This window comes from Streptomyces sp. NPDC018031 (assembly GCF_044327625.1).
Taxonomy (GTDB): Bacteria; Actinomycetota; Actinomycetes; order Streptomycetales; family Streptomycetaceae; genus Streptomyces.
The window spans coordinates 114,905-171,574 of the sequence record NZ_JBIRFT010000010.1 but is presented as its reverse complement, the minus strand read 5'-3'; the positions used below and the strand labels follow the sequence as shown (position 1 = coordinate 171,574).

Sequence of the window (56,670 nt, the reverse complement as noted above, 5' to 3'; positions counted from 1 at the left end):
CCGCAAGGGGTCCTTCATCTCCGCGGTGTCGAAGCGGAACTCCTCCGTCATCCGCAGGCGGCCACCGGCCCCCCGCTCGATCCTCCAGTCCCGGGAGACCGTGGTCACCTGCCCCCGGGAGTACTCGCGCGCCGGCACCGGCGTGCCCCCGACCCAGGTGATCTCCCGCTGCTCGTCGAGGGCCCGGACCTCGTGGGCCGCCGGGATCAGGCGCATCCGGACCGTGACACTCCGGCGCAGCTGGATCCGGAAGAAGTAGGCGTGCCAGGCGGGCTCCCGGATACGCAGTTCCGCCACCAGATCGGCGCCCTCGGCAGGGCCGGCGTCGCGCACGACGTACGGCACCTCCGGCCCGTTGAGCGCGAGCAGCGCCGCCCGCACGTCCGCGGCCGGACGCGGTACGACGCCGGTGCCGGGATGCCGGGTACCGGTCAGCCTGTCGAAGAGACCCATCGGGCCAATCTAGGGACAGGCCCCCGAACTGCCAAGTCCCGCCTTCGTCAGCCGGGCGACGACGCCGTTGACCCGACGGGTCGGCCCTGCCGTGGGTGCACCCGGCAGTTGGTGTGGAGATATCGGGCCCTGCCGTCGGTGAACTCGTAGATCGCGACCGTCTGGGTGTCCTCCGACGGATCCGCGGGCGGCATCAGGAAATGCGTCTCGCTCACCGGAAGCAGCTCGTATCCGATGCGGTCCGGCTTCCGGAGGAACGCCGCCTGCACCGGATCGAGAACCAGGGTCAGGTACAGTCTGCCGCTCTCGGCTGTCACCTCGTACCGGGCGCCGGGGCGGCCGTAGACGCCTTCGTACCGGGACAGGTCGAGGCGCAGGGCCGGGTCCGGCGCGGGCGGGCCGGGGATGGTGGCCGTGCCGAGATCGGTCAGGATCTCGTTGAACACCCTGCGGTAGAAGCTCTCCCGCGGTCCGCCGTTGGTCAGCATCACCACGGCGGTTCCCGAATCCGGCAGCAGCCGCAGCCGGGCGCTCTGGCCGATGGTGCTGCCGTCGGTCGCGTAGACGGTTTCGCCGTGCCAGTCGCACACGATGAGACCGAGCGCCCAGGCCGGTCCGAACATATGGGGGTCCGGGACGGGGACCCGCGAACGCAGCATCTCCCGGACCGCCTTCGCCGAGACGATGCGCCTACCGGTGCACGTCATCCCGTCGTTGAGGAGGACGTGCGCCATGGCGAGCACCTCCCGGGAGGTCGAGGTGATGTTTCCGCCGGGGCCGAACGCGCGTGGCAGGTACGGCACCGGGGTGACGATGGGGCCCTCGTCCGGCGAACGGATCAGGTGTCCGGTCGCGGCCCGGGCCTCGTCCACCTGCTCGTGCCGGCTGGTGGTGCGGGTCAGGCCCATGGGTTCGAAGAGGCGCCGTCGCATGATGTCGTCCCAGCGTGCGCCGTCGTGCACCTCCAGGATCCGCGCGAGGATCGCGTAACCCAGCGCCGCGCTGTAACCATGGGTGTGCCCCGGTGGAAAGACCTGGGGCGCGTCGGCGATGTTCCGCACCATGCGCGCGTAGACGTCGTCGCCTTCGCCGGGATCGCCATAGGCTTCCTCGATACCGCTGGTGTGCTGCAGCAGTTGGCGAGGGGTGACTTCCGCGCCGGCCCGGGGATCGGCCACCGCGAATCCGGGCAGATGGGTCCGCACCGGTTCGTCGAGGTCGACCTTCCCCTCGTCGACGAGTTGCATGAAGGCCAGCGCGGTCCACGTCTTGGTCATGGAGCCGCATTGGTAGACGGTGTCCGTGGTCGCGGGCTCCCTGGTCTCCACGTTCCTGACGCCGACCGCGAGTTCGGTGACTTCCCCGTCGTGGAGCACGCCGATCGCGGCGCTCGGGATCGCGTACTCCGCCAGGAGTCCGGCGACCCGGGCCTGCATTCGCGGTACGTCGAGTGTCATCGGGGGAGACCGACCGCGTTCGCGGCGTCCGCTTCGCAGTACTCCGTCGTGGCGTAGGGGCCGGTGTACGCCTCGAAGAAGTCCCGGACCCCATCGACGGAGTCGTGGGTGATGACGTTCACCGCCTTGGTCCCGTCCTCGCTCGCCACCGCCAGCTTCCATGCGGCGCCGGCGGGGAGTTCGGCATGCGCCCTCTTCAGTCCGCTCCAGAACCTGCCGTCATCCGAGACCGTCGACACGGCCATCACGTACACCATGGGGTCCTCCCTTTCCAGGTGAGGAAAAGCTACGTTGCGTTTCAGCGAGCGTCAATTGAATTCGCTCCCAAATAGCCTGGAAATACGGCATCGTTGCAATGTGGATGTGAATAAATGCAACGTCGTCTCTTCAGTCGTTGCAATGTAATGTTGCTGAACGCGCAAGGAGAGGAGCCGCATCGGTGCCAGGGGGCAGGCTGACCCACGGGGACCGCCGGCGGATCGCGGCGTGGCTGGCCGAAGGGCTCGGGTACGCGGAGATCGGCCGGCGGCTCGGCCGGCCGACGTCCACGATCAGTCGCGAGGTCGCACGCAACGGCACCACCGGTGACTACGCCGCCGACCACGCGCAGCGGGTCTCCGGCGACCGCGCGCGCAGACGCAGGCCGGCCCGGCCCGCCGAGCCGCCGACCGCCGAGCAGCCCACCGAGGTGGTGCGCGGCTTCGTGGACCGGTTCGCGACGCTGCTGGCCGCGACGGGCCTGCCCAGGATGACCTCCCGGGTGTTCGTCTGCCTGCTCACCGCGGACGCCGGCGGCCTGACCGCGGCCGACCTGGTGCGTCGGCTGCGGGTCAGTCCGGCGTCGGTGTCCAAGTCCATCGGCTACCTCGAAGCGATGGAAGTGGTGGTGCGCCGACCGGATCCCGGCGGGCGCCGGGAGCGGTACGTCGTCGACGACGCCGCCTGGCTCCGGGCGTGGCAGGCCGACACCGGCGCACACGCCAGGATCGCAGCCGCCGCACGGCGGGGCGTCGAGATCTTCGGTGCCGGCACGACCGCCGGCACCCGGCTGGGCGCGATGGGGGAGTTCTTCACCTGGCTCAGCGAGCAGATGAGCGGCAGCAGCCTCACCGCGTCCGCCGTGTACGACGCGCTGACCGTGCTCGCCGCCCTCGTGCACGCCGGCCGGCCGCTCACCCTGGGGGCGCTGGCCGGCGCGCTCGACTGGCCCGAAGACCGTGTCACCGCCGCCCTGGACGCGATCCGACGGCAACCCGCCATCGCCGATCCCCTCGCCCTGAGGACCGTCGGACCCCGGACGTACACCCTCACCACGAGGTCGGACCGCCTCAGTCAGGCGCAGCGCGAAGCGCTCCACCGGTGACGTCGCGCCAGGCCCGTGACAACCCTGCGAACCAGGCCCGTGGCAACCCCGCGAACCGGGTGAAGAGGGAACCCGGCCCGTGCGGGGGCGGGGGCCGCGTGGGATCTCCCGGCGATCGCGGGCCGCGTCGAGAACTGCGCGCGGATCCGGCCGACCGCCGGGCGGCTCGCTTCACGACGGGTGCGGCTGGTCCGCCGGGGGGCCGGAGGCCGTGTCGGGTGCCCGCCCGGCTTCCCGCTCGGCCAGTTCCGCCCGGCGGATGCGTACGTGGTCGCGCACGGTGGAGTAGGAGGCCAGGGTGAAGCCGTGTTCCGTCGCGAGACGTTCGAGAATCCTGCGGACGGTGTGACGTTGCGCGGCCGGTCCGCGCAGGTCCTCCAGCAGCATCCGGTCGATCGCCGCCCGGACCGGTGTGAGCACGCTCTGCCTCCGCCTCGGTTCCGGGGCGGGCAGCGTGAGGGACAGTGCCTCGGCGACCGTGGACCGGGAGACCCGGTGACGGCTGGCGAGCACCTGGACCGCCAGGTGCGGATTGCTGCGGTGGTCCTGCCGTATCCGGTCGAGGACCCACTCCCGTGATCGGTACACGCGAGACTCCAGTGAACGGCTCGGTGCGGACGAGGGTGCCGTGCTGCCGGTCGGTCAGCACCGTGTCCCGGGGCGCCGGGTCGCGCCCTCGTCCCTGGGCCCCGCGCCGTGCGGTACTTCCTCCGGGACACCCCGGGTGAGCGGGGTGTGGGTGGGGATGGTGAGGAGTCGGCCGCCGGAGCGTAAGGCGTCGAGGAGGGTTCTGGCAGCGGCGGTGGATTCGTCGAACGCGGTACGGTGCACCGCGCTCTGATGGACCGTCGACACGGGTTGCTCCTGAATTCGGTCTGCGGGTGGTACGGGGGTGCGGGGTGAGGGCGGGCGGCGGCCGGGTGGGACTCCGTCAGCGCGGGGTCGCGGCCGCGTCGACGTGGACGCCCCGCCTGGTAGGGGGTGGGCTCGCGGAGGAGGAGGCACGGTCTCCGCGCCGTCCTTCGGCCGGGTGTTGCGGCGCGGCGCTATGCCGACGCACTGCGTGGCCCCGGGCACCGGCGCGACACGGCTGTCGAACGCACCGCGCGGCGTGTTGCTCTCGGACACAACCCCTCCCGTGATTTAGGCAAGGCTAACCTAATGAGGCCCTTGTTGCCCAGGGTGACCTCTCGTCACCTGATGCCAAGTCGCACACCGCATGCCTCCCGCGGGCCCGCTCGTGGTGGACGCCTTGCTTCAGTTAGGTAAGCCTTGCCTAATTAACTATGGTGAGTCGGAGTCAGGCCGGCTCCCGCCTCCGGCGTACGGGGCCGGCGACTTCCCGCCGCACGAGAGTGAGCAGCCGATGACCACGGCGATATCCCGCACCGGACCGCGCCCCGCGCACGCCACCGGACCGCGCCCCGTGCATGCCACCGGCGTGCGAACCGCCACGGCAGGGGACGCGGTGGCGCTGCACCGGCTGTCCGGCGCCTTCGTCCGGACGGGTGCGCTCCGCGAGCGGCCGCTGGAGCAGTACGCCCGCGACGCGGGCGACTTCCTGGTCGCCGAGTCCGCGGCGGGCGGCATCGTGGGCTGTGTGGCGCTGGAGTGCCACCTCGGTCCGGAGGAGCCGGGCGCCGGCCGTCCCGCGGTCGTCTACAACTTCTGTGTGGCACCGGCCAGTCAGGGGCTGGGCGTCGGCTCGGCCCTGCTCACCGCGGCACTCGCCACGGCGGTGGCGTACTCGGTCACGACGGTCTTCACCGCCACCGCCGGCGGCGGCGCGCTGTTCCTGCGGCACGGATTCACTCCGGGCGACGGCAGGGGCGCGCCCGCCGCCTGGCTCGCCGCGCTCGACCCGCGCCGCGGCTCACGGGTGCTGAGCCGGTCGCCGGCCCGGCGGGAATGAGGGGGACGCCGGACTCGGCGGCGGCGTGCGGGGCGGGCGCGCGAACGGTCCGTCCGTCCCGGTCTCCGGGGCGCCGCCGTGCCGGGTCGCCGCGGCGCCGCAGCGACCCGGCACGGGCGCGCCGCGGTCGAGGAGGCCGGCCGGCGGGTGCCGGGGTGTACGGGGTGTGACGGGGCCGCCCGGGGCGGCCCGGAGTGGAGGTGTCAGGACCGCGCCACCAGACTTGCCGGGCGCATGTCGGTCCAGTGCTCCTCGACGTAGGCCAGGCAGCCCTCCCGGGAGTCCTCGCCGTGCACCGCCGTCCAGCCCGCCGGCACCTCGGCGAAGGCCGGCCAGAGCGAGTGCTGGTTCTCGTGGTTGACCAGAACGAGGTACCGGGCGTCGTCGTCTTCGAACGGATTGGTGCGGTTCACGGTGCTGCTCCTCGGGTGAAGTGGGTGCGGGTGGTCGGGTGTTCCGGTGGGGGCCGGGGCGCGCCGGGGTCGGCCGGGCCCTCGCGCGCGGGAGTGCGGCCGGTGGGGCCGTCCGCCGCGCGGCCGGCCGCGGCTTCGGTGGCGCCACCCCGGCCGCCGGGCCCGGGTGCCGGCGCGGCACGCGGGTTCCCCCGGCGCCGCGGCCCGGCCGGCCGGGGACGCTCATGATCAGGTAAGGCGTGCCTCATATGTTGTGGGCGGGTCCGTGGTGTCAAGCGCGCCGGACCTCCGGGCGTCCTCGACCGGGCTGCTCGCTGACGCGTCATCAGGCGTGTCGTGTCGGTCGAGGATCGACGGTAGGGCGGCCAGCAGCGCCGCCACCTCCTCCTCCCCGATGTTCAGCGCGGGTGCCAGTCTGATCGTGGTCGGACTCACCGCGTTCACCAGGAAGCCGGCCCGCTGCGCCGAGGCGTGCACCCGGGCCGCCACCGGCTCGGTCAGCACCACGCCGACCAGCAGCCCCGCGCCGCGCACCCGGTCCACCAGCGGGTGTCTCAGACCCTCGATCCCGTCACGCAGAGCCGTGCCGACCCGCCGGACCCGGGCGAGCAGGCCCTCCGCCTCGATCGTGGACAGCACCGCGAGCCCCGCGGCGCAGGCGACCGGATTCCCTCCGAACGTCGAGCCGTGCAGGCCGGGTGTCATCAGCTCCGCCGCCGGTCCGAAAGCCAGCGCCGCGCCGATCGGCAGACCGCCGCCCAGGCCCTTCGCCAGCGTCACCACGTCCGGTTCCACCCCCGGCGCCGCCTGGTGGGCGAACCAGTGCCCGGTGCGGCCGACCCCGGTCTGCACCTCGTCGAGCACCAGCAGGGCCCCGGCTTCGCGGGTCACCGTACGCGCCGCGCGGAGGTACCCGTCGGGGGCGGGGACCACCCCGCCCTCACCCAGGACCGGTTCGAGGAACACGGCGGCCGTCCGGTCGTCGACCGCCGCGCGCAGCGCCGCGGTGTCACCGAAGGGCACATGGACGACCTCGGACGGCAGCGGCAGGAACGGGTCGCGCTTCGCGGCCTGCCCGGTGAGTGCCAACGCCCCCATGGTCCGTCCGTGGAACGCACCTTCGGCGGCCACCATCCTGGTCCGCCCGGTGAGCCGGGCGATCTTGAAGGCCGCCTCCACCGCCTCCGTCCCGGAGTTGGCGAAGAACACCCGCCCCGGACGGCCCGCGAGGCGCAGCAGGCGCTCCGCCAGGGCGACCGGCGGCCCGGTCAGGTACAGGTTGGAGGCGTGGGCGAGCCGGCCCGTCTGCCGGGTGACCGCCTTGACCACCGCCGGATGGGCGTGGCCCAGCACGTTCACCGCGATACCGCCGGTGAAGTCCAGGTAGGCCCGGCCCGCCGTGTCCCACACGGTGCTGCCCGCTCCCCGGTCCAGGGCGAGCACGGGGGTGCCGTAGGTGTCCATGAGCGCGCCCCGCCAGCGCTCGGCCAGGCCGGTGTCCGCGGCCCCGGCCGGTGCCGGGCCGGCTCCGCCCCCGGCGGGGCCGGAGCCGGCCGGGCGGGCGGCGGCGGTCCGGCCGGGCGGCGGCTGGGTGCGGGGTGTGTCGGTCGTCATCGGCCGGCCTCGTTCCTTGGGGTCCGGGTGGGTGGAAGCGCGGAGGATACGGACCCGGACGACGGCGCCGGCCCGGGGCCGGGCACCACGGTGGTCCCGGCGGCCTCGTCGGTGAACACGTCAAGCAGCAGCGCGTGCGGGACCCGGCCGTCGATGACGTGCGCCATGCCCACGCCGTCCCGGACGGCCCGCAGGCAGCCCTCCATCTTGGGGATCATCCCGCCGGCCAGTCCGGGCAGCAGTGCCTCCAGCTCCCCGGCGGTCAGCCGCGCCACGACCTCGGTGCTCGCCGGCCAGTCGGCGTACAACCCGGCGACGTCGGTGAGCATCACCAGCTTCTCGGCGCCGAGCGCGCCCGCCAGGGCGGCGGCCGCGAGATCGGCGTTGACGTTGTAGATCTCGCCGTCGGCACCCCGGGCGATCGGCGACACGACCGGGATGCGGCCCGCGTCCAGCAGCGCGCACACGGCCTCCGGCGCCACCCGGACCACATCCCCGACCAGGCCGATGTCCACCGGCTCGCCGTCGACCCGGGCAGCACGGCGCACGGCGGTGAGCGTGTGGGCGTCCTCGCCGGTCAGTCCGACGGCGAACGGGCCGTGGGCGTTGAGGAGGCCGACGATGTCCCGCTGCACCTGCCCGGCCAGCACCATCCGCACCACCTCCATCACCTCGGGGGTGGTGACCCGGAGCCCGGCGGCGAACCGGACCTCCAGGCCCAGCCGTGCCAGCAGCGCGTTGATCTGCGGCCCGCCGCCGTGCACCACCACCGGCCGGAGGCCGGCCCGGTGCAGCGAGACGACGTCCCGGGCGAAGGCGCGCCGCAGTTCCGCGTCGGCCATCGCGTGCCCGCCGTACTTCACCACGACGGTCCGGCCGCGGTACCGCTCCGGCAGCGTCCCGGCGGCCGGGCGGTCCCGCGCCGACCGCTGTGCGGTCCCGCCGGGCGGCGCGGCGGCGAACGGCCCGGCGGAGTCCCGGACCGCGGTCGGCCCCGCCGGCGGGCCGCCGCCCGCCCCGGGCAGGTGTTCCCCGGCGCTCATGAGCTGTACGCGCTGTTCTCGTGGACGTACCCGGCGGTGAGGTCGTTCGTCCAGATCACCGCCGACTCCGCGCCGGCCCGCAGGTCCACGGTGACCGTGATCCGGCGGCCCGTCAGGTCGGCCGACTCGCGCGGCTCGCCGGGCCCGCCGTCCCGGCAGACCCACACCCCGCCCACGGCCACGTCGATCCGGTCCGGGTCGAAGCGCGCGTCGGTGGTCCCCACGGCCGCCAGCACCCGGCCCCAGTTGGGGTCCTCGCCGTGCAGGGCGCACTTGAGCAGGTTGCTGCGGGCCACCGCCCGCCCCACGGTGACCGCGTCGCGCTCGGAGGCCGCCCCGACCACCTCGACCGCGATCTCCTTCGACGCGCCCTCCGCGTCCGCCACCAACTGCCGTGCCAGGTCCCGGCACACCTCCCGCACGGCCTGGGCGAACCGCTCCGGGTCCGGCGCCGCACCGGACGCCCCGGAGGCCAGCAACAGGACCGTGTCGTTGGTCGACATGCAGCCGTCGGAGTCGACCCGGTCGAAGGTGGTGCGCACCGCGGCGCGCAGCGCCCGGTCGAGCCGGTCGGGTGGCACATCGGCGTCCGTCGTCAGCACCGCGAGCATGGTGGCCAGCCCCGGGGCGAGCATGCCCGCCCCCTTGGCCATGCCGCCCACGCACCAGCCGGGCCCCTCGGCCAGGGCCGTCTTGTGCACGCTGTCGGTCGTCAGCACCGCGACGGCCGCCCGCTCGCCACCGTCCGGCGACAACTCCGCGACGGCCTGGTCGACGCCGCCGAGCACCGCGCCCATCGGCAGCCGGACCCCGATGAGACCGGTGGAGCAGACCGCCACCTCCGACGGCTCGGTGCCCAGCGCGGCGGCTGCCCGCCCGGCGGTGCGCCGGGTGTCCTCCAGACCCGCCGGCCCGGTACAGGCGTTCGCGCCCCCGGAGTTGAGGACCACGGCGGCCACCGTGCCGTTCCGCAGCACCTCCCGGGACCAGCGCACCGGCGCGGCCTGGACGCGGTTGGTGGTGAACACCCCCGCGGCCGCGTGGGACGGGCCCTCGTTGACGACCAGGGCCAGGTCGAGCGCGTCCGGGCCCTTGATCCCCGCGGCGACGCCGCTCGCGGTGAACCCCCGGGGGGCGGTGACGGTCACGGGGCCACTCCGTTCACCGGCAGGCCGGTGTCCTCCGGCAGGCCGAGGGCGAGGTTCAGGCACTGCACGGCGCCGCCCGCGGTGCCCTTGGTGAGGTTGTCCAGCGCGCAGACGGCGACCAGCCGCCCGGCGGCCGGGTCGTGGGCGACCTGCACCAGAGCGGTGTTGGAGCCGAGCGTGGCCGCGGTGGACGGCTGGCTCCCCTCCGGGAGCAGGCGTGCGAACGGCTCGCCGGCCAGGGCCTTCTCGTACGCCGCGCGCAGTTCCTCGCCGGTCACCCCGGCGCGGAGCCGGGCCGAGCAGGTGGCCAGGATGCCGCGCGCCATCGGGGCGAGCGTCGGGGTGAAGGACACCCGCACCGGCTCACCGGCCGCCGTGGAGAGGTTCTGCACCAGCTCCGGGGTGTGCCGGTGGCCGCCGCCGACCCCGTAGGGGGTCATCGACCCCATCACCTCGGAGCCGAGCAGGTGCGGCCGTACGACCCGGCCTCCGCCGGAAGTGCCGCTGGCCGCGACGACGACCACGTCCGGGTCGGCCAGCCGCGCGGTGAAGGCGGGGAAGAGCGCGAGGGTGGCGGCGGTGGGGTAGCAGCCGGGTACCGCGATCCGCCGGGCGCCCCGCAAAGCCTCCCGGGCGCCGGGCAGTTCGGGCAGCCCGTACGGCCAGGTGCCGGCGTGCGGGGTGCCGTAGAAGCGCTGCCAGGCGTCCGCGTCGCGCAGCCGGAAGTCGGCGCCGCAGTCCACCACGAGGGTGTCCGGCCCCAGCCGTTCGGCGAGCGCGGCGGAGCGCCCGTGGGGGAGGGCCAGGACGACGGCGTCGTGGCCGGCCAGCGCCTCGGGCGTGGTGGGCACCGGCACCCGGTCGGCGAGCGCGGCCAGGTGCGGTTGCGTCTCGGCCAGGGGACGCCCGGCACTGCGGCCGGCGGTGAGCGTACCGACGGCGACCCGGGGGTGCGCGGTGAGCAGTCTCAGCACCTCGCCTCCCGCGTATCCGGTGGCGCCTGCCACGGCTACGGTGAACGTCATGGGCGTCTTCGTCCCTTCATTCGGTGGGGTCCTGCCGCCGGGGTCGCCGCCCGGTCGCGCGGCGCGGCCACGCCGGCCGGTAACCCGCCGACGAGGGGCCCGTCGTGCGGGACGGGACCGGCGACGTACCGCCGCACGTCCGGCACGACCCGAGCGGCGCCTGCCGCGTCGAACTCCCCAGGTGCCCCCGGCGGCGGGGTGTCGTCCTCGGTGGGCAGGGTGCGGGGCCCGACGGCGCGCGGATCCACGGCAGATCACTCCTCGCTGACGCCGGCGCCGGAGCAAGGGCGCCGAACAGCACACGGACGCACGCGACGGGCCGGGCGGGAAGCCGACGATGATCGCGTTCGTTTAGCTTAGGCTAACCTAACATCCCGTGAAGCGGGTCTCCCTCCCGCATGTTCCGCCCCGCCGGCCGGCCGAACTCCCCTGACCGGCCGCCCCGTTCGCGAGCCGCCGGCCGCCGCTCGGCTCCGTGGCCGAGGAGCCGTATCGGACCGGCGCGGGGTCCCCGGCCAGGCGCGGGTGCGGCGCGACCCGTCCGGTGCGCATGCGGCGCGAGGAGGCGGTGCGGACCGTGGTGCGTGGAGGGTGAGGACGGGGCGCCGGGCGGGGGCCCGGGTGCCCACCCGGCGCGGGCACGGCCGGTGCCCTCGGGGGGCAAGACCGTGTTCCGCGGCGCCGCGGGAGCGCCGTTCCCGGAGCCGGCGCCGCTGCCCGGCGGCACGTCGCGTCACCGGGATCCGGCGTACGGACCGGTATCTGACCGGGGCGTACGCCCTACTACGGCCCGGGTCGCCGCGCACGCAGCGCGGGGAGCTGACCGCTCGGCCGCCTGAGGTGCGACCCGGCGCCGGAACCGGGCGCCGCTACCGCCCGCCGCGCGCGGGAGCCGGGCGGTCCTCGGGGGCGGGCCGGGCCGCCCGCACTCTCGAAGCCCGCGCCGGCCCGGACGTGCCCGGCGCCGGCCCGGACGTGCCCCGCGCCGGCCCGGACGTGCGCGTCCCGCTTACTCGGGCTTACTCGGACTTACTCGGAGGATCCGAGGATCTCCCGGATGACATGCCGGGCGTTGGCCGAGATGACCGGATTGGTGGTCCGGTAGTACGGCAGCTGGATGACCGCCATGGACAACGCCCAGCCCCGGCTGCGGGCCCAGGTCGCGTCGTCCACGTCCACCGCCTCGCGGTACACCCGCCGCGCCGACGCGGGCAGCAGGTTCCAGGCCGGGATGAGGTCGGTGGCCGGTTCCCCCATGCCCACGGTGCCGAAGTCGATGACCGCCGAGACACGGCCGCCGGTGAGCAGCACATTGCCGGGCATCAGGTCGGAGTGCGTCCAGCAGGGCGGCCCCGCCCACCGGGGTGCCGCCAGCGCCTCCTCCCAGGCCGCGGTGATCGCGTCGGCGTCGAAGGGCTCGTCGGTGCGGCGCAGTGCCTCGATCGCCGCCCGCATCTCCCGGTCCTCGGTGATCAGCGGCCTGCCGCGGTGCGCGGGCGGGCCGCCGGGGAGATCGATCCCGCGGATCGCGACCGCGAACCCCGCGAGGTCACGGGCCACCGCCTCCGGTTCGGCCAGGTCACCCTCGACGGGGTTGCGGCCTTCGAGCCACCGGTGCACCGCCCAGTCCAGCGGGTAGCCCTCACCCGGGACGCCGGTCGCCACCACCTCCGGGACCGGCAGCGGCAGCAGCGGCGCCAGCCGGGGGAGCAGCCGTGCCTCCAGCGCGATCCCCTCGGCGCCGCCGGGGCGCAGGGGCAGCCGGACGGTCAGGTCCTCGCCGAGCCGGTAGATCGCGTTGACCGTGCCGCCGGAGGCGAGCCGGGTGATCGGCAGGTCCGCCCACTGCGGGAACTGGGTGCGCAGCAGCCGCCGGACCAGGTCCGCGTCGGTCCGCGTCTCGTCCGCGTGCATCGTGCCCATACGAAGCCACCCCTCTGATCGCGGCCATGATCATCACACAGGGGGCCGGGCCGGCGGAGTCCTTTTTCCATCGACACCGGCCGGCGGTCACACGGCCGGGTAGCGGCGGCTTCCCGGACCACCCCGCCGATCACCCGTCAGGCGCCGACGAGCTGTACGGACGCCCACAGGGCGGCGACGGCCGCGGTCAGTGCGGCGGGGGTGGTCAGCAGCCCCAGGCGGGTGAACTCGCCGAGCGCCACCCGGTCGTCGTGCTGGTGCACGATGCGGCGCCACAGCAGGGTGGCCAGTGAGCCGGCATAGGTGAGATTGGGGCCGATGTTCACCCCGATCAGCACCGCGAGCACGGGGCCGGGGCCCGCCGGGGCGACCGGCGGCAGCAGCGCGAGGACCGCGGGCAGGTTGTTGATCACGTTGGCCAGCAGCGCGGCGACCGCGGCGATCGCCAGCAGGGCCGGGAGCGAGTCACCGTCCGGCAGCACCGAGGCGAGCGCGTCGCCGAGCCCGTGGTCGACCACGGCCCGTACCACGACTCCCAGGGCCAGGACGAACAGGCAGAACCCCGGAGCGGCCGCTCCGGCCAGGCTCCGCAGCGTGGTGCGGCGCAGGCGCACCACGCGCGCCGCCAGGACCGCGGTCCCGGCGAGCGCGGCCCAGGCGGGACTCGCCCCCGCCAGGGAGGCCAGCGCGAACCCGGCCAGCGTCAGCACCAGCACGACCAGCGCGAAGCGGGAGACCGGGACGGGGGGCCCGGTCTCCGCCGGCCGGGCCGAGGGACCGGCGAGGTCCGTCCGGAAGAAGCGGCGGAACAGCGCGTACTCGACGGCGATCGCGACCAGCCACGGCAGCAGCATCAGGGCGGCGAAACGCGCGAAGGACAGCCCGCTCGCGGTGAACGCCAGCAGGTTGGTCAGGTTGGAGACCGGCAGCAGCAGCGAGGCGGAGTTCGCGAGGTGCGCGGTGGCGTACACATGCGGGCGCGGCACGGCGCCGACGCGGGCGGCGGCCGCGAACACCACCGGGGTCAGCAGCACCACCGTCGCGTCCAGGCTCAGCGCCGCCGTGGTGACCGCGGCCACCGCGAACACCCCGCCCAGCAGCGTTCCCGGAGTCCGGCCGCAGCGACGGGCCACCGCGTCGCCGGCGGCCCGGAACAGGCCCTCGTCCGCGCACAGCCGCGCGAAGACCAGGATCAGGGCGAGGAAACCGGTCACCGGCAGCAGCTCCCGGACCTGGTCCCACGCGTCGCCGGGGGCGATCACCCCGAGGCCGGTCAGCAGCGCGGCAGCGGGCAGCGCCGCGGCCGCCTCCGGCAGACCGCGCGGCCTGCGCACGGCGAACGCCAGCACGGCCAGCAGCAGGGCGAGGGACGATGACTCGGCTATGACGGTACTCAGCGCGCACTCCCGGCGACAGACGAACGACCCCACCGGACGCGGCCACGCGACACCGGACAGACTCCGTACAGGATGACATTCGCGCGGGCGCCGGCGCCGGGGCGGCCCGGCCGGCGCCCGTGACGCGACCACCACCGCGGTCGGCACACCGGAGCGGATCCGGCCCGGCGGCCCCGGAGGACATGGCACGTCGCACGGTGGGCAGGCGAGATGTCATGGGAGCACTGAGCCGATGGGAACGAGCGCTGGAACGCTGGGAGCACGCGCTGCTGGGCAGGGCGGGCCGCGGTGAGACCGTCGAGCTGCTGGAGGAGCTGCGGCGGGAATGCGACGACCACGCCGTGGTGTGCAGCGAGACCAGGGTCGTGGTGCCCAATGCCTATGACATCGAACTGGCGCGGGCGGTGCACGACGGTCTGGGCCGGAAGCGCGGGCGGGTGGGGCAGGAGCTGACGGACGCGCTGGCCCGCCATGCGCAGCGGAAGGGCTACGAGTTCGCCGGGCCGCTCACCGTCCGGGTGAGCGCCTCGGAACACGTGCCCAACGGCCGCTACCACATCGCGAGCGATGCCACGCCCCACGTCCGCGCCGACGCGTTTGCCTCCCTCACCGGCTGAACGTCCACCGGCTGAACGTCGCGGCCCGCACCCCGGCCCGGGGGCGGGCCGCCGGACGGATCCGCGGGCTTTGTCATCCTTGGCCCATGCTCCTGACCGACCGCGCACACCGTTTCGGCCTGCGGCCCCTCCGTTACCAGTTCCCGGTGCCCGGCGGTGACAGCTGGGACGACAACTGGCTCGTCGTCGCGGCGGACCTCGCCACGCCGAGCGGCCGCTGGTCCTTCACCGACGCGTGCCTGCTGGTCGACGAGGCCCGGACGATGTCCGGATGGCTGCGTGCCATGGCCGACGGACGAGTGCCGGACGCGTTGCCGGGCCCCGAGGGGCGTCGCACCCCGGACCTGGGCTTCATCGAGCCGGTCCTCGCCTTCAGCCAGGTCCGGTGGCGCGACGGCGCGGGCGTGCTGCGGGTCCACCTCTCCCCGGAAGGCGCGCCGCCGTGGCAGCGGCACGAGGAGGAGGCGGACCCGGGCCCGTACCTGGTGGAGATCGAGACGAACCGGACCGAGCTGGTCCGGGCCGCGGAGGAGTGGGACCGCGAACTGGCCCCGTTCCCCCTCCGCTGAGCCGGACCGGTCGGCGGACTGCCGGGACTCAGGCGCGGCGCCGGGCCCACAACGGGCTGACGAAGGCGATGAGCACCGCCGCGATGCCGACCTGGAACACATGGCGGATCCAGTCGACGCCGCCGGTGTCGCGCACCCCGGCGGCGGAGGCGAGCGCGTTGCCCGCGACGGCGCCGCCGATACCCAGCAGGACGGTCAGCCACAGCGGGATGGGCTGCCGTCCGGGCAGGACCAGCCTGGCCAGCAGGCCGATGACGAGCCCCGCGATGATGGCCCACAGGAACGACACGATGACTCCTTCCGTTCGTGACCCCCGTCCGTGCCACTCCGCGTGCCCGCCAGGGCACGCGGTATGCGCGGTCCGGCCGGGGCTTCCCCGCGCCGCCGGTGCGGGAGCACGGCGGCCGTCGCCGCGCCGTGCTCCCGTGCAGGAGGCGGCGCCGGCCGCCCGGGGCGGCGGCCGCGGGGGCCGGGGCCTGCGGGCGGAGCACGGTCCCGTCCGCTGCGGCCGCCCCGCGGCTCCCGGTGCTCCGGGCGCGGTGAATCAGGAGAGGACCACGCAGGCGGCGGCCGGTACCGGCACCGCGCCGGCGCGGCGCAGCCGCCCGCTCTCCGGGTCCACGTCGAACCAGGTGACGTCCCCCGACCACTCGTTGGCGACGTACAGTCGGCGCCCCGCGGCGTCGGTCACCAGATCGCGCGGCCAGCTGCCACCGCAGTCCACGGCGTCCGTGACCTGCGGCTTGTCGGCTCCGTCGGCGAAGGAGAGGGTGAGGATGGTGTTGCTGCCCCGCACCGCCGCCCAGCCGAAGCGCCCGTCGGGCGCCACCCGGACGACCGACGGACAGGGCCGTGCGCCGTCCGTACCGCCGTCCATGGCGAGCGGAACCGCCAGCAGCGGTTCGAGACGACCAGGGCCCGGCTCCCAGCGGCAGACGGTCAGCCGCGGCTCCAGCTCGTGCACGACGTAGACCGTCGCGCCATCCGGGTGGAAGGCCAGGTGCCGGGGCCCGGACCCGGCGCCGAGCGCGGTCTCGGCGTGACCGCGCAGCGCCCCGGTGACCTGGTCCAGCGCGCAGACGCGCAGCGAATCGGTGCCCAGGTCCACACTCAGCACCCAGCGGCCGCCGGGGTCCGGCAGCACCTGATGGGCGTGCGGGCCCTGCTGCCGGTCCGGGTCGGGACCGGAGCCGTGGTGCGGGAAGACGGCGGCGGGCCCGGAGAGACGGCCGTCGGCCGCCACCGCCAGACTGCTCACACTGCCCGAGGTGTAGTTGGCGGTCAGCAGCCGGCCCCCGGCGACACTGAGATGGGTCGGCCCGGAAGCGTCCACCGGGACCACCGGGCCGAGCGGGTCCAGCACCCCGGAACCGGGCCGGAAGGCGCCGACCGCACCCTGGTCCGTCTCGCTCACCGCGTAGAGCACCCCGGTGCCCGGATCGAGCGTGAGGCACGAGGGGTTGGCGAAGGGGCCGGTGGCGGCGACCGGCTCCAGCGCCCCGGTCGCCGGATCCACAGCCGCGATGGTGATGCCGTGCCCGCCGCCGGTGGTGAACGAACCGATGTACGCCTGCCTCCCGCCGCTCCGGTCCGTCCGGTCGCCGTCTCGTGTGCCACTCACAGGTTCTCCTCCGCGCCGTTGCCGATCCGGTCGGGTGCCCAACGACCCACCGGGCGCGGCGGTCACCGCGTCCTCCCGCCCGCGCCGCTGCGGCACCCGCCGGAAACCGGTCCTGCCGGCCTGGTGCGGCGGAGCGGCAGCGCGGGGCGTCGCGCGCACCCGGTCATGCCGCTTTCCGGGTGGCCGGGTGACCGGATCGGCCTGGTCGGCCGCCTTCCCGGAGCGGGGCGGTTCGTGCGCGTACCTGCCGGTTCGTCGGGCAGTCGTGGGGTGAAGACACGGTGGGGCGGTGCCGCACGGCCCCGCACACCGCGTCCGGCGGCAGGGTGAACCGTGCCGCCAGGCCACGAACAGAACGCTCCGCAGGTCGTCTCCGAACCCCGGCCGCCGCTCGATTCGGACAAGCAGCCGCGCCCGGGCAAGCGCAGCCCGAGGAGATCGCGCCCACCTACGTGTCTCTCGCCTCCGACGCCGATTCGAGCCACACCACCGGGGAAGTCATCGCCGTCACCGGCGGCATCGTCGACACCCGCTGACCCGCGGGACGGCGCAGGCCGGCGGTGTGCCGCGCCGCGAGGTCCACCGGACGCCTCACCGCGGCCGGCCCGCCGGCACCGCGCGGAGCGCCGTGTCGATCGCGTGTTCCAGCGCGTCCCCCCGGCCGTCGGTGAGGTTGCCCAGAATCCGCACCAGGACCCGCATGGTGGCCGGGGAGCGCACCGCGTACCGGGTGAGCAGGGTGAGGAACGCCGGGCGGGCCACCAGCGAGGAGAAGGTGTTGCCGAGCCGGTAGTAGCGTCCGTACCGGAGGTGCAGTTCGGTGCGGTAGCTGTGCAGCACCCGCTCGCGCCGGGGGCCCTCGGGACGGCTCAGCGCCTGGGTGATGACCTCGGCCGCCAGCTCGCCCGCCTCCAGCGCGTAGGTGATGCCCTCACCGTTGCACGGGTTGATCATCCCCCCGGCGTCCCCGACGAGCAGCACCCCGTCCCGGTAGTGCGGTGACCTGCTGAACCCCATGGGCAGGGCAGCGCTGCGCACCCGGCCGTCGGCGTTGCCCTCGTCCCGCAGCCCCCAGGCCGCGGGGGTGCGGGCCAGCCAGTGGGTGAACGTCTGCCGCAGGTCGAAGGACGGGTGGTGGTCCCGGTTCAGGATGCCCAGGCCGGCGTTGACGCGGCCGTCTCCCAGCCCGAAGATCCACCCGTAGCCGGGGAGCTGCGCTCCGCCGCCCGGCTCGCGCAGATCCATCCACATCTCCAGATAGGGGTCGTCGTGCCGCTCCGCGCTGCGGTAGTAGCGGCGCAACGCCACTCCCAGCGGCCGCCGCGGGCACCGCTCGATACCGAGCGCCAGCGCGAGGCGCGCGGAGGCGCCGTCGGCGGCCACCACGGTCGGCGCCCGGTACACGACCGGCCGCTCGTCGGCACCCGTGACGGCGTGGACGCCCCGCACCCGGCCGTCCCCGGCCCGTTCCGGCCCGAGGACCTTGGTGCCGGTGTGCAGCCGTGCCCCGGCGTGGACGGCGCGCGCCGCGAGCAGGGCGTCGAAGTCCTCGCGGGTGCGGGTCAGGCCGAAGTCCGGGTAGCGGGTGCTCTCCGGCCAGTCGCACTCCAGCCGGGTCCGGCCCGACACCAGGCGCAGTCCGCGGTTGCGCTGCCAGCCGTCGGCCGTGATGTCCACCCCCATGCGCAGCAACTGGCGCACCGCCCGGGGGGTGAGGCCGTCTCCGCACACCTTCTCCCGGGGGAGCCGGGACTTCTCCAGGAGCAGTACCCGGAGGCCGTGCGCGGCCAGGTGGTAGGCGGTGCTGGAGCCGGCGGGACCGGCTCCCACCACGATGACATCCGCATCAGCTGCCGGGACCAGCGTCACCTCGGTGGCTCCTCACTGCCCTGGCCGTCGCCGGGCCCGCGACCGGACGCGCGGCGGGCACCGGGCCGCGGCGTGGCGGTGGTGCTCCTCGCGCCGCCACCCGCCGGGCGACGCGACCTGCGTCGTGCGGGCCGGAGCCGCGCCGGTCCGGTGTCCGCCGTCCCGCGCCGCTCTCGGCTGCCGTGTGGCACGGCACTGACCACCAGGGTCGGTGCCGCGGGCGGGGCGGGCAACGCGGGGCACGCACACGGATGACGGCGGCGCGTGCAGCGCCCGCCGGGGAGGGGTGACGACCGCGCCGGCCTCGCCGAGCGGCTCGGCCCCGGGCACCGCGGGCCCGGAGACCGCGGGGGAGGGGAGGCGCGGGCCGGATCACCCGCGGGCGCAGTCGGGGCACCGGCCCCGGTAGGTCACCTCGACCTCGGAGACGGTGAAGCCGAACCGCTCGGAGTCGGGCAGTCCGGCCAGCGGGTCACTGCCGGGCCGGACGTCGCGGACGGTGCCGCAGCCCGAGCACACCAGGTGCTGGTGGGGGTGGTGGGCGTTGGGGTCGTAGCGCTTGGCGCGGCCGTCGGTGACCACCTCCAGCACCTCGCCCAGCGAGACGAGTTCGCCGAGCGTGTTGTAGACGGTCGCGCGCGAGATCTCCGGCAGCCGGGCGGTGGCGCGGGCGAGTACCTCGTCCGCGGTGAGGTGCACGTGTTCGCCGTCGAGTACCTCGGCCACCACCCGGCGCTGGGCGGTCAGTCGCCAGCCACGTCCGCGAAGCCGTTGCAGCAGGTCACTCATGCCCACCAGCCCATCTCCGCCCCGTCCGGAAAATGAATCCGTACGAGTCTGGTTGCCGTATTGACTTGGACTTGGTCCATCGTAGGATCGGTTCCTGCGAGAGCCAAGGGACAGCACGACAGCGGGGAAGAGCCTGTGACGGTTCAGGAGACGGGTCTGCTCGCCACCGGATCCGGTGCCCCGGTCGCGGAGGACCGCACGCGCGACCGGACGGACATCGGCGGGCCGGCGCCGATACCGGACCGGGTCGCGCCCGGACGGCCCGCCCCCGCCCGTCCGCGCCTCGACCGGGCGCGGGCCGGCGACCGTCCCGCCGTCGCGGTGACCGGCCCGGCGGTGACCGGGTGCGCGTGCCGTACCGTCCCGACCGTCCTGCCGGCCGTGCCCGGGAACCGTCACGCGCCCGCCGCCCGGGGACCCGCCCGCCCGGCGGCCCCGGCCGCTCGCCCCCGCCGCCCGGAGGAGCGCACCCGCGCCGGCCATCCGCACCCCGGCCGCCGGCCGTGAGGTGCCGTCGCCGGTGCCGGCCCCACGGCCGGTGAGCTGTCCCACCGGCCCGGTTCCGACTCCCCCGGCGCGTCCGCCGACGTGGCCGGGGTGATCCGCCGGGGCCCGCGCCCCGGCCGTTCCGCCCGCAGTTCCGAGCACCGTGATCCGCCTAGTCCGGAAGGATTCCCATGTCGGAGAACCATGATGCGATCGTCACAGACGCGAAGACTGAGGGCGAGGGAGGCTGCCCGGTCGCGCACGGGCGGGCACCGCACCCGACGCAGGGCGGCGGCAACCGCCAGTGGTGGCCGGAGCGGCTCAACCTGAGGATCCTGGCCAAGAACCCCGCCGTGGCCAACCCCCTCGGCGCGGAGTTCGACTACGGCCGGGCCTTCCAGGACCTGGACCTGCCGGCCGTCAAGCGGGACATCGCGGAGGTGCTGACGACCTCCCAGGACTGGTGGCCGGCCGACTTCGGCCACTACGGCCCGTTCATCATCCGGATGGCGTGGCACAGCGCCGGCACCTACCGGATCAGCGACGGCCGCGGCGGCGCCGGAGCCGGTCAGCAGCGCTTCGCCCCGCTCAACAGCTGGCCGGACAACGGCAACCTGGACAAGGCGCGCCGCCTGCTGTGGCCGGTGAAGAAGAAGTACGGCCGGAACCTCTCCTGGGCCGACCTGCTGATCCTCGCCGGCAACGTCGCCCTGGAGTCGATGGGCTTCGAGACCTTCGGCTTCGCCGGTGGCCGCGAGGACGTCTGGGAGCCCGACGAGGACGTCTACTGGGGCCCGGAGACGACCTGGCTGGGAGACGAGCGCTACACCGGCGACCGGGAGCTGGAGAACCCCCTCGGCGCGGTCCAGATGGGCCTCATCTACGTCAACCCCGAGGGCCCCAACGGCAACCCGGACCCGATCGCCGCCGCCCGCGACATCCGCGAGACGTTCCGCCGGATGGCGATGAACGACGAGGAGACGGTCGCCCTGATCGCCGGCGGCCACACCTTCGGCAAGACCCACGGCGCGGGCCCGGCGGACGCCGTCGGCCCGGACCCGGAGGCCGCCCCGATCGAACAGCAGGGCTTCGGCTGGAAGAGCGTCCACGGCACCGGCAAGGGCGCCGACGCGATCACCAGTGGGCTGGAGGGTATCTGGACCAACACCCCGACCACCTGGGACAACAGCTTCTTCGAGATCCTCTTCGGCTACGAGTGGGAGCTGTTCAAGAGCCCCGCCGGCGCGCACCAGTGGCGGCCCAAGGACGGCGCCGGTGCGGGCACCGTGCCGGACGCCCACGACCCGGCGAAGAGCCACGCCCCGACCATGCTCACCACGGACCTCTCGCTGCGGTTCGATCCGGCCTACGAGCAGATCTCCCGGCGCTTCCTGGAGAACCCCGACGAGTTCGCGGACGCCTTCGCGCGCGCGTGGTTCAAGCTGACCCACCGCGACATGGGCCCGGTCGCCCGCTACCTCGGTCCGGAGGTCCCCGGCGAGACGCTGCTGTGGCAGGACCCGCTGCCGCAGGCGACGCACGAGCCGGTCGGTGCCGAGGAGATCGCCGCTCTCAAGGAGCAGGTCCTCGCCTCCGGCCTGTCGGTGTCCCAGCTGGTCTCGACCGCGTGGGCCTCGGCCTCGTCCTTCCGCGGCAGCGACAAGCGCGGCGGTGCCAACGGCGCGCGCATCCGCCTGCAGCCGCAGAGCGGCTGGGAGGTCAACGACCCCGACGAGCTGGCGACCGTGCTGCGCACCCTGGAGGGCATCCGGCAGTCCTTCAACGCGGGCGGCAAGCAGATCTCCCTCGCCGACCTCATCGTCCTCGCCGGCGCCGCGGGCGTCGAGAAGGCGGCCGGGGACGCCGGCCACGAGGTGGAGGTCCCGTTCACCCCGGGCCGGGTGGACGCCTCCCAGGAGCAGACGGACGTCGAGTCGTTCGCCGCGCTGGAGCCGACCGCAGACGGTTTCCGCAACTACCTGGGCAAGGGCAACCGGCTGCCGGCCGAGTACCTGCTGATCGACCGGGCGAACCTGCTGACCCTGAGCGCTCCCGAACTGACGGTGCTGGTCGGCGGTCTGCGGGTGCTGGGCGCGAACCACGGGCAGTCCCGGCACGGGGTGCTCACCGACACCCCGGGGGTCCTGACCAACGACTTCTTCGTCAACCTGCTCGACCTGGACACGACGTGGCAGGCGACGTCCGAGGACCAGAACACGTTCGAGGCGCGGGACGCCGCCACGGGCGAGGTGAAGTGGACCGGCACCCGCGCCGACCTGGTCTTCGGGTCGAACTCCGAACTGCGGGCGCTCGCGGAGGTCTACGCGAGTGACGACGCGCGGGAGAAGTTCGTGCGGGACTTCGTCGCCGCGTGGGACAAGGTGATGAACCTCGACCGGTTCGACCTCGTCCGGTCCTGAGCCCGCCGTCCGGGCCGGCCGCACCGGCCGGCCCGGACGTCCGTGCCCCGCGCCGTGGTGGGCGTTCCGGCGCGGACATGGTGCCGGCATCCTGTCTTCCGGCCCCGGACGGCGAGTGATGCGCCCGCTGCTCAGTCCAGCAGGACGCCGGGGTTGAGGATGCCGTGCGGGTCCAGCGCGCGCTTGGCGGCACGCAGGGCGAGGGCGAAGGGTTCGGGGCGCTGGCGGTCGTAGCCGGGGCGGTGGTCGCGGCCGACCGCGTGGTGATGGGTGACGGTGGCCCGGTGGCGATGCAGCACCTCGCTCGCCACGGCCTTGAGGTGGTCCCAGACGGCGACCTCGTCGCCGGGGCGGCCGGCGGCGAGGACCGTGAAATAGGGCGCCGCGCCGTCCGGGTACACATGGGTGAGACGGCAGTTGACGGTGGCGGGGTGCCCGGTGGCCGCGCGCGCGCGGCGGCGCCGACCTCGCTGCGGACGGCGTCGACCAGGCCCGGCAGCAGGTCCCAGGTGGTGGCGGTCTCGAACGTCTCGACGACCGCTCCCATCCGGGCCAGGCCGTCGCGCAGATAGGGCATGCGCAGGAAGGCCGACCGCCAGGCGGCCACGGCGGCGCCGGCCGGGGCGCCGTCCGCCGCGGAGGGACCGGTGCCGCGTCCGCCGTGTGCCCGGGCCAGCTCCAGGGCCTGGGCGAGAGCGGCGGCCACCGGAGCGGTGGCCGACTCGAAACCGAGCACGAGCACGGCGGACCCGTCCGCGGCGGCCCCGGCCAGGGCGGCCTCACCGGGGTCGAGCAGGCGGCAGTTGGCGGGCTCCAGACCGGACCGGGCCAGGACGCGCACCGCCTCCAGCGCGGCGTGGAAGTCGGCGAACGCCACCGTGGCGGAGGCCTTGTGGCGGGGGCGGTCCTGTAGCCGCACCCACGCCTCGGTGATGATGCCGAGGATGCCTTCGGAACCGAGGAAGAGCCGGTCGGGGGAGGGCCCGGCACCGGACGCGGGCAGGCGCCAGGACTCACCGGTGCCGGCCGGGGTGACCACGCGCAGGGACTGGGTGAAGTCGTCGATGCGGGTGCGGACGGTGGAGTAGTGGCCGCCCGCCCGGGTGGCGAGCCAGCCGCCGAGGGTGGAGAACTCGAAGCTCTGCGGGAAGTGGCGCAGGGTCAGGCCGTGGGGCCGCAGCCGGTCCTCCAGAGCCGGGCCGAGGGCGCCGGCCTGGACGCGGGCGGCACGGCCGGCGGTGTCGATCTCCCGCACCCGGCCCATGGCGGTGAGGTCGAGGGAGAGCACCGCGCGATGGGTGTCGCCGCGGTACTCCACGCCCCCGGTGACCGAGGACCCGCCGCCGTAGGGGATGACGGCGACGCCGTGCCGGCCGGCCCACTCCAGCAGGTCCGCCACGTCCTGGTCGCGGGTGGGGTGGGCGACCAGGTCGGGGATCCGGCCCGGGCGGCCGCGCAGGGCGCGGATGACGTCGCGATAGGCCTTGCCCATGGCGTGGGCGGCGCGCGCCTCCGGGGCGGTGGTGACCAGATGCGCGAGGCTGCGCGGGGGTTGGGTGGCGGGGCGGCCGATGCGCAGGTCGGCGATCCGGGGGAGCGGCAGGGGCCGGCCGAGCGTGCCGGGGAGCAGGGCCCCCAGTCGGACGCACTCGGCGTCGTCGGGGTGGGCGTCGGCCCAGCCCCATCCCCACCAGGAGCGCGGGCGGGAGCCGGGGGACGCGCTCGCGGCTTGGGTCATGGGTCCTCCGGGGCGCGGAAGAGGAATTTACCTATAGGTAAATTACCGTAGGGTAAATTGGCTTGTATGACCACCCCCAAGGGCAGGGCCGGCACGAAGGGTGTCCCGCGGGCACAACGCGAGCGGCAGATCCTGGCCGCCGCCACCGAGGAGTTCGGCCGACGCGGCTACGAAGCCGCGTCACTGGCCGCCATCGCCGCCCGCGTCGGCGTCACCAAGACCCTGCTGCACCAGTACTTCGGCGCCAAACAGGACCTCTACCTCGCCTGCCTCACCCCGATCGGCGACCGGCTGCTGGACGCCGTGCGCACCGCGATGGACGAGGGCGGAGGGGCCATGCCGCGCACCCCGCTGCTCGTGCTGCGCAACATCTTCACCGCCCTCGAAGGCCGGCGCGAGGCGTGGTTCGTGCTCTACGACGCCACCCTGCCCGCCGGCGGCGAGGCCGCCCGGGCCGCGGCCCGCTACCGCGAGGCGATCGACCGGCTCGCCGCTCGCGGCACCGCCGACCTGCTGCGCGCGGCCGGCTCCGGCGACGCCCTGGACGCCGAGGCGCTCAGTCACGCCTGGCGCGGCATGGTCACCGCGCTGGTCCGCTGGTGGATCAGACACCCCGACCAGTCCCCGCAGGCCATGGCGGACCGCTGTGCCCGCCTCTTCGCCGCCGCCGGCCGGGCCTTCGGCTGACGGCCCCGGCCGGCTCCGCCCGGGAGCCGGCCGGGGCGCCGCGGCCGGCTCAGACCACCGCCTCCCGCTCGGCCCCGGGCAGTGCGTGCCCGGCCGCCGGCGGGGCGAACTGCGTGCGGTACAGCTCGGCGTAACGGCCGTCGAGGGCCAGCAGTTCGTCGTGGGTGCCGCGTTCGACGATGCGTCCGCCCTCCACCACGAGGATCTGGTCGGCGGCGCGGACCGTGGAGAGCCGGTGGGCGATCACCACGGCGGTGCGGCCCTCCAGCGCCTCGGTGAGTGCCTCCTGCACGGCGGCCTCGGAGGTGTTGTCGAGGTGCGCGGTGGCCTCGTCGAGGATCACCACGCGCTGCCGGGCCAGCAGCAGCCGGGCGATGGTCATGCGCTGGCGCTCCCCGCCGGAGAGCCGGTACCCGCGCTCGCCGACCACGGTGTCGAGCCCGTCGGGCAGGGCGCGCACCAGGTCCTCCAGGCGGGCCCGCCGCAGCACGTCCCACAGCTCGGGATCCGTCGCCCCGGGCCGGGCGAGGAGCAGATTGGCGCGGACGGTGTCGTGGAAGAGATGGCCGTCCTGGGTGACCATGCCGAGCGTGCCCCGCAGGGACGCCGCCGTCAGATCGCGTACGTCGACGCCCCCGACGCGCACGGCGCCCTCGTCGGCGTCGTACAGCCGGGGCAGCAACTGAGCGATCGTCGACTTGCCGGCGCCGGAGGAGCCGACGAGGGCCACCGTCTGCCCCGGTTCGGCTCGGAACGAGATGCCGCGCAGCACCTCGGCGCCGCCCCGCGTGTCGAGGGTCGCGACCTCCTCCAGGGAGGCGAGGGAGACCTTGTCGGCGGTCGGGTAGCCGAAGCGGACGTCCGTGAACTCGACCGAGACGGGCCCGTCCGGCACCGGCCGGGCGCCGGGCTTCTCCTCGATCAGCGGCTTGAGGTCCAGCACCTCGAAGACCCGCTCGAAGGAGACCAGGGCGCTCATGACGTCCACCCGGGCCCCGGCGAGCGAGGTGAGCGGCGCGTACAGGCGCGTGAGGAGCAGGGCCAGGGAGACGACCGCGCCCGGGTCGAGGGAGCCGCGCAACGCGAACCAGCCGCCGAGGCCGTAGACCAGGGCGAGCGCGAGCGCGGAGACCAGCGTGAGCGCCGTGATGAAGGCGGACTGCGCCATCGCCGTCCGTACGCCGATGTCCCGCACCCGCCGGGCCCGGGCCGCGAACTCCACCGACTCCTCCTCGGGCCGCCCGAAGAGCTTCACCAGGGTGGCGCCCGGCGCCGAGAACCGTTCGGTCATCCGCGTGCCCATGGCGGCGTTGAGGTCGGCGGCTTCCCGCTGCAGCCTCGCCATCCGGCCGCCCATGCGGCGGGCGGGCACCACGAACACCGGCAGCAGGACCAGTGCGAGCAGGGTGACCTGCCAGGACAGGGTCAGCATCACGGCGAGCGTGAGCAGCAGCGTCACCAGGTTGCCGACGGCTCCGGAGAGCGTGTTGCTGAAGGCGCGCTGCGCCCCGATCACGTCGTTGTTGAGACGGCTGACGAGCGCGCCGGTGCGGGTCCGGGTGAAGAACGCCACCGGCATGCGCTGGACGTGGTCGAAGACCGCGGTCCGCAGGTCCAGGATCAGCCCCTCCCCGAGAGTCGCCGACAGCCAGCGGTTCAGCAGGCCGAGCGCGGCCTCGCCGACCGCGATCGCGGCGATCAGCAGCGAGAGGCGGACCACCACGTCCGAGTCGTCGCCCTGCACGATCGCGTTGACGACCCGTCCGGCGAGCACCGGCGTCGCCACGGCGAGGAGCGCGCCCGCGATGCTGAGCAGCACGAACTGGACGATGCGGCGCCGGTGCGGGCGGGCGAAGGCGCCGATCCGGCGCAGGGTGGCGCGGGCCAGGGGGCGGCTGCCCCGCTGGGCGTTCATGACGCTGTGCAGCTGCGTCCAGGCTGTGGTCTCCATGCTCATGAGAGGACGGTAGAACCTGAAGCTTCCTTCAAGTCAACGGCGGCCGCGGCGAACGGGCGCGTCGCGCCCCGGAACCGGGCCGGCGGCCGGGGCGTCAACGGCGCGCGGTGCGGGCGGGGGTGACCGGGCGACGGGGAACCGCGCCCACCGCCCGGGAGCCCGGCGGCCACCCGGGCACGACGCGGCCCCGGCCCGGGCCCGCGTCACGTAGGATCTCCGCGCTCTGCCCGGCTGACCTCGGCACCTCGGCGTACCGGACCCCAGGCCGCCGGGCGGGACGGCCCGGGTCGCTGCCGGTCCGGACCGTGACGACGCCGCTCGGGCGCGCCGGGAACAGACGGCCCCTCCCGCGGGGGCAGCACGAGGAGAAGATCGCCTGTCATGACCGCCAAGCACACGCCGTTCGACGAACTGGACCGAAAGATCGTCGCGGCCCTGATCGCGAACGCCCGGGCGAGCTTCGCCGAGATCGGCGCGGCCATCGGCCTGTCGGCCACCGCCGTCAAACGCCGGGTGGACCGGCTCCGCGCGGCCGACGTGATCACCGGTTTCAGCGCCACGGTCAGGCCGGCCGCGCTCGGCTGGCGCACCGAGGCGTACATCGAGGTCTACTGCGACGGCGCGGCGCCGCCCAGGCGGCTCGCGGAGGTCGCGCGCAAGTACCCGGAGATCACGGCGGCCATGACGGTGACCGGCGCGGCCGACGCGCTGCTGCACATCAGGGCCACCGACGTGGGGCACTTCGAGGAGGTGCTGGAGCAGATCCGCAGCGAGCCGTTCATCCGCAAGACGATCAGTTACATGGTGCTGTCCCACCTGCTGCCGGAGAGCCCGGAGGCGGGGGCCAGCGCCTCGGTGCCGGACACCGTCTCCGGCGAGGCGGCAGGCGACGCAGTAAACGTGCTCTGACCTGCCGATCCACGCAGCATTCCTGCGTATGTGCGCAGCTTCTCTTTCTTGTCGTGTGCGGCGGCCGCTTTCTACCGTGGGAGCACCCCCAGTCGTCACCGCAGAAGGCGGAGGGATACCCCGTGCCCGAAAGACGTGCCCCGCACCCCCGTGACCGGCGACCCCGGCGCTATGTGATGTGTGAGCCCCGCTACTTCGACGTGCGCTACGCCATCAACCCGTGGATGGACACCGAGACCCCGGTCGACCTCCCGCTCGCCCGCGAGCAGTGGCAGAGCCTGGTGCAGGCCTACCGGGACCACGGCCACACGGTGGAGCTGGTGGCCCCGGTGGCGGGCCTGCCCGACATGGTGTTCGCCGCGAACGCCGCCGTCGTCATGGACGGCCGGGTGTTCGGCTCGTCCTTCCACGCGCCCGAGCGGCGCCTGGAGTCCGTGGAGTACGAGACCTGGTTCAAGACCGCCGGGTACGAGGTCCACCGGCCCGGATCGGTCTGCGAGGGCGAGGGCGACCTGGTGCCCGCCGGCCGCTTCCTCCTGGCGGGCACCGGCTTCCGCACCCAGCCGGCGGCCCACCGCGAGGCGCAGGAGTTCTTCGGCAGGCCGACGATCAGCCTCCAGCTGGTCGACCCCCGCTTCTACCACCTGGACACCGCCCTGTTCTACCTCGGTGAGGAGGGCGGCGAAGGGGACGGCGGCGCGGGCGGGGAGAACATCGCCTACTACCCGGCGGCGTTCTCCCCGGGCAGCCGGGAGGTCCTCCGCCGGCTCTACCCGCGAGCGGTGGTCGCCACCGAGGCGGACGCGCTGACGTTCGGCCTCAACTCCGTCTCCGACGGCCGCCACGTCTTCATCGACCCGCAGGCCCGCGACCTCATCGGTCAGCTCGCCGACCGCGGCTACGTCCCCGTCCCCGTCGACCTGTCGGAGTTCCGCAAGTCCGGCGGCGGCATCAAGTGCTGCACCCAGGAGATCCGCTGATGACCAGTCCCACCACCGTCGTCCCCGAGCAGCCGGCCGGCTCCGGGCCCGCGCCCGAGACGCGTTCCTCGGCGCAGCTGATCCGTGCCGAGGCCCCGGTGCTCGCGCACAACTACCACCCGCTGCCCGTGGTCGTGGCCCGTGCCGAGGGCACCTGGGTCGAGGACGTCGAGGGCCGCCGCTACCTCGACATGCTGGCCGGCTACTCGGCCCTCAACTTCGGCCACCGCCACCCGGCCCTCGTCGAAGCCGCGCACCGCCAGCTCGGCGAGGTCACGCTCACCTCGCGCGCCTTCCACCACGACCGGCTGGCCGGCTTCGCCGAGCGCCTGGCCGAGCTCACCGGCCTCGACATGGTGCTGCCGATGAACACCGGCGCCGAAGCGGTGGAGAGCGCCGTCAAGGTGGCCCGCAAATGGGCCTACGAGGTCAAGGGCGTGGCACCGGACCGGGCGACCATCGTCGTCGCCGACGGCAACTTCCACGGCCGCACGACGACGATCGTGAGCTTCTCCACCGACGAGACGGCCCGCACCGGTTTCGGGCCCTTCACCCCCGGCTTCCGGGTCGTCCCGTACAACGACCTCGCCGCGCTGGAGGCGGCCGTGGACGAGACGACGGCCGCCGTGCTCATCGAGCCCATCCAGGGCGAGGCGGGCGTCCTCATCCCGGACGACGGCTACCTCACCGGTGTCCGTGAACTCACCCGGCGCGCCGGGTGCCTCTTCATCGCCGACGAGATCCAGTCGGGTCTCGGGCGCACCGGCCGCACGCTGGCCGTCGACCACGAGTCGGTGGTGCCGGACGTCCTGCTCCTGGGCAAGGCCCTGGGCGGCGGCATCGTCCCGGTCTCCGCGGTGGTCGCCCGCCGCGAGGTGCTCTCCGTGCTGCGGCCCGGTGAGCACGGCTCGACGTTCGGCGGCAACCCGCTGGCGGCGGCCGTCGGTTCGGCGGTCCTCGACCTGCTGGCCACCGGCGAGTTCCAGCGGCGGGCCGCGGAGCTGGGCGAGGTGCTGGACCGGGGACTGGCCGAGCTCACCGGCGCGGGCGTCACGGCCTACCGGGCCCGCGGGCTCTGGGCGGGCGTGGACGTCGACCCGGCCCTCGGCACCGGGCGGGAGATCAGCGAACGGCTTCTCGCCGAAGGCGTGCTGGTCAAGGACACCCATGGATCCACCATCCGGCTGGCGCCGCCGCTGACCATCACGGAGGAGGAACTGGAGTCCGCGCTCGCGGCCCTGCGGAAGGTGCTGGCCTGACGGCGGCCGGCACCTGACGAGCCGGCGGCCGCCGCGCGACCGGCACCCCGCCTCCCCGGGGGGTCACGGTCGCGCGACCGGCCGTACGGCGGGGGCGGCACCGGCACCGCACGGGCTGCCCGTGCGGACACGCCCCGTGCGGACACGCCCGTCCCCCGACCTCCGCGCGGGTGGCGGTGCGGGGCGTCCGCGGCCGGGCCCCTGACGGGGCCCGGCCGGACCGCGGCAGGTCTCCCATGGCCGCCCGCCCGGTGTTCTGTGACACTGGGAGACGCGCGTGCGACGGCGTTCGCGCGCCGGGCGGCGGCCGGACCACCGGGCCCGCGGCCGGCCCGTCACCGCGGTCGCCCGAGAGTCCGTGCGGCCCCGCCGGCCAACCCCGCGGATGCCGCCGGGGGAGTGGGACGCGGGACGCCACGCGCCCACCGCCACCCGCCGGCTCCCCGGAAGCGCAAGGTATGGACTCCCACGACACCGCCCCCCGGAGCGCCCGCCGGGACCAGGTGACCGAGGCGTTCTTCGCCCTGCACCACGGTCTGCCCCGGCAGGGCCCCGGCTCGGACGCCACCACCCGGCTCCTGCTGGCACGTGCCCGGCCGCTGCCCGGCCGGCCGCGGGTGCTGGACGCGGGCTGCGGTGGCGGCCCCGCCACGCTGCTGCTCGCCGAGGAGGCCGGCGCGCGGGTGACCGCCGTCGACCTGCACCAGCCCTTCCTGGACGAACTCGCCGCCGAGGCGGCCCGGCGTGGCCTGGACGGACGGGTCACGGTGCTGAACCGCCGGATGGAACAGCCGGCCCTCCCCGACCGGAGCTTCGACGTCATCTGGGCCGAGAGTTCGGTCTACGCCGTCGGCTTCGACACCGCGCTGCGGGTCTGGCGCCGCCTGCTCGCCCCCGGCGGCGTCCTCGCGGTCACCGAGATGGAATGGGCCACCACCCGTCCCTCCGCGGAAGCGCTCTCCCACTGGGCGGAGCACTGCCCGCTGCGCACCGGCGCCGCCAACGAGGCCGCCGCCCGGGCCGCCGGCTACCGGGTCGACGCCCACTGGGCGATGCCGGAGAGCGACTGGTGGACCGAGTACTACACCCCGCTGACCGCCCGCATCGCCGCCGCCGACCCGGCCCGCCCCGGCATGCGCGAGACGCTGGCCGCCGTGCGGAAGGAGATCGGACTGCGGCGCCGGCACGGCGCCGACTACCGCTACGCCGCCTACCTGTTCCGCACCGGGGCGGAGCACCGGGCGCACCCGGACGACTGAGCCGGAACCGGCGCCCGCGTCCCGGTGGGCACTCGCCGCGCCCGCACCGCCTGCGGGTCCGTTCTCCGGACGTCCCCCGGGGGGCGCGGTTCCGGGCCCGGCGGTAGGCGGTGCATCCTGTGGTGGTCTGACGGGGTCGCGCTCCGGCCCGGCCCCCAAGGACCGCCGGGAGGCCCGTGGCCGTGAGGGGAGGGGGGACGGTGGACCGTCGGTCGGCGAAGCCCGTCGTGACACTGGAGGAACTCAGCGCCCTGGAGGACGAGGCGCGGGCCCGGCGAGAGCTCGCCGGCAGGGACCCGGCGGCACATCTCGCCGCACTCGCCGAAACCCTCAACACGCTCTGCCGGAAGCGGAACTCCCGAGCCCTGCGCAGCGGTCTGCCGGGCAGCTGGGACGACCTGCTGATCCCCTACGAGGAGGCGGTCACCGTCCACCGGACGCTGGCCGGGACCGCCCCGGACCGCTTCCTGCCCGGGCTCGCCGAGAGCCTGCACAACGTCGCTCTCCCGCTGGGTGAGGTGGGCCGGCTGCCGGACGCGGTGTCCTGTCGGGAGGAGGCCGTCGCCCTGTACCGGACGCTGGCCGCGACCGACCCCGCCGGATATCTGCCGCGTCTCGGGTGGACCTTGCGGGACCTGGCCGTCGACCTGCGGGAGCTGGGACGGGGAGCCGCCTCCGAGGCGGCCCGCACCGAAGCCGAGCACATCCGCCGCACGCCGGCCGGCCCGGCCTCCTGAACCGGGCCCGCGACACGGTCCGGGACCCTCCGGCGCACGGCGCCCCGCGTCGCGGTCAACCGTGGTCGTCGGAGCGGCCGGAGTCGTCGTCTCCCGCCCCGGACGGGCCGGGAGCGGGCCCGGCGGCGCCGGGAGTGGTCCGGGGATGCCCGGTATCGGCCGCGACCGGCCCCGGGGTGTCCCTCGCGGCGGCGAGGACGGCCAGCACGGCCAGCACCACCACCGCGACACCGAGCACCAGGGCGACCGCGGACGGGGTGGGGTAGTTCCACAGCAGCAGCGTCAGCACCGCCAGGCCGCAGACGACTCCCGCCGTGTGTCTGCGGTGGCGGTCGAGCCAGGACCCCAGGCCGTCGGTGCGCACGCCGGCCCTGGCGAGCGCCTGCCCGGTGCTCTCGGTACCCCGGCGGGCCAGCCGGCGCAGTGCGCGCGCCCCGCGTCCCGGGCCGATCAGATAGCCGGCGACCACCAGGATCGCGCAGATGACCAGCATGGTGCGGGTGCTGTCCTGCAGGAACCGGACGAAGGTGTCGTAGATGGCGGCCGCGGCGTCCTGCGACTGCGCCTTGCGCGGGACGGAGTCCAGGTACACCCCGCGCAGCACGGCGAGCGCGATCAGCAGAGCCACCATCATCACCCCCACACCGACGCCCACCGTCATCAGCGCGACGCGGTGCGCGGGCGTGACCCACACGGCGAGTGCGGCGAGGACGACGATCAGCACCGGCAGCCAGAAGCCCAGGAGGTCCAGCAGGCGCATGAGGTCCTGCGCCTCGTCCAGCTTGTCCGTCTGCACCAGCACGATCGTCCCCTCGGCGTCGGGGATCCGAGCGGCCGCGTCCAGGCCGGCGTCGACGAGTTCGTCCCGCACCTGGTCGACGACGGTGCCCAGGTCCACGGTGATCACGCCGTCCGTGGTGTCGATGGCGTCACCGCCCTCGCCGGTGAGCACCTTGACGACTTCCGCGTGGGCGCGCCGGTTGGCGGTCTCCCACGCCTGGGCGAACCGGTCGCTGGTGACGACGTTCGACACCACGCCGTCGATCACACGGAGGACCGCGATGTCCAGGAGGCCGCCGAGCGCATCGGCCCGGTCGACCACGGCGGGCGGTGCGCCGCTCCGCCGGAGAGCGTCGGCCAGGGCTGTGGCGATCTCCTCGGTGTCGACGTTGTCGGCGATCCGGTCGGTCAGCCGGTCGGTCAGCTCGCGCTGGACCGCCGGGTCCCTGGCGATCGGCGCGACGGTCTTGACGTACCGGCCGGTGTCGGTGATCTCGGAGTCCACCCAGGCGGCCACCACACTGAGCGGGGCGAGGAGGATGGTCAGAGCCATCAGGACCGATCCGCACGCGTAGCGCAGCCCCCGGTGCCGCATGGCCTTGGCGCGCCGGAGGCGCTCGTACTCGGATCGCTCGTCGGCGTTCAGGGGCCGGGGGCCGCCGGGCGCGGAGTACGCGGAGGAGGGCATGGGGTCGTTCCTGCCTGCAGATCCTCACAAGGAATCCCCTGGCCCGTGCCCCGTCCTCGGCCGCTTCCGAGGACGACGGAAGCGGCCGGGCCGGGAACGACCCCATGGGCATCCCCATGATCCGCATTGCGGAACGTCGATACATCCCCCAAATTGATGAATTTACCCCTTTTGTGAAAAAATCGGTCAGAAAGCTCGATCGTTCGACCGTCGGATGACGTCATCCGACAACGCAGCGCGGTGGCCCTCGGCGACGGCGGGTGCCGGACCGGGCCGCGGGACACCAGGCGCCGGGAGTCGGCCTGCTCCAGGAAGGAAGACCTGTGATGAGCTGGGCATCGTGGACCACGACGGGGGTGATCGCCGGCGCGGGAGGGGTGCGCACGGAAGAGGCGGGGGTGCTCAGGGGCGAGCTGAACGTCCACACGACCTGGGCCGTCGACCATGTGGACGTGACCGTTCAGTACAGCGGAGCCGCCGAGTGGTTCACCGTCGCGGGCAGCCCGGTCGGCTGCGACTCGGAAGGGTCGAGCAGGACCCTGCACCAGGCCATGGTCACCGCGGTGCGGGCCGGGACCGTCTCGTCCGTCGAGGAGGTCAGGGCCAACTGCCTGCCCCTGGGGCGCTGACGGAGCGCGGCGGGCCGGTGGCCACCGGCCCGCCGCGCTCGACCGGCCGCGACCGCGCCCGCTGGGACCCCGGCGGTGCCGGTCAGCCGGACGCGGGTGCGCACAGCGCCGTGTCGACCACCCCGAGGAGCGCGGCGGCGCTCGCGTCGGTGGCCGGTGTCTCGTTGACCACGACGGTCACCCGGCGGCCGTCGGGCGCGACCGCCCCGATGGCGTGGTGGCCGGCCCGGGTGGAGCCGGTGTGCCCGGTCCAGCGTCCGCCGCAGGAGAGCGGTGAGGTGATCAGACCGAGTCCGTAGCGGCCGTGCGGGCCCAACCGGTCCGGATCACCGGGCACCGTGTCCCGCATCTCGGCCGGCCGTGCGGCGGAGAGCAGCCGGCCGTCCAGCAGGGCGGCGAAGAACCGGTTCACGTCCGCCGGCGTGGAGATCAGCGCGCCCCCGGTGCCGCCGGCGGACGTGTTCCACCGGGTGCCGTCGGCGCGGACGGCGGTACCGTCCCGTTCCGCGGTGAAGTAGCTGCACGAGTGCCGGCCGCGGACGTGTTCGGAGCGGCCGGGCCAGTAGGTGCCGTGAAGACGCGACGGCCGGACGATCCGCCGGGTGATCTCCACCTCGGCCGGGCCGCCGGTGACCCTCTCGATCAGCAGGCCGGCCAGGACCGTCTGACCAGACCGGCCGTGTCCGGATGTGACAGAACACCGTCATTGTGGTCATGCCCGGGTGGGAGCGACGATGGGGCCATGCCCAGCACCCGCCGCGTCGTCATCGCGGTCTTCCCCGATGTCGACCTGCTCGATGTCACCGGCCCCGCCGAGGTGTTCGCGCTGGCCAACCGGGAGACCGGCGGCCGGTCCGGCTACCGGGTCCAGCTCGCCGGCCGGACGCCCGGCGTGGTCACCACCTCGGCCGGCGTCCGGCTGGTCACCGACCTGGCCTTCGCGGAGGTCGACGGAGTACTGGACACGCTGCTGGTACCCGGCGCGGTGGACCTGCGCCCGGACGGGCCGGTCGCCCGGATCGACCAGGACGTGGTGGCGTGGCTGAAGACGGCCGCGCCACTGGCCCGGCGGGTGGCGTCGGTATGCGTGGGCGCGCACCTGCTGGCCGCGGCCGGACTGCTGGACGGCAGGACGGTCACCACCCACTGGTCGACCGCCGATCAACTGGCGGCCGACCACCCGCTGGTCACCGTGGACCCCGATCCGATCTTCCTGCGGTGCGGGAACGTGTGGACCGGGGCCGGCATCAGCGCCTGTATGGACCTCGCGCTGGCGCTGGTGGCCGAGGACCTGGGCGAGGAGGTCGCCCTCGCGGTGGCCCGGCAACTGGTGATGTACCTCAAGCGCCAGGGCGGTCAGAGCCAGTTCTCGGTCCCCCTGCGCCAGCCCCCGGCCTCCCGCAGGGACATCGACGAACTCCGGATGTTCATCGCGGACTCACTGGCCGGCGACCTGTCCGCGGCCGCCCTCGCGGCGCGGATGTGCCTGAGCGAGCGCCACTTCGCCCGGGTCTTCCGCCAGGAGACTGGCAGCACACCGGCCGCCTACGTCGAAGCCGCCCGGGTGGAGGCGGCCCGCCGTCTGCTGGAGAGCACCGACCGGCCCTTCGACGAGATCGCCACCGCCTGCGGACTCGGCTCGGTGGAAACACTCCACCGAGCGTTGCGCAAGCAGATCGGCACCACCCCGGCGGCCTACCGCCGCCGCTTCCGCACCACCGGCTGAACCCCGCCGTCCCTTCCCGGGGCACGCCCGGCCGGGCGTGCCCTCCTCCTCCCCTGCCCCGAAAAGGAGCCCCGTCATGACCGCTTCCCCCAGCCTGCGTGAGGTGATCGGCCTCGACGACCGGCTGCCCCGGCTCGCCGACGCCACCCTCGTCATGATCGATTTCCAGAACACCTACCGCACCGGTGTGATGGCCCTCGACGGCGCCGGGCCGGCCCTCGCGGCAGGGGCCCGGCTGCTGGCCGCCGCCCGCGCCGCGGGCACCCCGGTCGTCCACATCGTCAACGACGGCGGGGAGGGCACCCCGTACGACATCCGTGCCGAGATCGGCGCCATCAGCACCGAGGTCGCCCCCGCCGACGGCGAGCCCGTCGTGGTCAAGCAGTTTCCCGACGCCTTCCACGACACCGTTCTGGAGAAGACCCTGCGCGGACTCGGCGCGGGCAAGGACCTGGTGCTGGCCGGCTTCATGACCCACATGTGCGTCACCTTCACCGCCCAGGGCGCCTTCAAGCTCGGCTACCGCCCCACCGTCGTCGCCGAGGCCACCGCCACCCGGTCGCTGAACGCGCCCGACGGCACCGTCCTGCCCGCCACCACCCTCCACACGGCGGCCCTGACCACCATCGGCGATCTCTTCGGCACGGTCATCCCGACCGTCGAGGACCTCACCGCCCGGTAGGGCCGGGCCGGTTGCCTGGTCACGGAGGTGCCCCGCGGGTGCGTTCGCACGACCGCGGGGCACCGCTGCCGGTCCGGCGGGAGAGTCAGTCCCCGTCCGATCCGAAGGTGCGCAGCAGATCGGCGGCGACGCTCACGGCGATGGTCGCGGGTTCCTTGCCGGTGATGTCGGCCAGCCCGATCGGGGTCTTGATCCGATCGATGGTGGCCTCGTCGAAGCCGCCCTCGGTGGCCAGGCGTTTGCGGAACCGCACCCACTTGGCCGCCGACCCGATCAGCCCGATGGAGCCGAGGTGGCTGGTGCGCAGGGCGGCGTCGCACAGCGCGGCGTCCTCGGCGTGATCATGGGTCATGACCAGGATGTGGGTGCCGCGCGGCAACTCCGCCAGCACCTCCTCGGGCAGCAGCGGCGTGTGGTGCACGTGCAGCTGCGCCACCGCGTCCGCCAGCACCTCGAGCCGTTCCTCGGTGAGCATGTCCGAGCGGCTGTCGATCAGGTGGAGGTCGAGGTCCTGACGGGCCAGGATGCGCGCCAGTTCCAGCCCGACGTGCCCGACCCCGAAGATCGCTACCGCCCGTACCACCGGCAGCGGTTCGAGCAGCACCGAGACCGTGCCGCCGCAGCACTGCACGCCATGCTGGTTGGTCACCTTGTCGTTCAGCGCGAAATCGATCAGCTCCGGCTCCGGCTTGGACGCGGCGATCATCTCCCGCGCCCGGTCGATCGCGACCGCCTCGACATTGCCGCCACCGATCGAACCCCATGTCCCGGTCTGCCCCACCACGAGTTTCGCGCCGGCGTCGCGCGGGGCATGGCCGCGCACGGTCGCGACGGTCACCAGCACGCCGGACTCCCGGCGTGCTCGCAACCGTGCGACCGCGGCGACCCACGTCATGTCAGGCACCGCTCAACGCTTCGGAGACGGCCCGGACCCCGCCGTTGACGGCGGACCCGTTGACGGCCGATCCGTCGGGGGCGTGACCGTTCTCGGGGGTGTCGCTCCGGCGCGACTCCTGGACCGCCCAGTACACCGCCTCCGGCGTCGCGGGCGAGGCCAGATCGACACTGACCCCGCTCGGCCCGAACGCGGCGGCGGCCTGCCGCAACGCCTCCCGCACCGAGAACGCCAGCATCAGCGGAGGCTCACCGACCGCCTTGGATCCGTACACCGCCCCCTCTTCGGTGGCGTTCTCCAGCAGCGTGACGTTGAACTCCTCGGGCATCTCCGAGAAGCTCGGCAGCTTGTAGGTGCTCGCGGCCTGGGTCAGGAACCGGCCGCGGTTCGGGCCGTCGCCGGTGTCCCAGCGCAGGTCCTCGAGTGTCAGCCAGCCCGCGCCCTGCACGAAGCCGCCCTCGACCTGACCGATGTCGATCATCGGGGAGAGGCTCTCGCCGACGTCGTGCACGATGTCCACCCGCCGGATGCGGTACTTGCCGGTGAAGCCGTCCACCTCCACCTCGGTCGCCGCGGCGCCGTAGGCGAAGTACTTGAACGGCGTGCCCCGGAACGACTTCGCGTCCCAGTGCAGCCCCTCGGTCCGGTAGAAACCGGACGCCGACAGCTGGACCCGCTGGAAGTACGCGGTGTGCACCAGGTCGTCCCAGGCCAGCTCCCTTTCGCTGCCCAGAGCGCGCGCGACGCCCTCGACGATGCGCACGTCCGAGGCGTTCGCACCCAGCTGGGAGGCGGCCACCTGAAGCAGCCGCTCGCGCAGCTGCTCACAGGCGTCCTTGATCGCCCCACCGTTGAGGTCCGCCCCCGAACTGGCGGCGGTGGCCGAGGTGTTGGGCACCTTGTCGGTCCGCGTCGGGGCGAGGCGGACCTTGTGCAGCGGGATGCCCAGCGTGGTCGCGGCCACCTGCATCATCTTGGTGTGCAGGCCCTGGCCCATCTCGGTGCCGCCGTGGTTGATCAGGACCGAGCCGTCCTTGTAGATCAGCACCAGCGCGCCGCCCTGGTTGAAGGCGGTGAGGTTGAACGAGATGCCGAACTTGATGCCGGTGATCGCGAGGGCCCGCTTGGTGTGCGGGTGCGCGGCGTTGAAGGCCGCGATCTCGCGCTTGCGGTCGGCGACGCCGGCGTCCTTCTTCACCTGCTGCCAGACGGTGGCGATCCGTTCGGCCTGGGTGACCGGCTGGCCGTACGGCGTCGTCTGGCCCTGGCCCGGCTGGTAGAAGTTGCGCTCCCGCAGCTCCATGGGGTCCAGGCCGAGCCGCGGCGCGCAGCGGCCCAGGATGTCCTCGATCACCAGCATGCCCTGCGGTCCGCCGAAGCCGCGGAAAGCGGTGTTGGAGACCGTGTTGGTCTTGGCGATGCGACCGGCGACGCGCGCGTTGGGGATCCAGTAGGTGTTGTCGATGTGGCACAGCGCGCGGGCCAGCACCGGCTCGGACAGGTCCAGGCTCCAGCCGCCGTCCGCCGTCAGGGTGGCGTCCAGCGCCTGGATGCGGCCCTCGGCGTCGAAACCGATCTTCCACGTGGCGTGGAACCCGTGCCGCTTGCCGGACATGGTCATGTCCTGGGTCCGGTTGAGCCGGAACCGTACCGGCCGGCCGGTCAGCTTGGCGCCGAGCGCGGCGACGGCCGCGAACCCGTGCGGCTGCATCTCCTTGCCGCCGAAGCCGCCGCCCATCCGCAGGCACTGCACGGTCACCTCGTGAGAAGGCACACCGAGCACATGGGAGACGATCTCCTGGGTCTCCGACGGGTGCTGGGTGCTGCTCTGGATGAACACCTGCCCGTTCTCGTCGATCAGGGCCAGCGCCGCGTGCGTCTCCAGGTAGAAGTGCTCCTGGCCGGAGAACTGGAACTCGCCGGTGAACACGTGCGCGGAGTCGGCGAAGCCGGCGTCGACGTCGCCGTGCGTCATCAGGGGCCGGGCGCCGTGGAAACTCTCGGCGGCGATCGCGTCCTGCACCGTGATCAGGGAGGGCAGCTCCTCGAGTTCCACCTCGACGGCCGCCGCACCGAGCCGGGCCGCCTCCAGGGTCTCACCGAGTACCCAGGCGACCGCGTGGCCGTGGAACATGACCTCGTCGGGGAAGAGCGGCTCGTCGTGCTTCATCCCGGCGTCGTTGACGCCGGGCACGTCGGCACCGGTCAGCACCCGGACCACACCGGGCACGGCGAGCGCCGGCCCGGTCCGCAGCGCGGTGATCCGGCCGCGGGCCCGCATGACCTGGACCGGGTACGCGTGCAGCACGTCCTTGGTGCGATGCACCAGGTCGTCGGTGTAGAGCGCGGCGCCGGTGACGTGCTGGAAGGCGCTCTCGTGCGGCATCGAGACGCCGACGACGGGCTTCTCGGGGCGCTCGGACAGATGACTCATGACGACACCGCCTCGGTGGTCTGGGCGTGCAGCTTCAGCAGGCTCTGGCCGAGCATCGCGGAGCGGTAGAGAGAGCTGGCGCGATGATCGTCCATCGGCGTCCCCTCACCCCGCAGCACCCGCGCCGCGGCCTCGACGGTCTCGGCCGACCACGGCCTGCCCTCCAGGGCGGCCTCGGTGGCGAGGGCGCGGATCGGGGTGGCGGCCACGCCCCCCAGGCCGATGCGGGCCTTGCGGACGAGCCCGTCCTCGATGTCGACCGCGAAAGCGACGGCCACGCTGGAGATGTCGTCGAAGCGCCGCTTGGCGATCTTGTGGAAGGCCACGGTCGGCGACAGCGGCAGCGGGACGCGCACCGCGCGGATCAGCTCACCGGGCCGGCGCACGCTCTGCCGGTAGCCGGTGAAGTAGTCCGCCAGCGGGACCTCGCGCTCACCGTCGGCGTCGGCCAGGACCAGCGACGCCTCCAGCGCGAGCAGCACCGGCGGGCTGTCGCCGATGGGGGAGCCGGTGCCCAGGTTGCCGCCGAGGGTCGCACCGTTGCGGATGAGCCGCGACGCGAACTGCGGGAACAGCTCCGCGAGCAGCGGGACGTCGCCGTCGAGGCGACGCTCGATCTCGGTGAGAGTCAGCGCCGCACCGATCTCGATGTGATCGGAGGCGACACGCAGCTCCCGCAGTTCCGGCAGCCGGTCGACGGCGACCACGCAACTCGCCCGGCGGGCACGGATGTTCACCTCCACGCCCCAGTCGGTGGAGCCGGCGACCACCACCGCGTCGGGTCGCTCGCGCAGCAGCTCCAGCGTCTCGGCCAGGGTGTCCTTCCGCAGGAACGCGCTGTCGTCCCGGGCGTATTCGGTGGCGACCGGCGCGGGCGGGGCCTGCTCGCGCCGCCGCGCGAGCGGGTCCTCATCGGTGGGCGCACCCACGGCGAACGCGGCATCGCGAATCGGGCGGTAGCCGGTGCAGCGGCACAGGTTTCCGCTCAGCGCGTGCAGGTCGAAGCCGTTCGGCCCGTGCTCGGCGTCGGTGCCCTCGGCCGGGTCCGGGTGGGCGCAGCGGTCGGGCCGGTAGTACTCGGCGGCCATGCTGCAGACGAAACCCGGCGTGCAGTAGCCGCACTGGGAGCCGCCGCGGACCGCCATCTCCTCCTGCACCGGGTGCAGGGTGGGCGGCGTGCCCGGTTCACCGGCGGTGGCGAGACCCTCGGAGGTGATGATCTCCTGGCCGTCCAGCGCCGCGACCGGGACCAGACAGGCGTTGACCGCCACCCAGTCGGTGGGCTTGTTCACCCCGGGGCGGGCCACCAGAACCGAACAGGCGCCGCACTCACCCTCGGCGCAGCCCTCCTTCGTGCCGGTGAGCCCGCGCTCCCGCAGAAAGTCCAGCACCGTGGTGTGTGGGGCGGCCGGTGAAATCGGTGCTTCTTCCCCATTGACCGTGATCCGCGCCGCTACCATGACAGGCCTTCGTTTCGGTGCGCGATCGGTCGATTCATCATGTTCGCCAATGTCAGGCAGCTTTCTGTGTTCAGACACGCCACGTGAGAGGAGCGGGCGCACAACAGCACGCCTCAGCGACATGCCGAGAAGTGGTGACGGGAAACCTGGAATGTGCCACGCAGGGGCACGTCAGAACGGCGCGTTCAGCAGCCGTGGGCGATCCGACCCGGAACCCAGACCGTGCACTGGGCGAGGCGACCGAGATCAGAGCTGGTGTACATCCGCCGGTCGCCTCCTTCGGTAGCCATGGGTCGACGTTCACCGCAAATTAGTGGCTGGCGCCACCGGGGTCAAGAGATCGCCCCGGTTTCTCGAGGGTCGCATACGAGGCTGGAATGCCACTGCCGGGTGGCCGCGCGCACCGTCGACCGGATGCCGGATGCCGGATGCCGGATGCCGGATCCCGGTGGCCGCGGATCCCGCGACTGCGGCGGGAGGCCGCGGCCCGGCCCGGCGGTGGTCGCGCGGGCGGTGACACCCTCGCGCGGCCGGCCCGCGATCAGGATCCGGCCGGATGCGCGGAGCCGGCGCGAAGGGCCGGGCGGGGTGCCACCGCTGGGAACGGTGGCACCCCCGGGGTGACGGTTTCGATCACCGCGGAGTGGTGCGTCGTGGTGTGTCCACCCCGCACCGGCAGGGGTTCCCGCGCTCGTCAGTAGTCGATGCGGTCGGACTTCGCCACCCACGCGTCGAACGGCGCGGTGCGGTTGGGCAGGTCCAGGTGGACGACCTCCATGGGCCAGGCCTCCTGGGGCTTCTTCTCGAACAGGTCGTAGAACTTGCGGTCGTCGAAGCCGGCCGCCGCGGCGTCGTCGCGGTCGGCGGAGAACACCAGCCGGTCGACGCGCGCCCACAGGGCGGTGGACAGGCACATCGGGCACGGCTCGCACGAGGTGATCAGGGTGCAGCCTTCGAGGACGAAGGTGCCCAGTGCGGTGCAGGCGGCGCGGATCGCGTTGACCTCGGCGTGCGCGGACGGGTCGTTCGTCGCGGTGACCTGGTTGTGTGCGGTCGCGATGACCGTGCCGCCCTTGACGATCAGGGCGCCGAAGGGGCCGCCGCCGCTGTTCGCGCTGCCGGTGGCGACGTCGATGGCCTGCTGCATCCATGCCTGCTCGTCCTGGACGAGGGTCGCGGTGTTCACGGTCACGGTTGCTCCTTGTCGAATGCGGTGAGGTGAGGTGGGGTGCGGGTGCCATCGGGGAGGCGGCGACACCCGCACGACTAAGGGGGCCCGGCCGGACGCGGTGGAGGTGTTCCGGGAGACCGGGGTGCGGACGAGGTTCAGGCCGGCGGCGTCGACGACGGTGCGGGCGGTGGAGCCGGCGGGCGGCACACCGGCGCCGCGCCGGACGGAGTCCCGGATGGCACCACCGGCCTCCCGTGGGCCCGCGTGTCCTCCCCGCGGAGCCGCCCGGCGAGGGTGGCGTGCCCGGGTCCGGCCGGCACGCCGTATGTGATGCCCGCACGCCGCGCCCCGGAGCGGAACCCCCTGCCCTCGGGCGTGACACGCCGGTCGGCAGTACGGGCCTGGGCACCGGTAGGGAGCGGGGAGGGCGCCGGCGCCCCGCGGCCGGGGTGCTCGCCGGCCATGAGAGCATGCCGGAGGCTCCGGCCGGGCCGGGGCTCCCGCGGCGCGTCGGCCGGGCTCCGGCCGTCGAGTTCCGCGGTGGCGGTGATGCCGGGGTCGGGCCGGGCGGTCTCAACGGGTCGTTCGAGCAGCGTCTTTGGCAAGGCGTTCCCAGTTCTCCGTCGTTCGGGATTGCTTGATCAGTAGACAGCCGCCCGCAGGGAATCAGCCAGGCGCCGAAAACATGAAAAGTGGGCGGGACGCGACGGATGCTTCGTAGGTTCCTACCAGGGCCGGTCCGTCCCTGGTGTGGTCGATGAGACAGGGGCGAGGTGAGCCCGGCGCGCACGCGCCACCGCCGCAGGGGGGGCACGGGCGGGTCCGCCGGTGCCGGACCACGGGTGACGAGCCGGTTCCGGCCCAGCCACCCGTTCCGGTCCCGGCGGGCCACGGCGCCGCGGCCGGCCCGGTGCCCTTCCGCGCGGTTGGCCCGGTGCCCCTTCCGCACGGCCGGCCCGGTGCCTTCCGCGCGGTCGGCCGGGACGACGGCCGTGTCCCGGCCGTACGGAAGACGCGTCAGGCTTCGAGGACGGTCAGCACCTCGCGCTGGACGGTGTCGGGGCGGTCCGCGACCACCGTCAGCACCCAGGTGCCCGGCCCGGCGGTGAGGCTGCCCCGGCGCTCACCCGGCTCCGCCTCCGGCAGGACCACCCAGTCCCGCGGACGGTCGTCCCCGTGAGCGTGCAGCGCGGCCCGTACGGCACGGCCCCGCTCGACCCCGGTGGCCACGAGGTCGAACGGGTCACCGGCCACCGCGAACTCCGGCACCACGATGCCGAAGGCGTCGTCGGCCAGGGTGTCCCGCGCCGACCTGCTGTGGTGGATGGCGTCGAGCTGGTGACCGAACGCCTCGGCGCTGATGAGATGGCCGTGCCGGTGGCCGTTCCACAGGGCGTCGTCGGTGCGGCGCAGTGCCCAGGCGGCGAAGGCCGACTCGGCCGGCACCGTGCCGTCACCGCTCCACGGCTCCACGTCGTCCAGGGCGTAATGGAACTCCGGCTCGCGGCCGGGGTGCACCGTCACGCCGTGGACGGTGGGGTGGGCCCGGCCGCCGAGGCACCGCACCTCGTAGGGCAGGGACCGGTCCGTGTGGCCTCGCAGATTGTTCCGCAGCGCGGTCTCGAACTCGTCGTGGAAGGCGAAGACGTCCCGGACCGTTCCGGTCGGCAGGCCGGCGTCGATGTCGGTGAGGTGGTCGTAGTAGCCGTCGGGGTAGTCCGGGCGGCGTACGGCCTCGTAGACCGGGAGCAGCTGCCCCACCGACGGGAAGCTGCGGACCAGTCGCGTCAGCCGTTCGTTCAGCCGGGGCGCCAGCGCCGCCGCGGCCCGCCCCAGCAGGCCCGAGCCGGCCCCGTGCCCGGTGAGGAACCGGACGGCCTGGGCGGCGCCCCGGTGCGGGGTGCCCACCGTCACCAGGGCACGGGCGGTCTCACGGCCGTCGAGGCACTCCAGGTAGTGACGGGCGACCAGGCCGCCCATGGAGTGGCAGACGAGGGTGACCTTCGGGTCGTCCTCGGCCTTGGGATAGGCGGTCCGGAACTGCTGGGTCCACCGTTCCAGTTCCACCGAGACCCGGCGCTTCAGGTCGGCGGCGGTAAGGCGGTTGGACAGCCGCCAGTCGTAGGGGAACACGACGAACTGCCCGGGGTGCAGCCCGGTGAGCAGACCGGCGACGTCCGGGTACCCCTGCTGCGTCAGCAGTCCCGGCAGTCCGGTCGGCCGGTGGACCAGCCCGGCTGCCTCGACCGCGTACGGTTCCTCGGGCCGCTCGTCGCCGATCCCCTCGGGGAGCCGCAGCCTGTCGATCAGCTTCCGCGGCGGCACGGCGCCCAGCAGAGCGCGCAGCGACAGGTCCCACAGATCCCTGCCCTCCCGGGTGAGCCGGGTTCCGGTGATTCCCGGGACGAAGACCACCAGGTCGTGCTTCATGCTTCCTCCTGAAGTCGTCCGTGGTGCGATGCCGCCCGAGGCGCCTACCAGCCCTGCCGGAGCCGCCGGCCGCCCGGGGCGGCGGCCGCGGGGGCCAGGGCCTCCGGGCGGAGCACGATCCGGTCGCAGCGGCGGCGGCCCTGGAGGGCCAGCGTGATCCCGCGCTCCGCGTCGAAGACGGCCGCAGCCGCCTCCACGTCGAGGCCGCGCCAGGGCACGGCCGCCGTCCTCAGCTCGCGGCGGGTCGTCACGTCGAACACCGCCAGCGTCGTCTCCCCACCGCAGACGGCGAGCAGCGGACGCTCCGGAGGACCCGTGAAGACCAGCGCGGCCGCGCGGCCCCCGGGATGGACCACCCGGTGGGTGATCCACCGGCCGGCCTTGAACCGGGCCAGGTGGATCATGTCGTCCTCGCCCCAGGCGACGAGCGCCACCGACCGCCCCAGCACCCGGTGCTCGCCCAGGACCATCCCCGCGGTACGCCGCCAGGAGTCGTCCAGGAGCGGCAGTGGTGGCGCGTCCTCCGCGCCGGCCCGCCACAGGCGGAAGCCGCGCCCGGTGTCGGCGCAGACCCATGTGGTGCCGTCGGACATGGTCCGTGCGTCCAGGGTGTGGGCGACGACGTCGACCTCCCCGCGCAGCACCCACCGGCCGTGCCTCAGCCGCCGCCGCTGCACCCGGCGGGTGCCGGGGACGAACAGGCTCGGCACCCCGTCCTCCTCCACCACCAGCCCGAGTCCGCGGGTCTCCGCTCCGGCGTCCCCGGACAGGGGGATGTCCTGGGGGCCGGCGGTGGGTCCCAGGTCGGCGGCGAGCGACCGCACGCGCACCGTCCGGCCCGCGACCGCAGCGACCAGCCAGCCGCCCCGGTGCCGGACCGCGCGCACGGCGGTGACCGTGCCGTCGTGCGCGAGCGGCACCTCCCGTTCCCCGGCGGCTCCGGAGGGATCCGGCCCGGCATGGCCGGCCAGGACGACGGAGCCGGTGACCCGGCACAGCAGGGCGCGACCGCCGGGCGGGCCCGGCGCGGCCTCTACCAGCACCCTTGCGGTGTGGCTGCCACCTCCCGGGCCGGTCGGGGCCCCGGTGCCGGCCGACGCGACGTCCAGGACCAGCACATGCGGGCCGTCGGAGACGGCGACCCGCCCGGTGCCGCACGGATCGCAGGCCAGAGCCTCCGGGTCCCGGTGCCCGTGGACCGGGAAGGTGCGCAGCAGCCGACCGCCGCCCAGGCCGTGGACGCCGACCCGGTCGCCCTGGTGCAGGACCAGCAGCGGCCTCCCGCCGGCCCTGCCGAGGGCCGCCCCCCGCGCCTCGGGAGTGTCCAGGGCCAGCTCGTGCGCCACGGTCCAGCCGCGGCCGGACCGGCCTCCCTCGCCGGCAGCCGGCGCCAGCCGCCAGACGTCGGTGGTGTGGCCGTCCACCCGGGCCAGCCACGCCGCCGCGGCGGGGCCGTCGGACGGCGGCCCGAGCGCGGCGATGGCCCGGACCGGGCCGCGCCCGGTGTGCGCCAGGGCCACGGGCGGCCCCAGCAACCCCCGCCCTCGCCCGGCCGGATGGACCTGACGGACGCACGTCTCGGCACCGGCGGACAGCAGAAAGTACCGTGCGCCGAGGGAGAACAGGGCCAGCCGGTCCGCCGGGACGTCCAGGATGCCGGCCAGATCCGCTTCGGCGGCGCTCTTGTCGACGGACCACTGCCAGGCCCACACCCGCTGCCCGTCCGCGGCCATCGCCAGGAAGCGGCTGCCGCACGCGGCGACGGCCAGCGCCTTCGGCGCGCCGCCCCAGTCGAAGACCCTCGCGGGCAGCCCCGACGCGTCGTCCCAGAACACCACCCCGCTGCCGTCGCCGGCCACGGTGACCCGGCGCCGGCCCGCCGTCGCGCCGGTCACCTGCCGCAGTGACCGGCCCCGGTCCGGGGCGCGCCGGGTGAGGCGCTGCCGACCGGTCTCCGGGTCGTGCACCGCGACCGCGCCGAGCACCCCCAGCGAGAGCACGGTGTCCGGGCCCGCGCCGCCCCCGGCGGAGACCGCCGACCAGTACAGGGCTCGGGCACCCCCGCGCGCCGCGGGCCAGCGCAGATCGACCGGCGCGGGCTCGGCGTCGGTCCACAGTTCCGTCCACGGCAGCCGGGCGAACCCGGGGGAGGCGAGCCGGCGGTACATGCCGTCCCGGTGGTGGACGAAGGCCGTGCCGCGCAGCAGCGCGCGCCGGGCGGCGGTGTCGACGCGGTGCCGGAAGTCGTCGGCGACCCTGGCGTAGAGGGCCGCGCCCTCGCTGCCCCGCACCTGCGGGACGGCCAGCGGCAGGACCACGTCGGGGTCGGTGTGGACGAGGAACTCGGGGTCGTCCAGCAGGTCGCGCAAGCGCTCCTCGTCCGCCTGCGCGGCGTGCACCGCGAGATAGGCGCGGGTGTACGGGTCGGCCCGGGCCCAGTGCGGCGCGGCGCGGGCGCGGAGCGCGTCATGGATCCTCAGGTGGCCCTCGCGGGGCGTGAGGCCGAGCCGGCGGAGGATGTGCGCGCCGTAGCCGGCGTGCGCGAGCCGGTATCCGCCCGCGTCCACGGCGACCAGGCCGCCCTCGGCGAGTGCCAGCACCTCCCGCGCCTGGCTCCGGGGGACCGCTCCCGGCCACCCGCGCAGCGCGTCGGCCATGACCACCAGGAGGGAGAGGTCACCCACTCCGCCGCCGTGCGCCAGAGCCAGCGGGGCGAGGATCGCGGCGGCCGGCACCGCTCCGCCGCGCTCCAGATGGCTGATCTCCCGGCGGACCCAGTCCTCCAGTCCGGCACCGGCCTGCCGGAGTTCGGTCTCCAGCTCGCCGGCGGTGGGCGGGCGGGTGAGGCGGACGAGCCGGCCGGCGATCAGCCGGGCCACCAGGAACAGCCCCTGGCTGCCGGCCGCGACCGTCTGTGCGGCCTCGCGCCGCAGCAGCGCGCGCCGCTCGCCCGCATACGGGGACCCGGCCGCGCCGAGCAGGGACTCCATCAGCGCGGCGATGTCCCGCGCCGCGTCGTCGTCCTGGTCCAGGGCGAGCGGGGCGGTGGTCTGGTCCAGGACGTCGAGCAGGCTCTCGGCGGTCATCGGGTCGGCCAGTTGGCGGCGCGGTCGGGGCCGGGTCCCCACGACCACCTTCACCCCGCGGGTGTCCGCGAGCCGGTTCAGGAGCCGGCGGGCGATCTCGTGCGGCTGCCCCGGCATCGCTTCGTCGAGGCCGTCGAAGACCAGGTTCAGGGAGCCCGCCTGCCGGGCGAGGTCGGCGACGGCGTCCGCGCAGTGGTCCGCGTCGCAGCCCGCGGTCGGCCGGGGTGGCATGGTCTCGAAGGCGGTGAGCGCCTCCCACAGGGCCTCGACCACGGCGGTCAGCGAGCGGTCACGGCAGCTGACGAGGGCGTGCACGGTGCCGGGGCGCGGGCAGATCTGGGGCGGTGGCTGCGGATCGAGCCGTTGCCTGCGGCGGGCCACCGACAGCAGGGCGACCCTCCCGAGCAGGGCCGTCTTGCCGGACCCGCCCGGTCCGGTGACCACCTGCATGCCGTGCGCGGCCGTGTCGAGCCAGCGGACCAGGCGGCTCAGCGCCGCGTGGCGTCCGGTGAACTCCCGTTCCAGCGCCCCGCCCTCCTGGAGCTGGAAGGGGGACTCCTCCGGCCAGGGCGGCCGGGCGCCGTCCGAGAGCACCGCGGGGTGCGCCCAGGGGCCGCGGTGCGGGGCGACATCGCCGTCGTCCCGGAAGTACGGGTTGTGCAGGAAGTTGTTGGGCAGCGGCCGGACCGTCTCGAAGCCGGGCCGCTCGTCGCTGGTCTCCAGACCCGCCGCGGCGGCCTCCTGGCCGATGGCCTCGACGAGGTAGGGGACGGAGACGTAGAGGGCCGAGCGGTGCATCGGCAGCGAGCCGTCGGAGACCACCGCGTCCGGCTTGGCCAGGACCGACGACAGCCAGCCCACCCACTGCCCCTCCCTGATGACGGCGCCCACCCCGGAGGTGCCGATCACCGCGAACCCGGCCGGAGAGGACTGGTAGGCGCGGGCGACCGCCGCACGCTCCTTGCTCACCGCACGCCGCAGCGCGACGTTCAGGTGCCCGTGCGAGGAGCAGGCGTCGATGATCAGAAGGGTGTGCGCGGGCGCGGGGGCAGCGAGGATCCGGTCCACGAGGTCGGTCAGCACCAGGGACCGGGCGGGGGCGAAGCGGCCGTCGGCCCAGCTGTCCCGGCAGGCGAGGTGGAACCCGCCCCCGGTGTCCACCCCGTGCCCGGTCCAGTACAGGATCCTGCGCCCGGCCCGGCGCTCCAGGAACGCGTCCAGCCAGTCCGAGATCTGGTCCCGGCGCAGCCCTTCCGGCCCGTCCAGCACCTCGCCGAACCCCAGCATGTCGCGGGCGATGGCGGCGAGACGGGCGCTTTCGGCACCGATGTGCGCCAGTCGCTCGCGCCCTTCCGGCCGGGTGGGATCGTCGTAGGTGTCGACGGCGAGAACACCGACCACGCCGTCCCCCCGAAACGCGTCCCGCCCGAGTTCCCTGGACATCCGGCCCCCCGCTCACGCCCGGTACCCGAACTCCGCCACGCACGGCTAGTCTGGTCAACATAGCCCAGCGGCAGGAGAGTTGATGGCCTATCGGGACCGCTTCTCGGTCGTCGGCAGGAAGACCGACTGCCACCTCTACGAGGGTGACGGCACACGGCCGCTCACGGAAGAGAACGTGCGCGTCCTCCACACCGGTCGCCGGGTGCGGTTCCCCGACGAACTGGGGGCGTGGCGGCGGGAGATCGCCGACGAGGAGGCACGCAAACAGGCCGCCGGCGAACCGTTCCGGTGGAACAACCCACGGTTCGCGGTGGAGAGCCTGGTCGTGGCACGCACCCACACCAGGGAGGAGCCGCTGGTCACCGTCTCCCTGCTGGACGCGGACTACTACGACTTCCTCACCACCTCGCTGAACCTGGGCCGGCGACTGCGCAACGGCTCCACCCTGCGGAAGCAGTATCTGGAGGACGCCGACCCGCTGGACGCCCCGCCGTGGATGTTCTGCAGCCTCGGCGTGAACGTCGCCGTCGAGACGGCGCAGGACGGCCGGATGCTGTTCTCCCGGCGCAGCGCCAAGGTGGCCGGCCCGAACGCCTCCCGGTGGAACTCCTCGGCCAACGAGGGCCTCGCCGCCCACCACGACCTGCCGGCGTCCGGCGAGATCAGTCTGCACCGGGTGGCACGCCGGGCGCTGCGGGAGGAACTGGCGGTGCAGGCCTTCGACCGGGTCGACCTGGAACTCCTGGGTTTCGGCCTGGACCTGCTGAACAACCAGTGGGCGGTGTTCTTCCGCGCGGTCCTCGAGGACCTCGACGAGGAGCGGCTGCGGGCCCGCTGGAGCCAGGGCGTGGAGGACAAGTGGGAGCACGACGCCTACGCCTTCACCCCCGCCGATCCCGAAGCGGTGCTCACCTTCCTCCACCGGACACGGTCCTGGGCGCCGTGCGCCCCGGCGCTGTTCCACCTGGCACTGGTTCGCGCGGCGGTCCGCGCGCACGGCGGCGACCCGGGCGCCCGGCTGCTGGTCGAGGAGGCGGAGCGGCGGGTACTCGACCGGGAGTGACGGGCCCCGGCGCCGCCCGCCCGGCCGCCGGGCGCCCGGCCCGGCGGGGTCCGCGCGGGCGGCCGGGCCGGCGGCCGGTCCGCTCCGGGCGGGGGCGGGCCGGCCCGGGGCACCACGGCGGCGCCCCGGCGCGGGCCGCCCCGGATCCGGTTCACCGGCCCGGGCCGGCGCTCTCCTCCGGCCGGGACAGACCGCCCAGCCCCGCCGGCAGCGCGCCGGTGTGGACCACCCCGAGTCGCTGGGTCGCCCGGGTGAGCGCGACGTACAGCTCCGCCGTGCCGAACTCGGCCGGTTCCACCACGATCACCGAGTCGAACTCCAGGCCCTTGGCCCGGCGCGGGGTCAGCAGGACCACGGCGCGGGTCAGGTCGGGCGAGTCGGCGGCGCAGCCGTCCGGGAGGGCGGCGGCCAGCGCCTGGTGGAGCCGGTCCGGTGCGATGACCGCGAGCCGGCCCTCCTCGGGGGTCTCCCGGGCGACGGCGTCGGCGACCGCCCCGGGCAGGTCGCCGGTGCGCAGCGCCCAGGGCGTCGCCTCGGTGGAGCGGACCGAGCGGGGCGGCTCGAAGGCGGGGTCCGCGGCCCGGACCACCTCCGCCGCCAGCTCCATCAGCCGGGCCGGGGTCCGGTAGTTGACGTCCAGTCGCAGGTGCTCGAAGCGGTCGCCGACGTACGGCGCGAGGATGGCTTCCCAGCTGCCGCAGGCTCCCGGCTCCGAACTCTGGGCCGGGTCGCCGACCAGCGTCATCGACCGGGTGGGGCAGCGGCGCATCAGCAGCCGCCAGGCCATGGCGGACAGCTCCTGCGCCTCGTCGACGATCACATGGCCGAAGGCCCAGGTGCGGTCGGCGGCGGCACGCTCCGCGGCGCTGCGGTGGTCCGCCTCCTCGTGCCGGTCCGCCAGCCGCTCGGCGTCCACCAGGTCATGGGCGGCCAGCACCTCCGAGTCCTCCTCGTCGCGGTCCTCGAACTCCTGGGTCCGGGAGCCGTAGGAGAGGTCCAGCACTCCCTGCGCGTACGCGATCCGCTCCTGCCGCTCGGCCTCGGCCCGGGCCCGCTCGGCCGAGTCGTCCCGGCCGAGCAGTTCGGCCGCCTCGTCCAGCAGCGGGACGTCCGCCACGGTCCAGGCGCCGCCGGTGCGGCGGATCGCCTCGGCGTCCGCGTCCGGCAGGTGCGACGGCTCGGCGAGGAAGTCGGCGACCAGTTGCCGCGGGGTGAGCCGTGGCCACAGCTCCTCGACGGCCGCGTGCACCTCCGGGGAGGCCGCGACCGCCTTGGCGAGCTGGGCGGTGTCGTCCGGGCCCAGCAGGTTCGGCCCCCCGTAGGGATCCGCGCCGATCCGGTCGACCAGCTGCGCGGTGAGCGCGTCGATCAGGGCGAACGCGAAGTGCGGGCGGGCCAGGTTGTGCGGCAGCCCGGTCTCCCGCGCCAGGCGGCGGGCCTCGGCCGCCATGTCCGCGTCCAGCAGCAGCTCGCCGTCCTCGTGCTCGATCACCATCACGGGGTCGGGCAGGGTCTGCCGGTCCCGGACGGCGCGGCGCAGCACGTCGGCCATCGCCGACCGGCCCTTGACCTCGGCGGCCCGCGGGGTGTCGGTTCCGGTCGCCCGCACGCCGGGGAACAGTTCGCCCGGGGTGGCGAGCAGTACCCCGGTCTCGCCCAGTGCGGGGAGCACCTCGGTGATGTAGCCGAGGAACGTCGGATTGGGGCCGACGACCAGCACCGCCCGCCGGGCCAGGTGTTCCCGGTGCGCGTACAGCAGATAGGCGGCCCGGTGCAGCGCGACCACCGTCTTCCCGGTGCCCGGGCCGCCTTCCACGACCAGGACGCCGCGGTGCGGGGCGCGGATGATCCGGTCCTGTTCGGCCTGGATCGTCTGCACGATGTCCCGCATCCGGCCGGAGCGTGCGGAGTCCAGCGCGGCGAGGAGCACGGCGTCCGCGTCGGTGCCCTCGTGGCCGGTGCGGAGGGGGTCGTGGAGGTCCAGGATCTCGTCGTGCAGCGCGGTGACCCGGCGGCCCTCGGTGGTGAGGTGGCGCCTGCGGCGCAGCCCCATCGGGGTGTGCCCGGTGGCCAGGTAGAACGGCCGCGCGACGTCCGCCCGCCAGTCGATCACCAGCGGTGTGCGGTCCGCGTCGTCGAGCCGGACGCCGATCCGCCCGATGTGGTGGTCGCGCCCGTCGCGGAAGAGCAGCCGGCCGAAGCACAGGCCGCGTTCACCGCTGTCGAAGGCGGCCAGCAGTCCGGACTGCTCGGCCACCAGCACATCGCGTTCGAGCCGCGCCTGGAAGGTGTGGGCGTCCTGCGACAGGGCCGCCCGTACCGCCGCCTCGGCCCGGGTCCGCAGCGCGTCGAGGCGTTCGTGGAGCCGATCGGTGAATTCCTGCTCCTGACGCAATTCCTCGTTTGACAATTCTTCTCCCGCCCGGATATCATGACGTCGTAAAGCTTCTTCGTGCCCTGAAATTGCATAGGGCGTGGAAATCAACGATAATTCCAGACGAACACCCCGACCGTCAAAATGGCCGGGGTTTTTCTCTTGCCCGGGAGCACACGAGCCCGGGAGCACAGGAGACCTGGAGAAGCCTCGCGGGGCACGCGGGTGATCCGCCTGGGCGGCGCGCGTGTCCGCGGCAGGCCCGTGCGCACCGGGGACGGCCGGGATCCTCCGCTGCGGGAACCCTCAGTCGGTCCGGCCCGTCGTCGCCACCGTCACGCCCAGTCCGATCATGGCGAGGCCACCGGCGCCTCCGACCATCGACAGCCGGCGGTCGGAGCCGGCGAACCAGGCACGGGCGGCCGAGGCGCCCAGCCCCCACAGGGTGTCCGTGATCAGGCCGATGGCGACCGGGACCAGCCCCAGCACCATCATCTGCACGGGCACATGGCCCGCCGAGTGGTCCACGAACTGCGGCAGCACCGCCGCGAAGAAGACGATGCCCTTCGGGTTGGTGACGCCCACGAAGACGCCGTCCAGGACCGTGCGCAGGTCGCCGCGCCGCTCACCCGGCGGGGCCGCCACATCCGCCGCGCGCAGGTCCCGGCGGTGCCGGTACGCCCGCACCCCGAGGTGGACGAGATACGCCGCGCCGGCCAGCTTGACCCCGAGGAACACCGCCGCCGAACTCTCCACCAGCGAGCCGAGGCCCCAGGCGACGGCGATCACCAGGAGGTAGGAGCCGACCAGGTTGCCCAGCACCGTCGCGAGCGCCGTGCGGCGGCCGTAGGCGAGGGCCCTGCCGATCACGAACAGCACGCTGGGCCCGGGGACCACGATCACCAGCAGCGACATCGCCGCGAACGCGAGGATGCTCTCGGTGGACACCATGCGCCCGTCACCTCCTGGAACCCGGAGCGATTTCCGGGAGCCATGCAAACAGACGACGGCCCGTCGGCTCCAGTCCCGTCCGCATGCCGGTAATGCCGGGGCGCCGTTTCTTCGGGGCCGGACCGGTTTCCGGTCCGGCCCCGAAGAAACGGCGCGTGTCCGGCCCGGGGAGGTGCGGGCGGCCCGGCCGGCGGGTCTCAGGCGGCGCGTTCGTCCCCGGCGGAACCGGCCGGCGAGCGGGGCCCGTCGAGGTGGCGGGTCCGGGCGGCCCCGGTGTCGGGTACCGCGTGCAGATGGCGCTTCTTCGGTGCGGCGTGGCGGGGCGCCGACGGGTCGGCCAGTATGCGCTCCTCGTAGCGCCCGAGCATGACGAGACCGCCCAGCAGGGCCGGGAGCAGCAGGAGAGAGAGGAGGGCCACGGTGGGCTCCTTCCAGAGGGGGTGTCTCATCTCGCGTTGCCCGAGCCCGGTTTCGGAAACGTGTTCCCGGCGGGTGCGGCCTTCGGAGGAACGGTGGGCCGGTGCCGCGCGGTACGCGGCCCGGCCCGTGCCGAACCGCTTCCCCGGCCTCGTCCCGGCCGCCGGGAAATGATCCCGCACCCACGGCGGGAGCGGGGTTCCGGCCACCGGGGCCGGCACCGACTGCGGTCGCCGCCCCGGTGCCGGCCCCGTCAGAACGGCATGCGGCGGCGGGCCCGGCGGCCGGCGGACCCGCTGCGGCTCACGGCCTTGGAACTGCTGCGGAATGGCTTGCTCAGGATCCGGCCCAGGAGGCCGGGGGCCTTGCCGCCGGCCCGCGTTCCGGCTCCCAGCGTGCGCTGGGTGCCGCGTTCGGGGTGGCGCGACAGCCTGGGGAGCAGGAAGGCCAGGAAGGCCAGGACGACACACAGCGCGATGACACCGACGATCACCATGAGGGGGCTCCTTCGTCACGAGGGTGGGTATCGCCTGCCCCTGCCCACCCGGCGCATGCCCGCGGCGGCGCTCCCCGACGGCGCGGGAGCAACCGGGCTCGGAGCCGGCCCGGGGCTCCGGCCGAAGGCCCGGGCCGACCGAGGGAGCGGGCCCGGCACTGCCGTCGCCGCACCGGCCTGCCGCCGATCGCTCCGGCCGCCGATCGGTCCGGCCGCCGGGCGGCCGAACGGCCCGGCGGACTACGGGCGCGGGCCTCCTGGCCGCCGCGCCGCCGCCCGCCCGTCGCCGCGCGGCCGGTGCGGTCCGGGCCGGGCGGGCAGCGCCAGGTGCCGGTAGGGCCGCGCCGGAGTGCGGGAACGGTAGACCACATAGGGGCGGGCGAGGTAGGTGAGGGGCGCGGTGAAGGCGTGCACCAGCCGGCTGAACGGCCACAGCGCGAACAGGGCCATGCCGAGCAGCGCGTGCCACTGGTAGACGGCCGGTGCACGGGCCATCGCCGCGACGTCGGGGCCCAGGACGAACAGGCTGCGGAACCACACCGACACGCCCTCCCGGTAGTCGTAGGCGTCCGGGCGAGCCCCGGAGGCGGTGGCGGCCGGCCCGACGACCAGCACCGCGGCGAGCAGCGGGTGGACGGCGCGGTCGCTGCGGGTGCTGGACGCCCGCACCGCGGGAACGCGCAGCCGCCGGTACAGCAGCAGCCCCAGTCCGGCGACCGCGGCGAGGCCCGCGGCGCCGCCCAGCACCAGGGAGTTGGCGTGGTCGAGGGTCTCGCCGATGTGCAGCCGCTCGGTCAGGGACTCGGGGACCAGCAGCCCGACGACGTGCCCGGCGACGACGAAGAGCAGACCGTAGTGGAACAGCGGGCTGCCGACGCGCAGCAGCCGGTGTTCGTGGAGCTGGCTGGACCGGGTGGTGAAGCCGAACCGGTCGTAGCGGTAGCGCCAGGCGCTGCCGTTCACCAGGAGCACGAGGACCAGGTAGGGCAGGACGCCCCACAGGGCGGTGGCCCGGGGCCCGGCCGGGCGCTGCTGCAGGAACACCGGGCGGCCCTGGAGCTGCTGCGTATGGCCCTGACCGACCACGCCCATGACGCCGTTCCCGACCACGTCCACAGCGGGCCGCGAGCCGATGACGCGCCCGGGTCTCCTCTCAGGGCACCAGGAGGACCGCCGCTCCGACGTACACGGCCTGCAGCGCGCTGCGGGGGCCGAGCGGATCGCCCTGGGCCACCCGGCGCCTGGCCGCCGAGACGTTGGCCGGGAACATGGCGAGCAGGAGCAGGCCGAGGCCCGCCGCCGCCCAGGGCGCGGTCACCGGGATCAGCAGACCGGTCGCGCCGGCCACCTCCAGGATCCCGGTGACGGTGACGAGCAGCCCCGGCCGCGGCAGCCGCGGCGGGACCATGCCGATGAGCTCCCTGCGTAGCCTGCCCTGGAAGTGTGCGGACGCGGTGAACAGGAACATCAGCGCCAGTCCGACGCGGAGTGCGGGATGCCAGCCGTCGAGGGCGTCCACCCCCGCCAGGCCGGTCAGACGGGCTCCCGTGAACCCGGCGACGAGTGCGATCAGGGGTTCCATGGCGCACCTCCGGTTCTCGAACTTTCCACTGTCCAGATTGCGCGCCCGGTGCCATCTTGTCAATGGCAAGATAGGGTGATGGCATGACTGCTCGGCCGTATCACCACGGAAACCTCCGCGTCGCGCTGCTCGACGCGACCGCCCAGGCCATCGCGGACCACGGGGTCGCCGCGCTCAGCCTGCGGGATGTGGCGCGCCGGATCGGTGTCTCCCACGCGGCCCCCGCCCACCACTTCGGGGACAAGACCGGGCTGCTCACCGCACTCGCCGCTCAGGGATACGAACTGCTCGCCGGCGCGCTCGACGCGGCGGGGGAGGACCTGCTGGAGTCGGGGGTGGCCTATGTGCGGTTCGCCGCCGCGCACCGCGCCCACTTCGAGCTGATGTTCCAGCCGGGGCTGTACCAGGCGGACGATCCGGTCGTGGCCGCGGCGCGGGACCGGGCCGAGCAGCGGCTCGCGGCCGCACTCGCCTCCTCGGTCCCGGCCGGGACCGAGGAAGACCGTCAGACCGCCGAACTGGCGGCCTGGTCCATCGTCCACGGCTTCGCGACCCTGTGGCTCAGCGGCGCACTCCCCGCCGATCTCGGAGCCGACCCGGGCCCCGCGGCCCGCGCTGTCATCCGGCGGCTCTTCGAGCAGCCGTGAACAGCCGTGAACACCGCTGAACACCCGGGCACGGCCGTGGCCCCCGAGCATCGCGCGGGGGCCACGACGGG

General features: G+C 74.5%; 47 protein-coding genes and 1 pseudogene (1 of these 48 running past the window's edge). 16 read left to right on the top strand and 32 right to left on the bottom strand.

Going from position 1 to position 56,670, the window contains the following annotated elements:
- The 3 genes in view from ACH4B3_RS22505 to ACH4B3_RS22495 are tightly spaced (at most 47 nt apart) and all read right to left on the bottom strand, a layout consistent with a single transcriptional unit that may run on beyond the window.
- A protein-coding gene (locus ACH4B3_RS22505) for a hypothetical protein (protein WP_398465286.1) crosses the window boundary here: on the bottom strand, nt 1-453 show its 5' portion. It extends 54 nt beyond the left edge of the window; the window shows 453 of its 507 coding nt (coding positions 1-453); the start codon lies at nt 451-453; its stop codon lies off the left edge, out of view.
- A gap of 47 nt (nt 454-500) precedes the next feature.
- Nucleotides 501-1,910: a serine hydrolase domain-containing protein gene (locus ACH4B3_RS22500; RefSeq protein ID WP_398465284.1), complete on the bottom strand. Its 1,410-nt coding sequence runs from the start codon at nt 1,908-1,910 to the stop codon at nt 501-503.
- Nucleotides 1,907-2,167: a hypothetical protein gene (locus ACH4B3_RS22495; protein ID WP_398465283.1), complete on the bottom strand. Its 261-nt coding sequence runs from the start codon at nt 2,165-2,167 to the stop codon at nt 1,907-1,909. The genes ACH4B3_RS22500 and ACH4B3_RS22495 overlap by 4 nt, the downstream gene beginning before the upstream one ends.
- Before the next feature lie 182 nt (nt 2,168-2,349).
- Here ACH4B3_RS22495 and ACH4B3_RS22490 point away from each other — a divergent pair, with 182 nt between their 5' ends.
- Complete coding sequence (locus ACH4B3_RS22490) at nt 2,350-3,273, top strand: MarR family transcriptional regulator (protein WP_398465281.1); 924 nt, start codon at nt 2,350-2,352, stop codon at nt 3,271-3,273.
- A 171-nt stretch (nt 3,274-3,444) separates the two neighbouring features.
- Here the strand turns inward: ACH4B3_RS22490 and ACH4B3_RS22485 are convergent, their stop codons facing one another.
- On the bottom strand, nt 3,445-3,861 hold the full coding sequence (locus ACH4B3_RS22485; RefSeq protein WP_398465279.1) for a hypothetical protein: 417 nt from the start codon (nt 3,859-3,861) through the stop codon (nt 3,445-3,447).
- A gap of 54 nt (nt 3,862-3,915) precedes the next feature.
- Entirely contained in the window at nt 3,916-4,128 is a 213-nt protein-coding gene (locus ACH4B3_RS22480) for a hypothetical protein (protein WP_398465277.1), read from the bottom strand.
- Between the two features lie 586 nt (nt 4,129-4,714).
- Between ACH4B3_RS22480 and ACH4B3_RS22475 the strand changes: the two genes are divergently transcribed.
- Nucleotides 4,715-5,185 carry a GNAT family N-acetyltransferase gene (locus ACH4B3_RS22475; protein WP_398465275.1) on the top strand — a complete coding sequence of 157 codons (471 nt, stop codon included), beginning with the start codon at nt 4,715-4,717 and terminating at the stop codon, nt 5,183-5,185.
- 203 nt (nt 5,186-5,388) lie between these two features.
- On the opposite strand, the gene ACH4B3_RS22470 is transcribed toward ACH4B3_RS22475, so the two are convergent.
- The 7 genes from ACH4B3_RS22470 to ACH4B3_RS22440 all read right to left on the bottom strand — a co-directional run bounded on the left by ACH4B3_RS22470 (nt 5,389) and on the right by ACH4B3_RS22440 (nt 13,781).
- Nucleotides 5,389-5,598 carry an MbtH family protein gene (locus ACH4B3_RS22470; protein WP_398465273.1) on the bottom strand — a complete coding sequence of 70 codons (210 nt, stop codon included), beginning with the start codon at nt 5,596-5,598 and terminating at the stop codon, nt 5,389-5,391.
- Nucleotides 5,599-5,826: 228 nt separating this feature from the next.
- Complete coding sequence (locus tag ACH4B3_RS22465) at nt 5,827-7,062, bottom strand: acetylornithine transaminase (RefSeq protein ID WP_398465389.1); 1,236 nt, start codon at nt 7,060-7,062, stop codon at nt 5,827-5,829.
- Between the two features lie 146 nt (nt 7,063-7,208).
- Nucleotides 7,209-8,255: an acetylglutamate kinase gene (gene argB / locus ACH4B3_RS22460; RefSeq protein WP_398465271.1), complete on the bottom strand. Its 1,047-nt coding sequence runs from the start codon at nt 8,253-8,255 to the stop codon at nt 7,209-7,211.
- Entirely contained in the window at nt 8,252-9,403 is a 1,152-nt protein-coding gene (argJ, locus tag ACH4B3_RS22455) for a bifunctional glutamate N-acetyltransferase/amino-acid acetyltransferase ArgJ (protein WP_398465269.1), read from the bottom strand. Before argJ ends, argB begins: the two co-directional genes overlap by 4 nt.
- The gene (gene argC, locus ACH4B3_RS22450; protein ID WP_398465267.1) at nt 9,400-10,428 is read right to left on the bottom strand and encodes an N-acetyl-gamma-glutamyl-phosphate reductase; all 1,029 of its coding nucleotides are present in this window, start codon (nt 10,426-10,428) and stop codon (nt 9,400-9,402) included. Before argC ends, argJ begins: the two co-directional genes overlap by 4 nt.
- A 1,029-nt stretch (nt 10,429-11,457) precedes the next feature.
- A complete protein-coding gene (locus tag ACH4B3_RS22445; RefSeq protein WP_398465388.1) occupies nt 11,458-12,342 on the bottom strand; it encodes an aminoglycoside phosphotransferase family protein in 885 nt (294 codons plus the stop codon).
- Nucleotides 12,343-12,488: 146 nt separating this feature from the next.
- Nucleotides 12,489-13,781 carry an SLC13 family permease gene (locus ACH4B3_RS22440; protein ID WP_398465265.1) on the bottom strand — a complete coding sequence of 431 codons (1,293 nt, stop codon included), beginning with the start codon at nt 13,779-13,781 and terminating at the stop codon, nt 12,489-12,491.
- Between the two features lie 182 nt (nt 13,782-13,963).
- Between ACH4B3_RS22440 and ACH4B3_RS22435 the strand changes: the two genes are divergently transcribed.
- The gene (locus ACH4B3_RS22435; RefSeq protein WP_398465263.1) at nt 13,964-14,365 is read left to right on the top strand and encodes a DUF3662 domain-containing protein; all 402 of its coding nucleotides are present in this window, start codon (nt 13,964-13,966) and stop codon (nt 14,363-14,365) included.
- Nucleotides 14,366-14,451: 86 nt separating this feature from the next.
- Nucleotides 14,452-14,934 carry a hypothetical protein gene (locus ACH4B3_RS22430; protein ID WP_398465261.1) on the top strand — a complete coding sequence of 161 codons (483 nt, stop codon included), beginning with the start codon at nt 14,452-14,454 and terminating at the stop codon, nt 14,932-14,934.
- Nucleotides 14,935-14,962: 28 nt separating this feature from the next.
- Here the strand turns inward: ACH4B3_RS22430 and ACH4B3_RS22425 are convergent, their stop codons facing one another.
- The 4 genes from ACH4B3_RS22425 to ACH4B3_RS22410 form a co-directional block, all read right to left on the bottom strand.
- Nucleotides 14,963-15,223, bottom strand: a complete 261-nt coding sequence (locus tag ACH4B3_RS22425) for a GlsB/YeaQ/YmgE family stress response membrane protein (protein WP_398465259.1) — start codon at nt 15,221-15,223, stop codon at nt 14,963-14,965.
- Nucleotides 15,224-15,478: 255 nt separating this feature from the next.
- Complete coding sequence (locus ACH4B3_RS22420; protein WP_398465257.1) at nt 15,479-16,555, bottom strand: lactonase family protein; 1,077 nt, start codon at nt 16,553-16,555, stop codon at nt 15,479-15,481.
- A gap of 591 nt (nt 16,556-17,146) precedes the next feature.
- Nucleotides 17,147-18,424 (bottom strand): geranylgeranyl reductase family protein, encoded by a 1,278-nt coding sequence (locus ACH4B3_RS22415; RefSeq protein ID WP_398465255.1) that lies wholly within the window; start codon nt 18,422-18,424, stop codon nt 17,147-17,149.
- A gap of 372 nt (nt 18,425-18,796) precedes the next feature.
- Entirely contained in the window at nt 18,797-19,213 is a 417-nt protein-coding gene (locus tag ACH4B3_RS22410; RefSeq protein ID WP_398465253.1) for a Fur family transcriptional regulator, read from the bottom strand.
- 677 nt (nt 19,214-19,890) lie between these two features.
- Here ACH4B3_RS22410 and katG point away from each other — a divergent pair.
- The gene (gene katG, locus ACH4B3_RS22405) at nt 19,891-22,119 is read left to right on the top strand and encodes a catalase/peroxidase HPI (protein ID WP_398465251.1); all 2,229 of its coding nucleotides are present in this window, start codon (nt 19,891-19,893) and stop codon (nt 22,117-22,119) included.
- 131 nt (nt 22,120-22,250) lie between these two features.
- On the opposite strand, the pseudogene ACH4B3_RS22400 reads toward katG, so the two are convergent.
- Nucleotides 22,251-23,857: pseudogene (locus ACH4B3_RS22400) on the bottom strand (FAD-binding oxidoreductase).
- 66 nt (nt 23,858-23,923) lie between these two features.
- Here ACH4B3_RS22400 and ACH4B3_RS22395 point away from each other — a divergent pair.
- Nucleotides 23,924-24,544 (top strand): TetR/AcrR family transcriptional regulator, encoded by a 621-nt coding sequence (locus ACH4B3_RS22395; RefSeq protein ID WP_398465250.1) that lies wholly within the window; start codon nt 23,924-23,926, stop codon nt 24,542-24,544.
- Nucleotides 24,545-24,593: 49 nt separating this feature from the next.
- Here ACH4B3_RS22395 and ACH4B3_RS22390 read toward each other — a convergent pair whose 3' ends face one another.
- Nucleotides 24,594-26,495: an ABC transporter ATP-binding protein gene (locus ACH4B3_RS22390; RefSeq protein ID WP_398465386.1), complete on the bottom strand. Its 1,902-nt coding sequence runs from the start codon at nt 26,493-26,495 to the stop codon at nt 24,594-24,596.
- Nucleotides 26,496-26,882: 387 nt separating this feature from the next.
- Here ACH4B3_RS22390 and ACH4B3_RS22385 point away from each other — a divergent pair, with 387 nt between their 5' ends.
- The 5 genes from ACH4B3_RS22385 (at nt 26,883) to ACH4B3_RS22365 (ending at nt 31,645) form a co-directional block, all read left to right on the top strand.
- Nucleotides 26,883-27,410, top strand: a complete 528-nt coding sequence (locus ACH4B3_RS22385) for an Lrp/AsnC family transcriptional regulator (RefSeq protein WP_398465248.1) — start codon at nt 26,883-26,885, stop codon at nt 27,408-27,410.
- 176 nt (nt 27,411-27,586) lie between these two features.
- A complete protein-coding gene (ddaH, locus tag ACH4B3_RS22380) occupies nt 27,587-28,390 on the top strand; it encodes a dimethylargininase (protein ID WP_398465384.1) in 804 nt (267 codons plus the stop codon).
- Complete coding sequence (gene rocD / locus ACH4B3_RS22375) at nt 28,390-29,649, top strand: ornithine--oxo-acid transaminase (protein WP_398465246.1); 1,260 nt, start codon at nt 28,390-28,392, stop codon at nt 29,647-29,649. The genes ddaH and rocD overlap by 1 nt, the downstream gene beginning before the upstream one ends.
- A 458-nt stretch (nt 29,650-30,107) precedes the next feature.
- Complete coding sequence (locus ACH4B3_RS22370; protein WP_398465244.1) at nt 30,108-30,908, top strand: SAM-dependent methyltransferase; 801 nt, start codon at nt 30,108-30,110, stop codon at nt 30,906-30,908.
- 227 nt (nt 30,909-31,135) lie between these two features.
- Nucleotides 31,136-31,645 carry a hypothetical protein gene (locus tag ACH4B3_RS22365; RefSeq protein WP_398465242.1) on the top strand — a complete coding sequence of 170 codons (510 nt, stop codon included), beginning with the start codon at nt 31,136-31,138 and terminating at the stop codon, nt 31,643-31,645.
- Nucleotides 31,646-31,700: 55 nt separating this feature from the next.
- Here the strand turns inward: ACH4B3_RS22365 and ACH4B3_RS22360 are convergent, their stop codons facing one another.
- Nucleotides 31,701-33,113: a hypothetical protein gene (locus ACH4B3_RS22360; RefSeq protein WP_398465240.1), complete on the bottom strand. Its 1,413-nt coding sequence runs from the start codon at nt 33,111-33,113 to the stop codon at nt 31,701-31,703.
- A 326-nt stretch (nt 33,114-33,439) separates the two neighbouring features.
- Between ACH4B3_RS22360 and ACH4B3_RS22355 the strand changes: the two genes are divergently transcribed.
- The gene (locus ACH4B3_RS22355) at nt 33,440-33,742 is read left to right on the top strand and encodes a hypothetical protein (RefSeq protein WP_398465238.1); all 303 of its coding nucleotides are present in this window, start codon (nt 33,440-33,442) and stop codon (nt 33,740-33,742) included.
- 82 nt (nt 33,743-33,824) lie between these two features.
- On the opposite strand, the gene ACH4B3_RS22350 is transcribed toward ACH4B3_RS22355, so the two are convergent.
- Nucleotides 33,825-34,391, bottom strand: coding sequence for a serine hydrolase domain-containing protein (locus ACH4B3_RS22350; protein ID WP_398465382.1), 567 nt, complete (start codon nt 34,389-34,391; stop codon nt 33,825-33,827).
- Between the two features lie 93 nt (nt 34,392-34,484).
- On the opposite strand from ACH4B3_RS22350, the gene ACH4B3_RS22345 reads away from it, so the two are divergent.
- The gene (locus ACH4B3_RS22345) at nt 34,485-35,468 is read left to right on the top strand and encodes a GlxA family transcriptional regulator (protein ID WP_398465236.1); all 984 of its coding nucleotides are present in this window, start codon (nt 34,485-34,487) and stop codon (nt 35,466-35,468) included.
- A gap of 76 nt (nt 35,469-35,544) precedes the next feature.
- Nucleotides 35,545-36,150 (top strand): isochorismatase family protein, encoded by a 606-nt coding sequence (locus ACH4B3_RS22340; protein WP_398465234.1) that lies wholly within the window; start codon nt 35,545-35,547, stop codon nt 36,148-36,150.
- 85 nt (nt 36,151-36,235) lie between these two features.
- On the opposite strand, the gene xdhC is transcribed toward ACH4B3_RS22340, so the two are convergent.
- The 6 genes from xdhC to ACH4B3_RS22310 form a co-directional block, all read right to left on the bottom strand.
- Nucleotides 36,236-37,045, bottom strand: coding sequence for a xanthine dehydrogenase accessory protein XdhC (gene xdhC / locus ACH4B3_RS22335; RefSeq protein WP_398465381.1), 810 nt, complete (start codon nt 37,043-37,045; stop codon nt 36,236-36,238).
- A gap of 1 nt (nt 37,046) precedes the next feature.
- The gene (gene xdhB / locus ACH4B3_RS22330) at nt 37,047-39,479 is read right to left on the bottom strand and encodes a xanthine dehydrogenase molybdopterin binding subunit (RefSeq protein WP_398465232.1); all 2,433 of its coding nucleotides are present in this window, start codon (nt 39,477-39,479) and stop codon (nt 37,047-37,049) included.
- Complete coding sequence (locus ACH4B3_RS22325) at nt 39,476-40,939, bottom strand: xanthine dehydrogenase small subunit (RefSeq protein WP_398465230.1); 1,464 nt, start codon at nt 40,937-40,939, stop codon at nt 39,476-39,478. The genes xdhB and ACH4B3_RS22325 overlap by 4 nt, the downstream gene beginning before the upstream one ends.
- 694 nt (nt 40,940-41,633) lie before the next feature.
- Nucleotides 41,634-42,131, bottom strand: coding sequence for a nucleoside deaminase (locus ACH4B3_RS22320; RefSeq protein WP_398465228.1), 498 nt, complete (start codon nt 42,129-42,131; stop codon nt 41,634-41,636).
- Nucleotides 42,132-43,127: 996 nt separating this feature from the next.
- The gene (locus ACH4B3_RS22315) at nt 43,128-44,540 is read right to left on the bottom strand and encodes a lipase family alpha/beta hydrolase (protein WP_398465226.1); all 1,413 of its coding nucleotides are present in this window, start codon (nt 44,538-44,540) and stop codon (nt 43,128-43,130) included.
- A gap of 44 nt (nt 44,541-44,584) precedes the next feature.
- A complete protein-coding gene (locus ACH4B3_RS22310; protein ID WP_398465224.1) occupies nt 44,585-49,069 on the bottom strand; it encodes a peptidase C14 caspase catalytic subunit p20 in 4,485 nt (1,494 codons plus the stop codon).
- An 82-nt stretch (nt 49,070-49,151) separates the two neighbouring features.
- On the opposite strand from ACH4B3_RS22310, the gene ACH4B3_RS22305 reads away from it, so the two are divergent.
- Nucleotides 49,152-50,132 carry a translation initiation factor 2 gene (locus tag ACH4B3_RS22305; protein ID WP_398465222.1) on the top strand — a complete coding sequence of 327 codons (981 nt, stop codon included), beginning with the start codon at nt 49,152-49,154 and terminating at the stop codon, nt 50,130-50,132.
- A 151-nt stretch (nt 50,133-50,283) separates the two neighbouring features.
- On the opposite strand, the gene ACH4B3_RS22300 is transcribed toward ACH4B3_RS22305, so the two are convergent.
- From ACH4B3_RS22300 to ACH4B3_RS22275, 6 genes are all read right to left on the bottom strand, one after another.
- A complete protein-coding gene (locus tag ACH4B3_RS22300) occupies nt 50,284-52,527 on the bottom strand; it encodes a HelD family protein (RefSeq protein ID WP_398465379.1) in 2,244 nt (747 codons plus the stop codon).
- Between the two features lie 285 nt (nt 52,528-52,812).
- Nucleotides 52,813-53,457, bottom strand: coding sequence for a LysE family translocator (locus tag ACH4B3_RS22295; protein ID WP_398465220.1), 645 nt, complete (start codon nt 53,455-53,457; stop codon nt 52,813-52,815).
- 197 nt (nt 53,458-53,654) lie between these two features.
- Nucleotides 53,655-53,876: a hypothetical protein gene (locus tag ACH4B3_RS22290; protein WP_398465218.1), complete on the bottom strand. Its 222-nt coding sequence runs from the start codon at nt 53,874-53,876 to the stop codon at nt 53,655-53,657.
- Nucleotides 53,877-54,127: 251 nt separating this feature from the next.
- Nucleotides 54,128-54,370, bottom strand: coding sequence for a DUF6411 family protein (locus tag ACH4B3_RS22285; RefSeq protein WP_398465217.1), 243 nt, complete (start codon nt 54,368-54,370; stop codon nt 54,128-54,130).
- A 240-nt stretch (nt 54,371-54,610) separates the two neighbouring features.
- Nucleotides 54,611-55,462 (bottom strand): respiratory nitrate reductase subunit gamma, encoded by an 852-nt coding sequence (narI, locus tag ACH4B3_RS22280; protein ID WP_398465215.1) that lies wholly within the window; start codon nt 55,460-55,462, stop codon nt 54,611-54,613.
- A gap of 61 nt (nt 55,463-55,523) precedes the next feature.
- Nucleotides 55,524-55,952: a DoxX family protein gene (locus tag ACH4B3_RS22275; RefSeq protein ID WP_398465213.1), complete on the bottom strand. Its 429-nt coding sequence runs from the start codon at nt 55,950-55,952 to the stop codon at nt 55,524-55,526.
- Nucleotides 55,953-56,035: 83 nt separating this feature from the next.
- On the opposite strand from ACH4B3_RS22275, the gene ACH4B3_RS22270 reads away from it, so the two are divergent.
- The gene (locus ACH4B3_RS22270; RefSeq protein ID WP_398465211.1) at nt 56,036-56,599 is read left to right on the top strand and encodes a TetR/AcrR family transcriptional regulator; all 564 of its coding nucleotides are present in this window, start codon (nt 56,036-56,038) and stop codon (nt 56,597-56,599) included.
- The last annotated feature ends 71 nt before the right edge of the window (nt 56,600-56,670 follow it).

What these genes read in the sequence shown, in the direction of transcription:
- ACH4B3_RS22340 (WP_398465234.1), top strand. Translation starts at nt 35,545, where the DNA reads ATGACCGCTTCCCCCAGCCTGCGTGAGGTGATCGGCCTCGACGACCGG.
- ACH4B3_RS22270 (WP_398465211.1), top strand. Translation starts at nt 56,036, where the DNA reads ATGACTGCTCGGCCGTATCACCACGGAAACCTCCGCGTCGCGCTGCTC.
- ACH4B3_RS22360 (WP_398465240.1), bottom strand. Translation starts at nt 33,113, where the DNA reads ATGCCCTCCTCCGCGTACTCCGCGCCCGGCGGCCCCCGGCCCCTGAAC.
- ACH4B3_RS22435 (WP_398465263.1), top strand. Translation starts at nt 13,964, where the DNA reads ATGGGAGCACTGAGCCGATGGGAACGAGCGCTGGAACGCTGGGAGCAC.
- rocD (WP_398465246.1), top strand. Translation starts at nt 28,390, where the DNA reads ATGACCAGTCCCACCACCGTCGTCCCCGAGCAGCCGGCCGGCTCCGGG.
- ACH4B3_RS22395 (WP_398465250.1), top strand. Translation starts at nt 23,924, where the DNA reads ATGACCACCCCCAAGGGCAGGGCCGGCACGAAGGGTGTCCCGCGGGCA.
- ACH4B3_RS22315 (WP_398465226.1), bottom strand. Translation starts at nt 44,540, where the DNA reads ATGAAGCACGACCTGGTGGTCTTCGTCCCGGGAATCACCGGAACCCGG.
- ACH4B3_RS22275 (WP_398465213.1), bottom strand. Translation starts at nt 55,952, where the DNA reads ATGGAACCCCTGATCGCACTCGTCGCCGGGTTCACGGGAGCCCGTCTG.
- ACH4B3_RS22355 (WP_398465238.1), top strand. Translation starts at nt 33,440, where the DNA reads ATGAGCTGGGCATCGTGGACCACGACGGGGGTGATCGCCGGCGCGGGA.
- ACH4B3_RS22495 (WP_398465283.1), bottom strand. Translation starts at nt 2,167, where the DNA reads ATGGTGTACGTGATGGCCGTGTCGACGGTCTCGGATGACGGCAGGTTC.
- argC (WP_398465267.1), bottom strand. Translation starts at nt 10,428, where the DNA reads ATGACGTTCACCGTAGCCGTGGCAGGCGCCACCGGATACGCGGGAGGC.
- ACH4B3_RS22410 (WP_398465253.1), bottom strand. Translation starts at nt 19,213, where the DNA reads ATGAGTGACCTGCTGCAACGGCTTCGCGGACGTGGCTGGCGACTGACC.
- ACH4B3_RS22390 (WP_398465386.1), bottom strand. Translation starts at nt 26,495, where the DNA reads ATGGAGACCACAGCCTGGACGCAGCTGCACAGCGTCATGAACGCCCAG.
- xdhB (WP_398465232.1), bottom strand. Translation starts at nt 39,479, where the DNA reads ATGAGTCATCTGTCCGAGCGCCCCGAGAAGCCCGTCGTCGGCGTCTCG.
- xdhC (WP_398465381.1), bottom strand. Translation starts at nt 37,045, where the DNA reads ATGACGTGGGTCGCCGCGGTCGCACGGTTGCGAGCACGCCGGGAGTCC.
- ACH4B3_RS22465 (WP_398465389.1), bottom strand. Translation starts at nt 7,062, where the DNA reads ATGGACACCTACGGCACCCCCGTGCTCGCCCTGGACCGGGGAGCGGGC.
- ACH4B3_RS22295 (WP_398465220.1), bottom strand. Translation starts at nt 53,457, where the DNA reads ATGGTGTCCACCGAGAGCATCCTCGCGTTCGCGGCGATGTCGCTGCTG.
- katG (WP_398465251.1), top strand. Translation starts at nt 19,891, where the DNA reads ATGTCGGAGAACCATGATGCGATCGTCACAGACGCGAAGACTGAGGGC.
- ACH4B3_RS22430 (WP_398465261.1), top strand. Translation starts at nt 14,452, where the DNA reads ATGCTCCTGACCGACCGCGCACACCGTTTCGGCCTGCGGCCCCTCCGT.
- ACH4B3_RS22325 (WP_398465230.1), bottom strand. Translation starts at nt 40,939, where the DNA reads ATGGTAGCGGCGCGGATCACGGTCAATGGGGAAGAAGCACCGATTTCA.
- ACH4B3_RS22285 (WP_398465217.1), bottom strand. Translation starts at nt 54,370, where the DNA reads ATGGTGATCGTCGGTGTCATCGCGCTGTGTGTCGTCCTGGCCTTCCTG.
- argB (WP_398465271.1), bottom strand. Translation starts at nt 8,255, where the DNA reads ATGAGCGCCGGGGAACACCTGCCCGGGGCGGGCGGCGGCCCGCCGGCG.
- ACH4B3_RS22445 (WP_398465388.1), bottom strand. Translation starts at nt 12,342, where the DNA reads ATGCACGCGGACGAGACGCGGACCGACGCGGACCTGGTCCGGCGGCTG.
- ddaH (WP_398465384.1), top strand. Translation starts at nt 27,587, where the DNA reads ATGTGTGAGCCCCGCTACTTCGACGTGCGCTACGCCATCAACCCGTGG.
- narI (WP_398465215.1), bottom strand. Translation starts at nt 55,462, where the DNA reads ATGGGCGTGGTCGGTCAGGGCCATACGCAGCAGCTCCAGGGCCGCCCG.
- ACH4B3_RS22500 (WP_398465284.1), bottom strand. Translation starts at nt 1,910, where the DNA reads ATGACACTCGACGTACCGCGAATGCAGGCCCGGGTCGCCGGACTCCTG.
- ACH4B3_RS22310 (WP_398465224.1), bottom strand. Translation starts at nt 49,069, where the DNA reads ATGTCCAGGGAACTCGGGCGGGACGCGTTTCGGGGGGACGGCGTGGTC.
- ACH4B3_RS22370 (WP_398465244.1), top strand. Translation starts at nt 30,108, where the DNA reads ATGGACTCCCACGACACCGCCCCCCGGAGCGCCCGCCGGGACCAGGTG.
- ACH4B3_RS22345 (WP_398465236.1), top strand. Translation starts at nt 34,485, where the DNA reads ATGCCCAGCACCCGCCGCGTCGTCATCGCGGTCTTCCCCGATGTCGAC.
- ACH4B3_RS22305 (WP_398465222.1), top strand. Translation starts at nt 49,152, where the DNA reads ATGGCCTATCGGGACCGCTTCTCGGTCGTCGGCAGGAAGACCGACTGC.
- ACH4B3_RS22385 (WP_398465248.1), top strand. Translation starts at nt 26,883, where the DNA reads ATGACCGCCAAGCACACGCCGTTCGACGAACTGGACCGAAAGATCGTC.